We start from the raw sequence: 56,982 nt of genomic DNA on the forward strand, positions 1-56,982 counted from the left end.
CTATGAAAGATCTCTATTTAGAAAAAAATATGAACCCGCAAGTAGCAATTCTATATGCGACAGTTGCCGATACATTTAAACGGTTGCAAAAGTTAGTAGAGGGTACTGATGAGAAAGAACTGTCTTTTAAAGGGTTAAAAAATAATGAAAATAGTATTGGACAACTACTTCAACATTTAGCAGTTGTCGATTTGCATTGGGTATACCGCTTAAAAGGAGAACCCGTTCCACTGGCACTTGATAATATATATGGACCTATGTTAAATGAAGCAGGAGAGCTGCCCAGTTTAAGAAAACATACATTGCAACAATTAATGCAAGATTATGAAGCAGTGCAACATATGTTTTATGAGGAATGTGTGAAACTAACAGAAAATGATTTAACACGAGAGGTTTTTTATGAAAAGGGAGAAAATGCGACTATAAGGTGGGGAATATGGCATATAGCTGATCATAATCGGTACCATCAAGCTCATATTAGTCAGTTAAGAAAACTATATAGAGCTAGAATGCATACGAGATAAAGATTTTGAATTTTAATTATATTTAATTTGTTGTATAGTATAAGAAGAAACTAAACAAGGGGTTTTATAATGAAAGCTATTGCAGTAGGGATATTGGCATCATTTTTCTTTGCCTTTACCTTCGTTTTAAACCGGGCGATGGACTTAGAAGGTGGAAGCTGGATTTGGAGTGCTTCATTACGGTACTACTTTATGGTTCCAATGCTTTTACTTATTGTCATGTATAGGGGAAACTTAAAGCAACTCTTTCAATATATGAAAAATAATCCGAAAGAATGGTTAGTGTGGAGTATTGTTGGATTTGGCCTCTTCTATGCACCACTTAGTTTTGCTGGAGCTTTCGGACCTGGTTGGCTCGTTGCATCAACATGGCAAATTACAATCGTCGCAGGGATTTTGTTAACGCCATTTTTTGCGGTAGATCCATTACATAAAAAACTCCCAATGAAGGAATTAGTTATGTCGGGTATTATTTTATGCGGTGTTGTACTCATGCAAGTAGAACATGCTTCTTCATTAGGAATTCGTGAAACCGTTTTATGTGTCGTTCCTGTACTTATTGCAGCGTTTGCGTATCCTCTTGGAAATCGAAAAATGATGCAAGTTTGTAAAGGCGAGTTAGATGTATTCCAGCGAGTTCTCGGTATGACATTAGCAAGTCTACCATTTTGGTTTTTACTATCTGGTTATGAAGTATCAACAGGCGGGCTACCATCAAGTAGCCAAGTTTTCCAATGTTTTATTGTAGCTGTTAGTTCAGGCTTAATCGCAACGGTATTATTCTTCTTTGCGACAGATCTTGTAAAAGATGATCCGCAAAAACTAGCAACAGTGGAAGCAACTCAGTCCGGTGAGGTTTTATTTGCGCTAGTAGGAGAACTTATCTTGTTATCTGCACCAATTCCGACATCTTTATCTTGGATTGGTATGAGCCTCGTTATTATCGGAATGATACTACATAGTTATGTAGCGGTCGTTGTGAAGAAAGAAGAAAAAATAACGGCGTAATGAGATTAGCTCTTTATATAAAGAGCTAATCTTTTTTTGTAGAAAGGAATGATGATATGAATTTGCAACGCGTTGAACAAATTGAGAAAGATCCCATTTTAAATGTACTACAGTATGCAATCGGCCCAAGTGAAACTAGCAAAAAGAAAGCAGTTTTATTTTATGAAAGGAATAAAGGGACATTGTATAGATATGAAGAAAAGGCTTGTATAGGTATTGAAATAATTGGAGCAAAGAAAGCGAGAATTTGTCATATAGCAGTCGTTCCACAATATCGTCATAATGGAATTGCGTGGCAAATGATAAAGGAAGTAGTAAGAATGCATCAATTGATGTATCTAGAGGCAGAGACAGACGATGAAGCGGTAGAATTTTATAAAAAAATTGGTTTTCAGGTTAAAAGTTTAGGAGAAAAATATCCGGGGGTTGAAAGGTTTTGTTGTTATTTGGAAATGTAGTATAAAAATATATAAATATACATCTTATGTTTCGTTTGAAAAAAGTGATATTTACATTATATAATAAAGGTATCTGGAAAAATATAGATAATAGAAATTAGGTGTATAACACATGAGAATGGATAAAAGTAAATTTATAAAAATTGCTACTTCAATAGGAGTGTCATCTTTTTTATTAACGGGCTGTGGCGATTATGAAGAAGATACTGCCCAGCAAGAAAGTACTGCTGTTAAAACAGATGGCGCAAAACAAGGAAATGAACAAGAAAGATTAAATTGTGATGATAAAGCTCCAACTAATGAAAATGTAGAAAAAGATGAGTTATGTAAGGAAAATAATCCGTCATTTTCTTCTTATCATGAAAATTCACATTTACCGATACTGCCGTTCGTTGCAGGATATTTATTAGCAAGCAGAACTTCAAATATGAATTATACAGTAAAACCGAATATAATGAAGAAACCGTATGCAAATAACATTATTCCATATCGTGAAAAAGACCAAAGTAGAACTGGAGGCAGCGGTGGTGGAGGGTATTACGGCGGAACTAACAGTAACAATAATAAATCTTCCAATAAAGTAGATTTAAATAAACAACAGCCAAATCCATCAAATAAAGTAACACCAGATACAAATACGCCGAAATCATCTACGACACAAACGCCGAAAGTGAATTCTGGTTCTAGTGGAATTGGGAACGCAAAAGCGCCAGCAGGATCCTAAAATGAAAGGATAATGGAGTAATGTATACAGAACAAGAACAGAAAGAGTATATGAAAGTATGGTTTTCACTTGCAGAAGAGGCTGGTCGGAATGGGTTTACTTGGCCGAGTCTATTAGAAAATGAAGAATGGAATCAATATATGGCAACAGGTATGTATCGTATGCCAGTAAAAACTTATACTGCTATTTCAAAAGCGACAGAAGAAATTATGTATGTGTTATATAGAACGTATCAATACATTCTCAATACGACAGAAGATTTTCAAAAATTAGGATTTCCAGCTGAAACGTGGGAAATTGCGAGAATGAAACATACAGGTTTATTTTCATATTTTACAAGGTTTGACTTTATCGTAAATGGTGAAGATATAAAGTTAATAGAAGTAAATTGTGATACACCAACTGGTTATTTAGAGCCATCTGTCGCAAATGAAGTGTTATGCCGTTATCACGATGTAAATCATCCAAATCATATAGAGGAGCATATTGTGCAGGCGTGGGAACAAATTAAACATGACTATAGTATAGATCCTAGAGAAACGATTTATTTTACGAGTTATGATTGGCATGATGAAGACCATCAAACAGTTCAATTTTTAAGAAGCTATTGTTTAGATCAGTCAACGGATTATATAGGTATTCAAGATATCGTCGTTGCAGATGATGGTATATATACGCAAAATGGTGAGAGAATTCATTATTTATATAGATTATATCCAATTGAATATTTAGTTTCAGATGCTGATAAAAGCGGGAAAAGAATTGGACTCCAGTTTTTAGATCATATAGCGCAAGGCAGAGTGAAAATCATTAATCCACCAGCTGCTTTTCTTATGCAAAATAAAAGTGTACTCGCATTAATTTGGCAACTTTACGAAGAAGAAGTTTTCTTTAAGGAAGAGGAGCGAGGAATCATTCAGAAATACTTCCTACCAACATATTTTACAAATAAACCGTTTATAGAAAGAAATGAATCCTATGTTTCTAAACCTTTATACGGCCGTGAAGGCGGAGGAGTATCTATATACGAAAATAATGAACTATTAGCTGAAGATAAAACAGAGTATTACTTTGAACAGCGGAAAATATATCAGCAATACATAGAAATGCCAGACTATACAATTGACACGTGGGACGGTCCGTATACTGGTAAACTATTAATTGGTTCACACTGTATTAGCGGGAGAGCTGCTGGTTTATTTTTACGTGTAGGTGAGAAAATAACAGGAAATTTATCGATGTTTACTGGAGTTACAATTGAAGGATAAATGAAACAAAGAGCTTATCATTTTTGGTGAGCTCTTTGTTTATATATAGCGTTTTTATTGCTGTGATGTAACGCCTTCATGTTGCTGCTTTTGTTATATAAAATCAATATATTACCATTCTTTTGTGTGGATAAAAATGATTAAGTTAAAAATTGAGAAAAATATGATAATATATGTATGTAGTAGTTTAAAATAAAGTGGGGGAACAACCGTGAAAATGAATGACATAGTGGCGAGTACACAATTGCCAAATACAATCAAAACAATTACAAATGATTTAAGAAAATTAGGGTTAGAAAAAGGAATGACAGTTATTGTACATTCTTCGTTAAGTTCCATAGGCTGGGTATCTGGAGGAGCAGTTGCAGTAGTAGAGGCGTTAATGGAGGTTATTACAGAAGAGGGAACGATTATTATGCCAACTCAGTCTTCGGATTTATCTGATCCGAAACATTGGTCAAGACCACCTGTACCTGAAGAATGGTGGCAAATTATTCGGGATAACGTTCCAGCATTTGAGCCACATATAACACCAACAAGGGCAATGGGCAAAGTAGTTGAATGTTTTCGTACATATCCGAATGTAGTACGTAGTAACCATCCATTAGGAAGCTTTGCTGCATGGGGAAGACATGCAGAAGAAATAACGGTAAATCAGTCACTATCGATGAGTTTAGGAGAAGAATCTCCATTAAGAAAAATATACGATCTAGACGGATACATATTATTAATTGGTGTTGGATATGATTCGAATACTTCTGTACATTTATCAGAAGTACGTTCTGGTGCATGTGAGTTAATAAAAGTAGGGGCACCTATTATAGAAAATGGTGAAAGAGTATGGAAAGAATTTGTTGATATGGATTACGATTCTGACAAATTTGTAGAAATTGGTGTAGAGTTTGAGCAAAAGGAAACTGTAACAATGGGGAAAATAGGAAACGCAAAGTGCCGTCTTATGAAACAACGTGATATAGTTGACTTTGGAACAGAATGGTTTCGTAAGAAAAATTAGTAAGGGATGGTTACGATGAAGGGTAAAAAGGTATTAATTACAAGCGGTGGTTGTTTAGAAAAATGGGATCAAGTACGCGGCCATACAAATATGGCAAAAGGAACAATTGGAAGAATAATCGCCGAAGAGCTTATAAGTAAAGGGGCCCATGTTATATATTTACATGGTTATTTTGCGGAGAAACCGAATGATAGAAATAATCAATTAGAATTACATCCATTTGAAGGAATTGTTGATTTACAAGATAAAATGAAAAGTATCATTACGCATGAAAAAGTCGATGCGGTTATTATGGCAGCGGCTGGATCTGATTGGATTGTGGACAAGATTTGTGATCAAGAGGGTAATGTTCTTGATATGAATGGAAAAATCTCAAGTGATATAGCGCCAATTATACATTTTCAAAAGGCACCGAAAGTATTAAAACAAATAAAAGAGTGGGATCCAGAAACTGTACTCGTTGGCTTTAAACTTGAAAGTGACGTAAATAAAGAAGAATTGTTTGAAAGAGCGAAAAATAGAATGAAAGAAGCGAAGGCGAGTGTAATGATTGCAAATTCACCACATTCTTTATATTCGCGCGGAGCAATGCACTACGTAATTGGACAAGACGGTAAAGGGCAGTTATGTAATGGAAAAGATGAAACAGCGAAAGAAATTGTCAAAAGGTTAGAAGTACTATGTAATCGCGTTACTGCTTTATAATTTTAAGTATTTGGATAAGAGTGAATCCGCATAGTATATATTGGTAAGCGAAACTTTAATTGATGGGAATTTTACTTTTACACAAACGTTAACCATTCAATATGGATACATAGAATAATTGGTGAGGAGTGAATTCTATGGAACATTTATTAAAGCAAGCTATTAAACTCCGGAAAGAAAAGAAATATGCGCAGTCTAAAGAGATACTCATTGGATTAACAAACTTTACGAGGGATGCAGAAGTACTTTATCAATGTGCCTGGATACATGATGTAATGGGGCTTGAAACAGAGGCTATACCATATTATGAACAGGCAATTGCAAACGGTCTTGAAGGTGAGTCACTTTGCGGGGCATATATCGGCCTTGGTAGTACATATCGTTGTATAGGTGAGTATGACAAAGCAATTACTGTTTTAGAAACAGGTTTGCAGCAGTTTCCAGATAATGATGTGATGAAAGTATTTTTGTCATTAGCGAAATATAACGTAAACGATCATGAATCCGCTATGAAATTATTACTTGAAACAGTCGTAAAAGTAGAAGAAGTTAAAGAATTTGAACGTGCTATTTCATTTTATAAAGACCATTTAAACGAGGTTTTTGAATAGAGGAGTGAAAGTATGAGTGTCACACTTTCGCGAAGGCGAAAAGGTATCTGGATTGGACTCGTATCTTTAATCTTGTTATCAAACTATTTATTGTATGCTCTTCCGATTGTACCAGCTACTCCGAAAGAAGTTGTTCTTGGATCATTATTAGATTGCATGTTTGTAATTCCAGTCATTACGTATTTCTTTATTATTCGAAAAAGATACTCGTTAACGTATATATTTCCTGTTGTAATAGCTGGTTATATATTTGCAAGATTTATTATTCCAAGTGACTATTTACAAGCTTTTTCATACGTTTCTTATAGTATAATTGCAGGAGAAATTGCTTTTGTATGTGTAGAGTTATTCCTTCTATATAAAATTGTTAGAAAGCTTCCTAACATAATAAAAAAATATAAAGAATATAAAAGTGAGTATTCTTCATTTTCTTATGCAATTGATGCTGCGTTTGATGCCACTATGAAAAGAAATAAATTAATAGATATCATTGTAACAGAGTGTAAGCTAATTTATTATGCATTTTTATCGTGGCGTGAAAAAGTGCCAGAAGGTGAAAACGTATACTCATATCACAAAAAGACTGGTGCAATAGGTGTATATATTATGATCATCCATGCGACCTTAATAGAAAGTATTGGTTTTCATTATTTGCTTCATCAATGGAATTCAGTTGTAGCATGGGTGTTACTTATTTTAAACGTATATGCAATGTTTTATTTTTTAGCTGAAATACAAGCAATGCGTAAAAATCCAATTATTGTTACGGAAGAACAGGTAATTATTCAAATTGGATTAGGGAAGAAAATCATTATACCGTTTACACAAATTGATAAGATTACGTTTTATAAAGGAGAACTTTTAAAAAAAGAGAAAGAGCTTCTTGACGCAACGGTGATGGAATTTATAAAGGAACCTCCAACATTTGAAATAATACTTAAAGAGCCAATAAAAGCACAATTGTTATATGGATTTTCTAAAACAGTAAGTCGCGTTCACTTAAATGTTGATGAGGAACGGAAATTTTATGATGCAGTTACCGAGAAATTAAAACATGGGTAATGCTATTAATTTTCATCGTGCGTTTGGTGTGTACGGTATTTGTATCGAAAATAATAATATATTAGTAATCGATAAATCAAAAGGTCCATATAAGAATAGATATGATCTACCTGGTGGGAGTTTATATGAAGAGGAGTCGCTGTTAGCGGCACTCCATAGGGAATGTAAAGAAGAAACTGGATTAGAAGTAAAGGTTATAAAGCAAGTAGGTACGGTTGATTTTCAATACCCTTCAAAGTTTAAAGATTATACACATGTACACCATATTGCAGTTTTGTATGAAGTTGAAAAGAGTGCAGGGAAAATCATAGTACCAAAACAATTTGAAGGTCAAGATTCTTTAGGAGCGAGATGGGTTTCTATAGAAAGCATTACAGAAGACAATTCATCTCCGCTTGTATGTAGTGCAGTAGAGTGGCTGAAAACAAATGAGCTTCCATTAGAAGTAAAAAAATATGAAACATGGACAGTGAAAAACTCCTTCTAAAATAAGAGGGAGTTTTTATTGTGTATTTGGAGACCAAACACTTCTTTATCACTATATAAATGGATATAATTAAGGTTAGAAATAGCATAAGGGGAAACAAAGAATGAATAAATTACTAACACCAAAAAGTGAAATTATAGAAAGAAAAATAAGATATGACTCGACAACAGTAGAACACACTTGTTTATTACTTGAAAAGCAGTTGCAAAGTATCGTGCTATTTCATGAGGTTCAGTATTCATTTACAATGACTGCACATCGTGCGAGTTTAACAATCCCAAAAGGAAGTTACACCATTGCATACTATTGGGAAGATCGTCCGTACAATTTATACATATGGAGAGATAAGAATGGAACGTATTTAGGCTCTTATTTTAATGTTGTAAAAAATACGCAAATAACAGATGAACTAGTGTCATTTGAAGACTTAATTATTGATATTTTGGTACTTCCAAGTGGAGAATATTTTATTTTAGATGAGGATGAGTTGCCTGAGTCTTTAGAGGAGTTTGAGGATGGTTATGTGAATGAAGCTCTTAATGTATTGGAGGAAATCATTCAAAAGACGCTTCCTCAAATGATTGTAGAGACAGAAAGAGTGGGGTTAAACTAAATTGTAATCGATTTGAAAATAGAATACGTGTTTAATGAAATTGAGTAGTCTCAAGTTATATAATCTAACTTTTTTGATAAGTCTAAGGTTAGATGTATATTTCTTAAGATTACTCTTTTTTGTGGAAATTAATATTGACTGAATACAGTTCAGTTGTTTATGATTGAATCACATTCAGTCGCAGAAAAAACATAATAGGAGATAACATATGAAAAGAATATCGAAAGAACCAGATGTTAGAAGGCAAGAGTTGATGGATATTGGTTTTGAACTATATATGAAAAATGGTATGAAAGGATTTGGCATAAAAGATGTTGTGAATCATGCTGGTGTAGCAACGGGCTTATTTTATTATTACTTCAAGTCTAAAGAGAATTTTGTTGATGAAGTATTAAATGATTTTATTGTGAAAAATATGGAGTTAATTGAAGAAATACTTGTTTCTAATGAACGGTCTGTCATGCAAAAGCTGAAAGATTCTCTAAATATATTTTGGACATTTATCGAAAAATTAGCGCCTTATAAAAATGTGAGTTCGTTTCAGACGGAACAACATTTTCAACTGGAACAGAAATTATTTACGCGAATGCAGCCATTAATTCGACAAGTAATCGAAGAAGGGGTGAAAACTGGGATTTTTAATATTGATAACTCATTATTAGCATCAGGATTTATTTTATACGGTCTTAGCAGTATTGCTCATTCAGAGGTGAATTTGAATCTAGACATGAAGCGAGAAATGGTTAATTTAGTATTAAATACACTACGATATGATCAAAGAGAAGGAGAATGTATATGAAGATCATGATTGATGGAAACAATATTTCGAATGAACAACTTACAAAGTGGAAAAAAGAACGTATGAAAAAAGTTTTCAATACATTAGGACATAAAGAGCCAGAATTAAATGATACAGACGTTATGATAAAAAAACTAACAGAACTAAAATTAAATTATTCATACAATGAAATGTATGATAAGTTAAAATCTAAACTTAAATTAAGTGAAATGGGTATGCGTATTTGTACTGCTTTATCTGGTGATAGACGAAAATTTTCAAAAACAAATATTTATTTAGATGGGATTACAGCAGAAGAGGCGATAAATGGAATTGATAGTTTTATGCTTGAACAATCAGATGAAAATAATCAAGTGAATTTATCAGCCTGTCCAGATCACTACGTACTAAGACCCTTTGGGGAAAATGAATTGGAGGTTATCGAAACTACTGGTAATTCTCCATTTCCAGTTCAATTTTTTATTGTTTTTGGTGACGAAACAGGATTAAAGACACCTAGAGATAAGTCTTATCAATACCAATCAACAGGTGTTGCACGTATGAAAGACGGTACTACTATTGGTGGAGTTCGACATCAATTCAAAGATACAGATACTGGTATAGAAGTAAGTCTAGTTGTAGAGTTTCCGGCACTTTGTCCTAATAGTCTTATTGAATCGCATCAAATGCATTTGGCATGTGAGTTTTCTTATTGGTTACAGTGGATTAAGGAACATAAAAAATAATTTTTATATAAATAACAATAAGGGTATTTAAACGAATCATATGTATTTTTTAATAAAACCTAGTTGACTTATCGGAAATATTTGTATAATATGTACTTAATTCTATTACGTATTGCTGATTGGAGAAACCAAAGGCATTTTATCTATTGATAAAATGCCTTTGGTTTTTTTATTACATAAATACTGAATCTATTCATTTAGATGAATCATTTCAAGGAGGGGAAGAAGTGACTGTTTCAATTAATGAGGTATCAAAATATTTTTCTAAGCAAACTGGTACTGTTCAAGTATTAGAGAATATTAATTTTCAATTAGAAAAAGGGGATTTTGTTACAGTAATTGGTCCGAGTGGTTGTGGAAAAAGTACATTATTAAAAATTATTGCAGGTTTAGACAACGATTTTGAAGGTGAAATCATTATTGATGGGGAGCGTATAACAAAACCGAGTAAGAAGCAAGGATTTATATTTCAAGAGCATCGTCTGTTTCCATGGTTAACAGTTGAAGAAAACATTGCAGCTGATTTGTCATTAAAAGATAAGTATGTGAAGGATAAGGTAAAGGAATGGGTTAAAATTGTTCGGTTAGACGGTTTTGAAAAATCATATCCGAAAGAAATATCAGGCGGGATGTCACAACGTGTTGCGATTGCAAGAGCGTTGCTAAGAGATCCTAATGTATTATTACTTGATGAACCATTTGGAGCATTGGATGCATTTACCCGAAGTCATTTGCAAGAAGTACTGCTCAACATTTGGGAACAAAAAAAGACGACAATGATATTCGTTACACATGATATAGACGAAGCAATATATCTTTCAAACAGAATTGTCATCATGAGTGCAAAGCCTGGAAAAATACATAAAGTAATTGAAAATAATTTACCTTATCCGCGTAGTAAAACTTCGGAGTCATTCCAAGAAATTCGAAAGAAAGTATTACAGCAGTTTGAGTATGGAGGATTGATTCAAACAAGTTTATAGGGAGAGGGTGAATATTTATGTATAAAAAATTTAAAGTTCTTTCTTTTGCATTAGCTATTTCTTTATTTTTATTCGGATGTGAGAAAAGTACAGCAAGTAGTAAGAAGGAAGATGTAACAGTACAAATTGGTATTCAGCAAGGATTAAGTCCACTATTACTCGCGCAGAAAAAGGGATGGTTTGAAGAGGAGTTTAAAAAAGAAGGAGTTAAGGTGAAATGGACAGAGTTCCAAAGCGGACCTCCTTATTTTGAGGCAATCGCATCAAATCGATTAGACTTTGGTGAAGTTGGCAATTCTCCAGTTATTTCCGCGCAAGCAGCAGGTATTGAATTTACTGAAATTGCTAATACAAGTTATGCGAGAAAAGGAACAGGGATTCTTGTACAAAAAGATAGCAAGATTACGAGTGTAAAAGATTTAAAAGGTAAAAAAATCGCAGTAGCAAAAGGAAGTAGCGCATTTAATTTATTGTATCGAGCGCTTGATAAAGAAGGTATCAATGCGAAAGATGTAAATGTTATTCAACTGCAACCAGATGAAGCGCAGCCAGCATTTGAATCAGGATCAGTAGATGCATGGGCAATTTGGGATCCTTTCATATCGTTACATACGGTAAATAAAGGAGCGAAGGTGATTACAGATGGTGAACAATTAAATGTATCTTCTCCAGAGTTTTTAATTGCGAGAACAAAATTTGCGAAAGAGCATCCAGAATTAGTGGAGAAATTCCTTAAAGTATATGAAAAAGCACGTGTATGGCAAGATGAAAACTTGGATGAAGCAATAAAAATATACACTTCTGCAAAGAAAATAGATGCAGATATTGTAAAAGAAGTGTTTAATCACGACAAACCCATCTTAGTTCCGGTAACGAAAGAAATAGTTGCAGAACAGCAACAGACAGCAGATTTTCAATATAAGCTTGGTTCTATAAAGAAAGAAATTAAGACAGATAAAGTTGTAGATAATTCTTTCGTAGAAAAAGCAATAAAGGCGAAATGAAAAGAGGTTTTGTAAATTGGAAAATACGAAGGCTTTTGTGAAAAGGGCGAGTATAACGATTGGCAAAAGTAATGTAAAAAAAGTGCGAAAGACAAATATAAAAGTGTTAGTAAGAGCGATTACTATACCAGTTATCGTATTAATAATTTGGCAATTAGCCGGCGTATTTGATCTAGTTTCTAAAACAGTATTACCAACGCCATTAGATATATTTTTAGCTTTTCAAGAACTTATAAAAACAGGAGAGTTATTCGGTCATGTAAGTATTAGTGTATTCAGGGCTGCGGCTGGTTTCTTTATTGGCGGGAGTTTAGGAATTATTTTAGGAACAATTGTTGGATTTTCAACGAGAAGTGAGCAATATTTAGATCCGTCAGTACAAATGTTAAGAACTGTGCCCCACTTAGCTGTTGCACCGCTTTTCGTATTATGGTTCGGTTTTGGAGAAACATCAAAAGTGTTATTAATTGCGGACGGTGCATTTTTTCCTTTATACGTAAACGCGTTTTTAGGGATACGTGGTGTAGACTCAAAGTTATTTGATGTTGCGAGAGTGTTAGAGTTTAGTAAAAGAAAATTAATTACGAAACTAATTTTACCGGCAGCATTGCCAAACCTATTACTTGGGGCAAGATTATCATTAGGAGTAGCATGGGTGAGTTTAGTAGTAGCAGAACTGATGGGATCTACAGAAGGTATTGGCTATATGATTATGGATGCAAGGCAATTTTCAAATACAGATATCGTATTTGTTGGTATTATCATCTTTGCATTCGTTGGGAAGTTTTCGGATTCACTCGTACGTTTACTAGAAGTGAAGTTTTTAAGATGGCGAGATAATTTTAAAGGAGAGATAGGAAATTAACATATAAATTATTAGGGGTAATTTATATAGAGTAGTTTAGTGTACGTTTCAAAATAAATAAGGGGTGTGTAAAGGTATGGAATTATTATGGTTTATTCCGGCGTATGGAGATGGTCGATATTTAGGAACGACAAAACGAGGAAGAGCAGCTGAGTATGGTTATTATAAACAAGTTGCACAGGCAGCCGATTATTTAGGATATACAGGTGTGTTACTTCCAACTGGTCAAGGTTGTGAAGATCCATGGGTATTAGCATCGGCACTTGCAGCCGAGACAGAAAAGCTAAAATTTTTAGTAGCAGTTAGACCGGGACTAATGTCACCGACAGTTGCAGCAAGGATGGCATCTACATTTGATAGAATTTCAGACGGGAGACTACTGATTAATGTAGTCGCTGGTGGAGATCCAGTTGAATTACAAGGAGATGGATTGTATCTTGAGCATGATGAAAGATATGAAGCAGCGGATGAGTTTTTAAAAGTTTGGAAATCGACATTGCAAGGTGAAACATTTTCTTTAGAAGGAAAACATATTAAAGTTACGGAAAGTAAAGTTGTGTTCCCGCCAGTGCAAACGCCATACCCTCCTATATATTTTGGAGGATCATCCGCTGCTGGAAAGGAAGTTGCAGCAGAACATAGTGATGTATATTTAACGTGGGGCGAGCCACCAGAGCAAGTAAAGGAGAAAATAGAGGAAGTAAGAAAACTGGCAGAAGAGAAGGGGCGTTCAGTACGATTTGGCATCAGGTTACACGTAATTGTAAGAGAAACAGAAGAAGAAGCATGGGAAGAGGCAGAGCGTTTAATTCAATATGTAGATAATGAAACAATTGAACTTGCTCAAAAGACATTTGCAAGATATGATTCAGTTGGTCAAAAGCGAATGACCCATTTAAATAAAGGTACACGGGAGTCGTTAGAGATAAGTCCTAATTTATGGGCTGGCATCGGGCTTGTAAGAGGTGGTGCAGGTACTGCGCTTGTTGGAGATCCACATACAGTAGCAGATAGAATAAAAGAATATGAAGCGTTAGGAATTGATACGTTTGTATTATCGGGATATCCTCATTTAGAAGAGGCATATGAAGTGGCAGAACTGTTATTTCCTTTATTGAAAGAAGATAAGAAACAAGAAAATAAAATTGTTGGTGAAATGATAGCTGATGCATATGCATTAAAAAAATAGTGAGAAAAAACCCGCAAGTAAATCACTTGCGGGTTTTCATCGTAAACTATCAGAAAATATGGTAAAATTAAATAGTAACTTAAGGTACGGTTGGTTGTTCAATTATCACTTCTCCAAGTAGGAGGGGGGTGATAATAAGTGAGTGAAATAGCGTTGTTACTGCAAGGTGGACTGTTTCTCGTTGCACTGTTAACGTTCGTCGTCGTTTTAATAGACAAGCTCAAAAAATAACAACCCACCTATGCCGATAGAATGTGGGTTGTTTTGTTTGTAAGAAACAAATAGGATAAATGAACAATCCAATCTGCTAAGTTACGTGGACTAGTGTGTAGCCGCACACTAGTCTTTTTTATTTATATACAATTTATAATTGGTTTATGTGATTGTATTGTTCTTTTCATACTTATTATAACACAGTGTCTTTTCATCAAGAAAGGAGACCGTATGTTCTGTTTCTAATTAAATAGAAGGTGACTTTTCTTTAAAGAGCCCGTCCATATACTGTTTTAAAGTTTGAACGTAAAATTTTTGCTTATTTACATCATTTACGCCGACAATTGGTGATGGAAGTTCATATCTCTTTTCTGATAAATGAACGACAACATCAAAAATATCAAATAGACGAATGAAACAGAACAGGCCATCTTTATCACTTAATAAAATAAAGTAGTGGTTTTCACTATTTGTATTTAATGTATTCCATAAAGAACTTTTGCTTAAATCGCGAACAATGCTCTTTTCTTTTAATTCGATGAAGTCGGCATTTAATAGGATGCTAGAAATATCAATCGCATCTGGATCTTCAAAATAGCCATCGACTGCTTGTACAGCGAAAGTATAAGCCATTTTTAATACACTCATTTTATATTTACGGTTATCTAAAAGTAATTCACGTTGAATAGAGCTAGCTACTTTCGTTACACGTTCTTCTTTCCAAATTTCATTATGTAGTGAAATATCGTGCTTTTTACATAGTTTCATAATTAATGCATTGGAATAAAGTATTTCGTCACTTACTTCAACAACATCTGTCTCAGCGGCCGCAAGTTCCTCACCATGCTCATTCGTATAGAGCGGGGAGTCAATCTGTTTTTTCATATGTTCAATCTTAAACTGACTTAATTTATGCCGAATTAAGGGGCGATCAATATTTGTTGTCATTTGTTCATAACAAGTATCACAAATTGAGTTTGTGAAATAATATCCACATAATATTTCTGGGATGACATATTGTTCACTAAGTTCTTTCGTATCTTTTCTGCAAATGATGCATTGTGTCATTTTTATCACCTTTACCTGCAAATTTGTATGTAATCTCATTGTAGTGTATTTATTGGTATTTTGGAATATTGTAAAGGAAAATATTATGTGAAATTGTTACTTATTTTGGTACAATGAAGAGAAGTGCTAGTTTAAAGGAGGACGTTTTTTTGAAATCGAAAGTGCACTTTTGGACATTAGAAGTGCTAATGGTTGTAGCGATCATATTTATTTGCACAAAAATATCGTTTCTATTTCAACCGATTGGTATCTTCATATCAACGCTGTTTTTCCCAATCTTAATCGCGTTATTTTTATACTTCATATTTAATCCGGTGTTAGTCTTTTTAGAGGAGAAAAAAGTACCTAGAAATTTAGCGATTTTACTGTTATATCTTTTTATCATAACATTAACTGCGGTTGGCGTTGGGGTAGTTGTTCCAACGATCTCACAACAGCTAATGGATTTAGTGAAAAATATGCCAGGCTATATAAAAGAGGGAAAACTATACATACAAGATTTATCCCATCATAGATTGTTTGAATGGTTATCTACACAAAATTATGTTTCCATTGAAACAATTGAAAAAAATGCAATTGAATACTTAAAGGATATACCAAACACCATTACGTCGAGTGCAACGGCTTTATTTGGTATCATAACGAACGTCGCATTAGTTATTTTTACAGTACCGTTCATTTTATTTTATATGTTTAAAGATGGACATGCGTTTCCAGGAAAAGCAGTAAGCTTATTACCAGAGTCATACCGTGAAGAAGGGCTTCGTATCATTAAGGAAACGAACGAAACATTATCTGCATATATTCAAGGGCAAGCGCTCGTTTGTATATTTGTAGGTGCTTTTACTTTTATCGGTTATTTAATTATCGATTTACCGTACGCTTTCGTTTTAGGAATTATAGCTGCATTTACAAATATAATTCCTAACTTAGGCCCATTTATCGGTGCAGCACCAGCTGTTATTGTAGGTTTGTTCGTATCTCCGATGCAAGCGTTGTACGTAATTATTATCGTAACAATTGTACAACAATTTGAAAGTAACATCATTTCACCGCGTATTATGAGTTCAAAATTAAATATCCATCCGTTAACAATTATTATTTTAATTTTAGGGGTAGGTAACTTTGCGGGAATTATTGGAATGATCTTGGCGGTGCCAGTGTACGCAGTAACGAAAACAGTTGTATCGAACTTAGTGAGACTGTTTAAGACGAAACGAAGTAATCGAAAATAGTATATGTTGAGAAAGATACACCACTTTTTAAGTGGTGTATCTTTTGTTTATTAATCAATGTTAAAAAGTGTACGAATGCAATTTTATTATATATTTATTACATATCAAATAAAACGGTAAAGTTGTATGATATAGCCCCCAATAAACTATGTGGAATCCCTCTGAACTATCCAAATCATTTCCTTACAACGTGCTATCAACATCATAATCGACTCCTTTCAAGTTTTATATTTTTAAAGGATTATAGGTGAGTGTAGTATTTGCTTCTACGATCTCGAATTTCGTCCATAATCTTTTTGTATTGTTGCTCTTGTTTTAATTCATCTTCAGAAAAGATTTCTTTCTGGATTGTAATTGTTAAGAAGAAAAGATGAAACTTCATGATACATTCCTCCTTTCGAAAGGAATTATAGATGGCTACAGTAGTGACTTTGACGTTCTTTTACATCTTCCATAGCTTTATTAATTTGATGGTCATGCAATATCTCACTGTCCGAGAACTTAGTTTTTTGAATGGTAATCGTTAAAAAGAATACTTTAAATTTCATTAGATAAAACCCCTTTATAATTGATTTAGAAAAGACGGCTGTAATAAGAAGCTTGACGCTCTTTTACTTCGTCCATAATGGTTTGAATGTGTTGCTCACGTAAAATCTCACTTTGAGAAAGCTTACGTTTTTGAATGGTGATAGTTAAAAAGAATGCTTTAAATTTCATGAAGGTATTGCTCCTTTAAAAAATATTTTTAATACATGTGCGTATAATATGAAATTTTAATGTCAGTCATTTTATCAGTCAGTTGTTTTAATTGTTGTTTACGAATGATTTCAGCTTCAGATAAAGTGTTTTTCTGAAGTACAGTCGTAAAAAAGAAAATATGAAAAGTCATAAATGAATTCCTCCTTTCGAAAAGGAATTACATGTGATCACAATAAAGTGCTTGGCGCTCCTTAACATCATTCATAGCTTTTTCAATTTGCTCATTATGAAACATTTCATGTTTGGAAATTGTATTTCTTTGAATCGTAATACTTAAAAACAATACGCTAATAGTCATCGAATGTTGCTCCTTTCTTTAAAAAATAATGTAAGAGACTAAAAAATCGCACAAAAAAGCCACAGGAAGATATAGTTCTCCTATGGCAGGGCGTGAAAAAGCCACAGGAAAGTATACGACCTCCTGTGGCGAATTTATGAATTAATAGAAATAAAGTACGATTTTCAATTCTCCATTAGGGTGGTCGAATTCATATTTAATTGTCCAGAAAATACAGGTGCAGTTAACGCTAAAGTTAAAGCATGTAATTGTAATTTCATCATTTCCTTCGACCTCCTTTTAGAATATTTTTCTTACGTTAGTAAGTATATACAATTAATGGATAATTGTAAACATAAAAAGCGAAAATTTTTAATTTTGATTAAAATGCGTATATTTTAAAGGGTTTTGAGAAGGTGTATTGTAATTAACGAAATATCGATAAAAATGGGGGATGCTAAATGAAATATATGCATCGTAATGTAGTTGTTATGCTAACAATTTTTTTATGTATTACTGCTTGTTCTAGAGGAGAAAGAATAAAAGAAATATCTGATGTTGAACCTGGTGACTTTAAGCAATATGCTGGGACATATGTTGGGAATAACTCAGATGTAGTTGCAATTGTTAATCGTTTACCCGGTGGTGAAACATTTCAAAGTGTAAGTTTAGAGAATGAAAGTATAAAGGTGAACTATGGTACAAAAGGAAATGGAACTTTGACAGAAGACATGGTTGAGACGTATTGGTTTGATGGTAAGGATACGATGGAGAAGAATTTTCTCTTTAACGTTATTTATCTAGTAATTTTAGTTCCGAATGCAAAAAGTTATGAATTTCAAGTGAAAAATAAAAAGTTTACGATAAAAAGAGAAGAAATACTACCAATCTTGTATGAAAATTTTAATGATTTTCCAAAAGAAGATGATATATGGGACAAAAAGGAAGTAGTAAAGTTTCTTAACGAAAATAACGAAGAAATTACAATGCTTATGAATGATAAAGAGTTTAGGAATGCTTTATTTGTAAAGTATCCAGTACAGCAGTTGAAATGATGGGAGGAAAATAGGTGGAGTTAGTATATAAAATTACTTATCATCGAATGCAAGATCATTATTTACCTAAGTTAATACAGGCAATTAGCTTCGTTAGTGAAGAAGATTTATGGAAACAAGGGGATTCTGTGAATTCAATTGGTGGAATCGTACTACATATTTGTGAACATATACAGAGAAATACTAGTCGTTATAAAAATCCAAATATAGTCTTTGAAAAGGGAATTGAGGAGTATTTTCCAGTAAAGCGACAACGTACTGAACTTTTGCTACAGTACGTTGAAGAAGTATTTGATGAATGGGGAACAGAATATATACAAGCATGTGGAGAAAAAAGACATATTGACCTTCATAGTTTATTACATTTAGTGGAGCACACAAGTTATCATTTAGGGCAAGTTGTAGATCGTACAAAGTCTATAAAGGGACAACAATTTAATTTTTGTCAAAATGGTATAAATGAAAAGAATTTAAAAATTAGAGTTGAAACTTCAAAATTTTAGAAAGAGAGTCATTCTTAAACGAATGACTCTCTTTTTTTATAAAAGAAATTTATGGAAATATACATTTTTATGTGATATGGTTAATTACATAAGTAATGAACCTATGAACCTAAGGTGGTGAAATTATGAAACCTACTCTGGAGCAAAATAAATTAATATACTTGCAAATTGCAGAAACGATTGAATCTGATATTTTAAAAGACATATTACTTGAAGAAGAACAAGTTCCATCAACAAATCAATTTGCGAAGATGTTACAAATAAATCCAGCTACTGCAGCTAAAGGGGTAAACGTATTAGTGGATGAAGGGATTTTATATAAAAAGAGAGGGATCGGGATGTTTGTTGCAAAGGGAGCGAAAGAAGTTGTACTTAAAAAAAGACAAAATACTTTTATGACCGAATATTTACCTAAAGTGTGGGAAGAAGCGAAAGTATTAGAAATATCCAAAGATGAATTGATGGATATGATTCAAAAAATTACGAAGGGGGGGAACGAGGGATGATTGCACTTGAAACGAAAGATATAACGAAAAAATACAAAAAGAAAGTAGCAGTAAATGGAGTAACGATTTCATTGGAAGAGCATAAAATATATGGTTTGCTCGGTAGAAACGGAGCAGGAAAAACGACACTATTAAATTTATTTGCAGGTCAAATTACTTCAAGTAGTGGAAGCGTATCAATATTTGGCGAACATGTTTTTGAGAATAGTAAAGCGATGCAAAATATTTGTTTTGTTAGAGTAAAAGAAGAAGCTCAGTTAAGTTTTAAAGTAAAAGAAATTTTTAAGATGTGCAGCATGTTTTATAAAAACTGGGATGGAAAGTATGCTGAAGAACTCGCTAATAAATTTCAGCTTAATATGACAGTGAAATATCATAAATTATCACACGGCATGCAAACAGTCGTCGGCATTATTCAAGGGTTAGCAAGTAGAGCACCAATTACTATTTTTGATGAACCAACTACAGGTTTAGACGCAGCACACCGTGAATTATTTTATAGTCTACTACTAGAAGATTACGGTGAATATCCACGAACAATTATATTATCAACACATTTAGTAGAAGAAGTAACCCATGTGATTGAAGATGTGATAATCATAAAAGAAGGAAGATTAGTTGTTCAATCATTGGTAGAAGATTTATTACAACAAGTTCAGATTATTTCAGGGCAAAAGGATAAAGTGGACGAGTTCTTGATCAATAAAAAAGTATTAAATCGAGAAGTTTATGGAAATAAGGGTATTGCTGTTATATGGGAAGAACTTTCTAATGAAGATTATTACTCTCTTGAAAAAGAAGGTTTAGCAATTGATAGAATTACATTGCAAAAATTATTTATTCATATAACTGGTGGTGAAGTGAAATGACGATGTTAATGAAGCAGTTAAAGTTACATATTAATTTTCATTATAAAGCAATTTTAATATTTTGGATTGTAGCCTTATTAATAAAAGGAGCTTTAAATGCTGCGCATTTAAATGGAGTGAACATTGGTTATTTACCCGAAATTATAAATAACCCGTCAATAGCAATTATGTTGTTTATAGTAGGGAGTGTTTTCATCATTCAAGATGAGCTATTTCGTTTAGCTGTTTCATTTGGTGTAACGAGAATTCAATATTTCATCGGAGCAATTTGTTATATCATCTTGCAATCCGCAATGTTTTCGTTTCTTCAAATAATGCTTTTACAAGATATAAAATATAATTTAGTAAATGTTAGTTTTGGGGAGCAATCGGTGCAACAATTTATTTTGCAATTTTTATTTTATGTTACAACAGCATGTTTCTTTCAAGTGGTAGTAGTTTTTAAACAACGATTTCAGTGGATCGGTCTTATGATTGGTGGGACCCTTTTCTTATCAACAAATAGTGTACTTTATGGAGAAGCAGGGGTAACCAGTTTATTATTTACGAGTGATGGATCTTTAGTAAATATACCGTATTTTACTGTTATTTCAATTGGATTAACTGTCCTTTATATCATAACTAGTAGTATATTTATTCGTAAAGTATCATTCGAAAAAACGATTTGAAATATTATTAGATTACTATAGAGAGAAGGATAGCAAATGGGAGACACATCTTCACTCATTACAGTCTTTTTAGGCATTGCACTATTAATATTCTGGCGTCGTTATCGCTCCATGCATAAGCCAATAAAGGGATCAGGAAAACGTATTTTATGGCCGTTATTATTTTTAACACCAGGTGTTGTATGGTTTTTTGGTCCAGTACATCCAGCTATATTACAAGTAGTTATAGCGGTATTCATTGGGGTACTTTTCTCTGTGCCGCTTATAGTATTAACAAATTATGAACGAAGAGATGATGGGAATATTTATACGAAAAAAAGTGCTGTCTTTTTAATTACTTTTATTGCACTTGTCGTTTTAAGGTATGGTTCAAGACAATTTATTGTAGATTTAGATCAACAAACGGTTGGTTTATTATTTTACGTAGTTGCAGTATCGTATATCATTCCGTGGAGAATTGCTTGTTATATAAAGTTTAGGAAAGTTTGGCGGGAAAATAGTAATCATACTATATGAAAACTTCTCATTTGAGAAGTTTTTTATTTTTATAGGTAAGTAAAATAATTTGTTGAAGTGCAAGATTGTTATAGAATATGATACATATTAAAATAAGGAAAAGTAGAGGGGATAAAAATGCGTACAATTTTAGTTTTTCTCAATAATATGTCCCTCGATAAAATAGAGAACATTAGACAAAAACATGATCCTTTATTTGAATTAATTCCACCGCATATAACAATTGCATTTCCATTTAAGAGTGATATTTCAAATGATGAATTAAAATCTCATATTTTGAATTTATCAAGAGGGGTAGGCAAAATTGAAATTGAATTTGCAAATTGTATCACTCATGTAAGAAACTATTTGTTTTTAGAAGTGGAGCGGGGGAAAGAACAAATAACTAAACTACATGATATCCTGTATACAGGACCTTTATTACAATTTTTGAAAGAAGATATTCCGTACATACCGCATGTAACAGTCGGGAGAAAAGAAAGTGCGGAGTTAGCTGCTGAAGTAGCCAAGGATATTCATAGTTTCCCTGAAAAGTTACAATGTGTAATTGATAGAATTAGTGTAGAGCGAATTGGAGAAAAGGGGGAATCAATTATTGAATTTGAAGTACCGTTGCAAAAAAGCTGACAAAAGTCAGCTTTTTTTATTCGTAACATGAAGTAAAGCACCAATCGCACCGCTATTACCACCATCTTGTAAAAAAATAGGCATTTTATTTTGATATTTTGTGTAGTTACTAATAATATTTTGAAGATGTATGTTATTACATAGAGTTGAACCAATATAAATAATATGGTCAATGTTTTTTGTTTCGGCGAATTGAAGGCTTAATGCAGTAACGACTTCACCGACAAGTCCTTGTACAGTAGCAAGTATATCTGAGCTATTATAATTTGATTCTATAGTAGCGGCTTTGCCAAAATTGCTTGCAGTTAAACTATTATCAATAGGGGAGAGAATCCCACCATAAATATCTCCAACTGTAATATCTAAATCTTTTCTAGAACCCACTTTTGTTAAAGGAATCACATCTTCAAAATGATCTATATTTGTTAATAATTTTGAAAGTCCCATAATAGTACCTCCGCCAACACCGGTTCCACCAGCTCGAATATATTGGTCATTATAAACGTAATGAATAGAAGTACCTGTACCGATATTTGTTAAAATAAAGTTGTTTATATCATACTTCTCTTCTTTTAAAATGTATCGGACACCTACAAGAGTAGCTTCAAATTCGTTTAGTTCTACTATTTTATATGAGTCTGAAAGTAGTTGCTGTAATTGTTTCGCTTTACCACCAGTAATACATATTTGTTTTATACTAGTTTGCTTCTTAAGCCAACCTATTATTTTATCTTGTTCATTTGAATAAAATTTTTCAAAAGTTAATTTCTTTTTTTCGTTTAAATAAGCAATTTTTGTTAATGTTCCTCCAGCATCGATACCGATCGTACTTTCCATTTGCCTGCTCCTAACTAAGTAATTTATTTACTCTGTTCATGTTGATGAAACGAATTGGTAGGAGATAGATACCCTGGTGAATAAAAAGGTCTCTATTCTGCTTGATATATTAATAGCTTTTCTATCGTTACAATCGGCTGATTATTAACAGTTGCGGTGCCTTTACCTAGAATAAAACCTCTGCGATTGCGAGATAGCTCATAATGTAAATCAAGTTTATCACCGGGATATGCTTTTCCTTGGAATACAATCCCATCTAAAGAGGAGAGAAAGCCTAGTCCTTCAGAGTCACTCGTATGTACAAATGCACTAAGCTGAGCAAGTGCCTCTACAATTAACATATGAGGCATATGATTTTGACTATCATTTATAAACCATTCGTTATTTGTAATGAGTTTATATCCTGTAACGGATTCACCTTGTTTTACATTTGTTACTTTATCAATCATTAAAAATGGATAACGATGAGGAAGAGTGTCTTTAATATGCATTTAAGTACCTCCAATGAATAATACCCCTGCTTATAGTTAAGCAGGGGAGTTATCATTAATTTTTAACTAGTTCTTCTGCTTTTTCAAGAGAAAAAATGCCACTATTTCTAATGTTTTCAACAACTTGTTGTAACACTGCTTTATCTTGAACGAGTGCAATGCGTACAAAGCCTTCTCCGTGAGGTCCAAATGCATGACCTGGCGTAACAACGACATTCGCACGATCCATTAATGCATATGCGAAATCTATAGAAGTCCAGCCGTTCGGAATTTCGGCCCAGACGAACATACTGCCAGCTGGTTTATCAACATTCCAGCCAAATGTTCGGAATCCATCAACTAAAGTATCTCTACGTTCTTGATAAATACCGCGGTTTTTCTCACAAAAAGCAGCGCCATTTCTTAGTGCAACACATGCCGCTTTTTGAATTGGTAAAAACACTCCGTAATCTGTATTAGATTTAAATTGTGTAAGTGCCCCGACAATTTCTTCATTTCCAATCATATATCCAATACGACTACCTGCTAAACTATAACTTTTTGACAAAGAGTTAATTTCTACGCCAACTTCTTTAGCGTCAGGTACAGAGAGGAAGCTAATTGGTTTATTACCATCAAAATAAAATTCAGCATAAGCAAAATCATGGACAACAATAATGTTATGCTTTTTCGCAAATGCGATTACTTCTTTAAAGAAATCTTCATGAGCCATTGCTGGAACCGGATTCCCTGGGAAGTTTAAAATCATCATCTTCGCTTTATCTGCAATTTCTTCAGGAATTAGCTCTAAGTTAGGTAAGAAATCATTTTCTTTTTTTAAAGGCATGTAGTAAGATGTTGCACCAGCCATTTGAATTCCTGTTTCATAGGCTGTATATCCTGGATCAGGAACTAATATAATATCTCCTGGATTCGCATAAACCATAGGTAAATGAACGAGTCCGTCCTGTGACCCCATTAATAATAAAACTTCTTTATCGGCATTTAATATAACATTATGAGTGTTGTTGTAATATTCAGTTACAGCTTCGTGAAATTCTTGAATGCCACTTAATGTGTATCCATAGCTTTCTTTTTGATCGGCTGTATGTACCATTTCTTCTCTTACGAAATCAGCAGGTGGCATATCAGGATTCCCGATACTTAAATCAATCATTTTGTGACCTGCTGCAATTTTTTCTTTTTTATAGGCCCCTAATTCACTAAATATAGAAGATTGGAATGCTTTCATTCTAGTTGCTAACGTGTAAGTCATCAAAACCCCTCCTAAAAAACAGTGTTTTCTTTCTGCGTTTTTAATTATTCTGAAAACACATGGTTACATTTTATCACTTTTTTGTGAAAATTAAAATGATTGACAAATTTAGAGGGAGGATAAAGAGATGGAATACAAAATAACGCAGAAAACATTTTCTGCGTTTGATATGAAGTGTAATTATTTCTTTTTATATGTACATAATTTTTCCACTGCATAAAAGTATACGTTTAATTTGCCATCGACAACTTTTAAAGTTTGATCTGATGTAAATGAGTTACCATAATCAATGTGATATACATTAGAATCCTTAACAAATGAGCCTTTGTATAAATCTTCTTTTTTCTTCGTTGTTTGCATCTCTACTAAATATTGAATGATTTTTTCTTTCTTTTCTTCTTTTACAACTGTTTCAAATTTATACGATATAGGACAAAGACCGTTTTTGTTGTCAACGACTTCCCAAGTGCCGTATATGTCATTATTGCTACATCCACTGAGTAGTATAATGAATAATGGAATAAGTAATAGAATCTTTTTCATTTTGTACTCCTTTCTTTGCATTTTCAATAAACGTGCGAATACGATACGAACATTGTAATAAATAAAGTTTAAATTTTTATAAAGAATTATTTAATTTCATATAAAAATTTAGGGGGGATTGAAAAAGCATGAATCTAGTGTAAAGTCAGATTCATGCCGAGTACAATAGTTTATGTGATGTTTCTTTTGAGGAAGAATAAAGAGGAAAGTAGGATCACAATTCCATTTAAAATATATACAATTGCAACAATAAAGGCTAATGTACCTGCGACAAATCCAGCTTTATCAAATATAGAAGCGAATGCTGTGGTAGTCAAAAAGACAAGGGGAGTCAGTAGTGAAAATATAAAACCTGCGACAATTCTTCTTTTAAAGTTATGCTGAGAAAGGGAAATGGCTAAAAAGTTTAGGATGCTAAACATAACTATTACAAAAATAAAGATAATAAATAATTGCATACCATCAGACATTCCTACACCGCCTTGTTGTAGATAATAGTTTATATAATGTATTCGAAGGTAAGAGTGTTTACTCCTTTTAATAATTTCAATAAACGTAATAAATAAGATTATATAAAACAAAGAAGCATGGATTAGTTTAATACTACTAAATCCATGCTTCTTTAATTATGTTATAAATTCGCAGATTGCGAAGGTTGTTTTTCATACTGTTTCTGTTTAGATAGCGATATGAAAATAATTAATAATGAAATAACTCCGAAGATTAAAACCATATATTGCAATCCAATCGTATCTAAGAAGAAGCCTGTGCCAAGTAAGACAATTTGGAACATAACTCTCTCAAACATATTACGGAATGAGAATAGACGCCCGTGATAGCTTTTTTCCACTTTCGTTTGGAAAATTGTCGACATAATAGGGAAGAAGCAACCGACACTAAAACCAAATAAACCAAATGATGTAAGAGACATCCATTTTATATCGCTAAAGAACAATGATAGATGTGCAAAAGCGGTACAAACTGCGAAGAAATATAGTAACTTTTCAGGTTTGAAATGGTCCGATAAACGTTTAATAACGAAGGCACCTAACATAAATGCGATACCTTCAATCGTATATATAAATCCTTTAATCGTTGGATCATGTTGCATTTCGCTAATATTAATTACCATTAAATTAAATCCAGCTATAAATAATAGAGGGATAATACTTAATATAAGTGCTGTGAAAGCAATCGGAATTCCTTTTAAAATACGAAATACTTCCATAAAGCTATTATCTTTTGCAGCTTGTTTACTTGGTGTTGTTGATTTCTTATCTTCGAATTGAAGGAAGAAAGTTGAGAGGAATAATAAAGCATATGCTGCCATTGAGAAGGCATACATATACTGTAAACTCATTACAACTAAAAGAATTCCACCTAGTGAAGTACCTGCAATACGAGCGATTGTACCTACATTCATATGTACACCGTTCATCTGTAATAACTCATGCTCACGTACGATAAGTGGGATTACAGATTGTAATGCAGGGAAATAAAATGCTGCTGAAATTTGAAGAGCAACCATAAATGCAATCATAAAGGCGATACTTTCAAATTGGATAGCGAAAAACATAAAAATAACACTAATAACACGACCAAACCCGGCATAAAGAAGAACTTTTTTCTTTTCATACTGATCAATAATGCGACCAGCCATAGGCCCTACTAGAACACCTGCTAATAGTCCAATAAATAATATAACTGATTTCATGAAATCAGAAGGGACATATTTTTGCATAAATTCCAGATTGCCAAGAATACCAAGCCATAACCCTAAACCAGCAATAAACTCCCCAATTAAAACAATCCAAACATTTTTATTACGCCACATAATATAAAACCTCTCCGTCTTTTAAAATGAAAAACTCGTATATAAAACCTCCTTATTTTATGTATAATTTATAACGAACTTTTTTAGAGTCAGAGTCTATATTACGTGTTTCATGAATGGAATTCAATCTTTTTGATTTGTCAAAAATTTGATGTGTTAATAGATGAAACAAGTAAGTCCAAATGTACAAAACTTATGATTAAAAATTCATTGAGGGTAAGGAGAAATAAAATAAAAGCATCAAGAAATTATCACAAGTAAATGATATTTTTCTTGATACTTTTTATACATTAGGCCGAATATTCTTCTTTGCGTACTTCGAAAAATTCATTACGACGTAAGTAATTATAAACTTTCTCGGAAACCTCTTCTTCTTCAGACATTAAGAAACGATGATTAAAAGCATAGAAGGATTGACCTTTAATTAATTTTACGTAGTAAATTTTACACGCCTCCTCTAGCAAAATTAGTATTCACTTAATATTATGATGACCTATATGCTTGTGAATCATACTTGAAGTTTCAAAGTATAGAAGCGAAACAAATTAAAAAGCTTACAAAACTGTAATGTTGTTGTCACGTTATCCGATAGTTAAAAATAACCAATCTCTTCTATACTACAAATAAGTTACATAAAATAAGGGGGTAAACATGATGGATGAAGTGATTGGAGAAGTTGTAGCAGGAATTTGTGAATTTGTGGTGGAAGTAACAGCAGATGCTATTGGGAATTTAGTTTCTGGAAAAGATGAGGAAAAAGAAACATTATAATAGTTTGTAAAAGTATACAGATGATTAAACTATAAAGGCTGATTTCTAAAGGGAAGTCAGCTTTTTTATTTTTTACATTATATTAATATTATTTGAATATTCATTTGTTATTATGTTTATGAAACTCATAAAGGAGGTGAATAAATAAAGATGTCGAATTTAGAGGCTGATTTATCTGATTCTTGTTTAATTGTGGCGAATGTGGAGGAAAAGGAATATCACTTTATTGTTCGTGAACACCCGATTGTAGGAAAAATTATATCGCTATTGGAAAATGGAAAAGAATATGGTTTAATAGATAAACAAATTGCTAATAAAGATAAATTTATTAAATCGGAGCTTACTAAATTAGAGTATTTTAACATAGATGTTCTCTATCATACACCTGGATGGATATGGATTGGTATGGATCAATTTGGTTTACATGCTCGTGAGGCTACTTATAACGAAGTAGATGTTATTATGAAGTTGAAAGAGGATTTATATTATATAGATGTATATGAAAAAGTAAAAATGTAATTGATATTTGGTCAGGTTAGGGGACAAGTTCCCGTAGCCTTTTTTGTTTTATATGTAAACGGAAAATCGATTTTATGTTGATGATAGGACAGCATGATAAGAAGTGAGCTGAAAAGAGGATTTGAAAATACATAAAGAGAACTTTAATTATTATATGAATTCTATATGTAAATAACAATAGAAAGAAGATGATAAAATGAGTAAAGAAGAGCTTGTGAAACAACAGTTTGGTAATAATGCGGAGAAGTATGTAAAAAGTAAAATTCATGCTAAAGGACCGGATTTACAATATGTAGTTCAACAAGTTGAGTCTCGTCATAATAATCGTCTTCTTGATATTGCTACTGGCGGAGGACATGTTGCAAATGTATTAGCGCCATTGTTTAACGAAGTAGTTGCTTTAGACTTAACAAAAAAAATGTTAGAGAATGCAAAAAAATTTATTATAAGTAACGGCCATGAAAATGTGTCTTTTGTTGCTGGAAACGCTGAGAGTTTACCGTTTTCTGATAGTTCTTTTGATACAATTACGTGCCGAATTGCAGCACATCACTTTACGAATCCAGCTCAGTTTATTTATGAAGTAAATCGTACGTTAGAAGATAAGGGATTGTTTATTTTAATAGATAATGTTTCACCGGAAAATAATGAATACGATACATTTTATAATTTTATAGAAAAAAAGCGGGATCCGAGTCATGAACGGGCTTTGAAAAAAACAGAATGGATTACCTTATTAGAGAAAAATGGTTTGCAAATGCAGTCATGTCTTACTTTTGACAAGAAATTTGATTTTGACTGGTGGTGCGATATGATGAATGTACCTTTGCAGAAGCGGGTGAAGTTAACAGAATGTATGATGAAAACATCAGTTGAAATGCAAGAATTCTTTAACATTCAATATGAAAATAATAAAATCACATCGTTTTATACTGAAATGGCATTGTTTGTATGTAAAAAAAGTTTAACATTAAAAAGATAAATTTCTTGCAGTCTTTCCAAAGTACGTTATACTTAGTAACAGAGAAAATGAGAATTGAGGAAATGTAATAATGATTCGCGTACGTATTGAAGGAACTGAAGAAGAAATGCTTGAATTTATGGAGAAAATGCCGGATATTCCTGGATTTGAAAAAACACATACGAGAGAACCAAGAAAAGGAAATAATCCAAAATATGATTCAAGTAAAAATGTACTAGCATATTTATCTTATAAAAAGATTGAAGTCGCCAATAAATAGGCGGCTTTTTTAGTTTGCACCGTTTCACAGCCTTGTCTTTTTTACATACTAATAATAGTAGATAATGCTGAAGAGGGGTGAGTATAGTTAATAAGAAAATCGTCTTTTTTGGAGACTTTGGTATTGATGATGCTGTGGCATTAATTTATGCAAATAAAACATGTAAATTAGATATTTTAGGTATTGTTGCTGAATATGGGAATGTATCGCGAGAAATCGTAACAGAAAATGTGTATTTTTTAGAAAGATACTATGCTACAGAAGTAAAAATCATTGAGGGTGCAGCAAGACCGATGACAGCTGAAGAACCTTTGTTTTTTCCTGAAATTCATGGAGAGCACGGCCTAGGTCCCATTATTCCACCTGAAATGAGGATTTGTAAACGGGAAAATTTTTGTGAATTAATTAAATTAATTGAGCCTTGTCCAGAAGATATTATTATCGTAGCGACAGGACGATTAACAACATTGGCAACATTATTTTTATTATATCCAAATGTAATGGATAAAATATGTTCTTATTATATTATGGGCGGTGCGTTTTTATTTCCTGGTAACGTTACTCCTGTATCGGAGGCAAATTTTTATGGAGATCCAATTGCTGCAAATATTGTAATGAAGTACGCAAAGAATGCGAATATTTATCCATTAAATGTAACGCAACAGGCCCTAATTACGCCTGAAATGGTGGATATTATTAATAAAGAAGGAACAGGGCAGGCAAAGCTTATTAAACCAATGATTGATTTTTATTATGAGAACTTTTATAAAAAAGAATACCCGGGTATTGCTGGAAGTCCGATTCACGATTTGCTTCCGTTCATTTCATTTATAAATGATGATATTTTTGAATATAAAAAATCTGCAGTTTGGATTAGTACGACAAATGACGTAACAAGAGGACAAAGTGTGGCTGACTTTAGAAAAATAGCTGAGCCGACGAGGTTTGATGATCGGCCGATACAAAGAATTGCGGTTGGTTTTAATTATCCTGCATTTAAAGAAGAGTTTATGCGGACAATATTGAAGCCCGATTGTCCATAATAAGTGTAATATCTCAAGCTGCATAAATCGTTAGTCTAAAAAGTTAATTAACATGTATTATTTTTACAAAAAAATACAGTTATGCTCCATGAATAACTTATGAAAAATGTAACATAACTAATGGTAAGCAATTGTTTCTAATTATATTTTGATTGGTGAAATATAAAGGAGGTTATCATATGATTTGGTCTTTAATCGTTGGTGGTATATTAGGGTGGCTTGCTAGCTTAATTACTGGTAGGGATGTACCAGGCGGTGTAATTGGTAATATTATTGCTGGTATTATTGGTTCTTGGATTGGTGGGAAATTACTTGGTAGTTTCGGCCCAGTAATCGGCGGATATGCAATTATTCCAGCTTTAATTGGTGCGATTATTTTAATTTTCATCGTAAGTTTCTTATTGCGAGCAATGCGAAAATGAATGTAAGGACTGTTTACATTTGTAAGCAGTCCTTTTTATATGTTATGCTAGTATTATACAATCAGGAGGTGTCAGCATTGAAAACATTTACAGTAAATTTTCATCAAGAAGATAATGCTAAAGCGACAACAGTACATAAATTAAGTGAAGAGGACTTCAATAAAGCGACAGAAAAAGGCACTCGTCATCTATTTGATTTAGATACAAATGTTGGATTCTTCGTATTCTTTGATGCAGAAGATGCAGAAGGAAATGATCAATACTTAATGTTACAATATGAAGGAGATCATGAAGAGCCAACTGCGTGCTACGGATTTGATTTAAAACTATACTATCAATTTTTAGCACTATACTTAAATGATCTTGAATTCCAAGGTGAAACTGATGAAGAAGAGGAAGAGTATGGTCCAATTCATCATTTAGCTCACTTACTTTATCATATTGTTGAAGATGGTAAGTCAATCGAAGTGTAAAAATACATATGTAAAGCTGTCCTTTTTGGGCAGCTTTTTTCTATTTAAGGAAGGAGTGCAGTGTAAATGGCGAGAAGGGATATATAAGGAGATGGAAAAATGATAAACAATACAATTCCAAGTTTTTTAAAATTATGGGAAAGCACCGACGTAGAATTAGCAGTCCTCAATCAATACTTCACTTCGCATCCAGAGATATTTGAAGAATACTTTAAGTATCATTGTCCTAATACGAATGAACGTCTTTCTAATGCCATAAAACAATATCCCGCAAAAATAGAAGACATTCGTATCATTACTAAAACATTACCAATCATTATCCAAGAGGTAACAAATGCATATCATAATAAATTTAACTTTGATGTAAAAATGAAATTTCATTTATTTGTTGGAGGATTTGGATCAAATGCATTTGTAGAAAGAGAGATTATTGGAGATATGTTTTTTGCCGCAGAAAAATTATCTCCAAATTTAAATCACCTTCGTGTTATTGTCGCTCACGAAATAGGGCATATATATCATAATGTTATGTTACAAAATAATGGAATGGATTGGGAGAAAGCTGAGTGGACCGATGCGGCAGTTAATTTGTATCGTGAAGGTGTTGCAACATACGTATCAAAGCAAATTGTGAAAGGTTTAAATGAATCCGTGTATTACTCATATGACGATGATGGTGAACGTTGGTTACAATATTATATAGAAAATGAAGAACAAATAAAGAAACGTTTTTTGAAAGATTATATAGAAGGATGGACGTTTGAAAAAGAGAAAGAGTGGTTTCGGTTATCTGGCGGACAATATTTTGGATACAACCGACTCGGTTATTTTTTAGGAACAGCTTTTGTAGAATATGTTGCACAAGCATTGGGCGAGAGTGAAGTATTTACTTTTTGGAACAAACACAATTTGAAAAGAGGTGTAATGGATTGGTTATCGAAATGAATCAGATTATGATAGGGGGCTGAAATGTATGAGAGTGTATGTAAAGATAGGTATGTTATTTCTCGCTTTTACATGTATTTTTGCATTAGTAGCATGTAAAGGAACGGACGAAAAAAAGGAAACAGATCCAACAACGGAAAATAGTAAAAATGAACAGAATAATACTTCTGAAGAAAAGAAAGAGCCTGATGAAAAATCAAATAAGGAAGGGTCAACAAAACCAAAGATAGATCCAAGCACGAAAGATACAGTAATCAATCAAAAATCAATTAACCACGTTAAAGAATTATTTGAACTAGCGAAAGAAGGAAAAGTACCTAATGTTCCGTTCGCAGCGCATACAGGAGATATTGAAGAAATAGAAAAAGCGTGGGGGAAAGCAGATAAAACAGAACAAGCAGGAAACGGAATGTACGCTACCTTTACAAATAAAAATGTTTCCTTCGGTTTTAATAAAGGATCACAAGTTTTTGATGTACGCTCCTATCATGCAGAACTAAAATCAATTACATTTCAAGAAATAGAGAAAGCTTTAGGAAAACCAGCTGCAGTTAAAGTAAATGGGGAAGATAAAATATATGTATATAAAGTAAACAATCAGTTTGAGTTAAAATTCATTATTCCAAAATCGACTGGTAAGGTAAATCATATTTCGGTATTTTCGCCTGAGGATAGTATTAATAAAATGGCAGGGTAATAAAGAAAGGATGTCACAAAGGTCATCGAGACTTTTGTGACATCCTTCTTTTTACTGTTAAAAGGGTGGGAAATGCAGCCTATAAAACATGGGGAGTATGCTCCGAAATGTCTTTTTTTATTTTATTACGCTCTAAATTTTGAACAAAAAGAGCTTGGATAATGCCGCCAATCATTAAGAAACAAGCACAACTATAAAATAGCATACTACCGTTTAGTTTACTTAATAAAACCGCACCGATAACAGGACCGCACGTTCGAGATACATCCCAATGTAACCCGTAAATTGAAAAATACAATCCACGTTTATCTGTAGGAGCGATTTGTGAAACGAATCGAAGCAAATGGTTGAAAGCAACACTTTCTCCAATGACTAAAAAGAGTAATGTGAAAAATAGTGACAAGATTGTTGCTGAAAATCCATAGCCAATTGCAGCTATCGTAAAGCAGGTGTAAGCAATAAGTATGATTTTCGCCATAGAAAATTGTTCAGACCATTTCACAAGGAAAACTTGTAGAGTGATTTCCATAAGAGCTTTGCATGTTGTAATAAAAACGAGTATGCGATCGAAATCCGGAATTGTATGTTTCACGAAAATAAGATAATTTGTTTCAGTTTGTGCATAAAAAAAGCTAATAGGAATTGTAGTAATCATTAGTCCAAATACGGCGTAATGTTTGTGTACAAATTGCTTTGGAGATGATACTTTAAGCTTTTGCGTTGGTGTTGTCATTGCCGGAGCAGTTTCTGGAAGCTGCGTCCAAACAACGACTGCATATGCTATAAGTGTAATGCTTTGCACTATAAATACATATTCAGGGTGAGTCTTATAAAAAATAGTACCAATTAAAGGACCGATTAGAGTACCTATTGCTCCCATCGTTTGCAGAAGTGAGAAGATTTCTGCTTGCTGCCCATGTTTTGTTAAATCAGCAATTTGTGCACGTTGAGCGGGAATATATAAGGAACGGCCAATACCATTTATAACGTATAATAATGCAAAGATAAAAACGGATTGAGCGAAAATGAAACTACCGATTGCAACGCCCTGTAGTAACAATCCTAGTAACATAATTTTCTTTCGTCCATATTTATCAGTCACTCCTCCAGCAATAAGTGTAAATATAATGTCCGAAAGCGGTTGTAACCCGAAAATAAGCATAGTCATCATAATATTGCCGTTTAGCATCTTATTAACGTAAATAATCATAATGATAGCTAACATGGATTCTGTTGTTCGAGTTAATAATTCACCGCACAGTCTAATGATGATTGGTTTATTGTAACGTAATAAGAGATGATTCAATATTATTTCCTCCTTTCTATATTGAAATGATAAGATGAAAGGAGAAATGGAAAAAGGGTAAAAAGAATAGGGAGTATTTTTCACCTTTTAGGGGGAATATGATGTTTATTTTAGATCAATACATTGAACTATGGGTTGCCTATGGGAAAGGGAAAAAAGAAGGAGAACAATTAGAAATAACAGTCCAAAATATATCCGAAACATTATTTTGTACAGAACGTAATAGTAAATTGATTATAAAAAAATTAGATGAGTTAAATTGGATTGCTTGGTTTCCAGGACGAGGGAGAGGGAGGCGTTCTAAAGTAATATTTCGAAAGCATCCGAAGTCATTAATTTTAGATAAGGGAAAAGAAATAACGAAAAAAGGGGATGTGAGGAGCGGAATCGAATTTGTGGAACGCTATAGCTCGCTATTTTCATCCGTACAGAGTGAATATCAGTCATGGATTGATTCAATATTTGGTCATAAAATAGAAAGGACATCCGAAGGGAGAAGAGATGTCCTTCGTTTGCAAGTACAAATGAATCTAGATATCGCTTTAGATCCGGTTTACGCTACGATGCGATCGGAATGTCATATGGTTAAACATATTTTTGATACACTTGTATATGTAAATGAGGAAACAAACTCTATAGAACCAAGGCTTGCTTTTCAATGGGAATATGATGATGCTGAAAAGGTATGGACTTTTTATTTACGAAAAGGCGTTCATCTTCATAATGGGAAACGACTTACTGCACATCATGTCATACATTCATTAAAACGATTTATGAAAGCTGAAAACAACCCACATGCATGGATGTTACAACATGTTGAAAGTTTCCGTGCAGTGGATGAATTTGTTGTTGAAATTCAATTACATACGGAAAATAGGATGTTTTTACATATGCTAAGTGCAGAACAATGTTCTATCGTAAAGGAAGATGAAGCGGGAAACTTCATAGGTACAGGACCTTTTATATTACAAGAGAAGAATACACATTTATTTGCATTAGAAGTACATGATTTATATTATCGTGAAAGACCTTTTCTTGACCGAATTGAACTATTGAATGTAGAGCAAAATGTAAATACATATGACGTATTAGTAAAGGCACAGTATAAAGATAAAGAAAATCTTAATAAAGAACTTTCACGGCTTGAATCGAATGTGACATATGTAACGTGTAATCTTGTAAAAAAAGGGCCAATGCAAGATGAGCTGTTTCGAAAAGCGCTATACAAAATTATTCATGGTGATAAAATCGTTCAAGAACTCGGCGGAGAACGTGGAGAAGTGGCAAAGAAACTAATATTAGCAAATGAAAGTATAGTAGATATTGACGAAGATATCCAAAGTTTAATTAAAAGGAGTACGTATCATAGTGAAGTGCTACAACTATACACATTTACAGGACGAGATCACGTTGAAGATGCACAATGGATACAAAAAGAGTGTGCGAAGTACGGGATTCGTGTAGAAACCAATTTTCTTGAAATAGAAGATCTTTTAGAAATTAGTACGATACAAAAGGCTGATATGATGCATGATAGCGCAACAATTAGCGAACGAATAGAAGATAGTTTGTTATATATGTTTCTTACAAAAAACAGTTTTATTCATGGGCAAAGCAGCGTGGATTTTCATAAATTATTGTCCCCTTATTTTAAACAAGAACAAGTAGAGGAAAGAGTTACACTGTTACGCGATATTGAGGAGACATTGTTACGTCAAGTTCAAGTTATTCCTTTATACCGTAACAAACAACAAGTAACTTCTCATGAAAAAGTACAAAATATAATGATTAATTCACAAGGGTGGATTGATTTTTATGAAATATGGTTTACATGTTGATATATAAGGGTTTTTACGCATTTTATAAGATGCGTGAGAACCCTATTTTTTTGTGTGAAACAGGATTGTTTTACACATTGTTACGCTACTTGTGATAAAAGTCTATTTACAGCGTAACAGTGTTATGTTACATTGTTATCAGGAAGGAGTGTTATACAGTTGAGTACAGATTTAATTTCAAAAAAAGATTTATTAGAACTTACTGGTATTTCATATGGACAGTTATATAGGTGGAAAAGAAAAAATTTAATACCGGAAGATTGGTTTGTACGAAAGTCTACATTCACGGGTCAGGAGACATTTTTTCCGAAAGAAAAGATTTTAGAGCGAATTGATAAAATCCAAACGATGAAAGAGGATCTATCACTTGATGAACTAGCGAATATGTTTTCACCGAGTGTGAGGGAAATTCTTTTAACGAAGGAAGACATTTTACGTAAAGGGATTGCATCAGAACCAGTTTTACAATTTTTCATAGAACAAACGAATAAAACAGCGGAGTTTCAATTTGTAGATATTCTTTATGTGTACATGTTAGAAGAATTACTACAATCGGGAGAGATTAGTTTAGAAGAAGGAAAAATGGTCTTGCAAGTTTTATGTGAAAATTATGAAGCAATGAAACATAAAACGTGTGACTTAATCATTGTCCGAAAGTTAGGGATTTCTACATGTTTCTTAGTTTCAAACGTGGACGACTTAATTTTTGAAAAAGGCACCAAAATCGTTTTACGAGAAGCGATTATGAAATATACCGAAGCATTAAAAACTAAATTGTTGTAATGGAGGAGAAAGTATGCGTACAGATAATTTGATTATAAATGGTTACGGTTCATCGAATGGCGGTGAGTTTCATAAAGTGCAATTAAACGGAAAAGGAACTGTGAATGGAAATGTCGAATGTGAGCAATTTGAATGTAACGGTTACGGAGCAGTTACTGGCGATTTGAAAAGTAACAGTGCACGAATTAGCGGATCTGGTAAAGTCGATGGCACAGTTCATGCTGAAACGATGCGAATTGATGGGAAAGCTACAATTACGCAAAATGTAAAGGCAAACAGTTTGAAAATTGCAGGAAAAGGTACGATAGGCGGAAATGTCACAGGTGAAGAATTTAAAGTCAATGGTCAAGCAACAATTGACGGTAATTGTGAAGTGGATACTTTTTCTTCAGAAGGACAATTTACAATTGGCGGATTATTAAGCGCTGATGAAATAAATATTAATATTCACGGTACATGTCGCGCGAAAGAAATTGGTGGTCAAACGATTAAAGTAAGACATAGATCAGGTACATTAAGTAGGCTATTTAAAACAGTATTTGGCTTGCAATTAGAAGCTGAACTATTAGAAGGTGACAATATTGATATTGATTATGCTCACATAAGAACGGTAAGAGGAAACAATATTACAGTAGGACCGAACTGTGAGATTGAACTCATTGAATATACAGGTGTTCTTACTGTTGATAAAAGCGCAAATGTAAAAGAAATTAAGCAGGTTTAATGGGAAGGAGAAAGTAATATGGAACATCCACATAGTCTCACAGTAAATGGTTCCGGTAATTCAGCAGGCGGAGATTATAATAAAGTGAAGATTCGCGGTGAAGGAACGATTTCTAATGATATGAGCTGTAATGAATTTAAAACGTACGGCACGAGTGATGTACGGGGGAATATGAAAGTAAAAAATTATGTTGTGTATGGAGATAGTGAAGTACAAGGAACTGTAGATGCAGAATATGTAAAAGTATATGGTAATACAAAAATGCATGGTGATGCACATATTGAAAAAACAAAAGTTAGAGGTATGATAGATATTGCTGGGAAGTTTTCAGGTGATTTTGTCGATGTAAAAGGTGCTTTAAATGTGAGGGGAAATATTGAAGTAGAAGATTTATCATTAACTGGTGGTCTTGAAAGTGATGGATTACTTAATGGTGAAAATATTCAAATCTCACTTCGTTATGAAGGAAGTAAGGTAAGAGAAATTGGTGGTAAAAAAATTACGATTCGTAAAAAAGCGAGATTTCTTCCTTTTATTAGTCATGTTGGAAACCTTCAAACTTCAATTGTTGAAGGAGATGATATTTATTTAGAACATACGATTGCTGACATAGTGAGAGGAAACAACGTTACAATTGGCCCTGGGTGTGAAATTAGTGTTGTAGAATATCATACTAGTTTTAATCAAAAGGGTAATACAGTCGTAAAAGAACATAAACAAATATAAGTAGTATGAGGGAGAGCAAGGTTATGGTTGAGAAGAATAATAAGCTCGGCTTTATTGTGGCGGGCTTATTGCTAGGTATTTTAATGGCATCAATGGATAATACCATTGTCGTAACAGCGATGGGAACGATCGTTGGTGACTTAGGAGGTCTTGAAAACTTTGTATGGGTCGTTTCTGCCTATATGGTCGCAGAAATGGCAGGTATGCCGATATTCGGTAAACTATCAGATATGTATGGTAGAAAGAGATTCTTTATTTTTGGTTTAATCGTCTTTATGATTGGTTCGGCACTTTGTGGTACTGCTGAAAACATTACACAGTTAGGCATTTATCGTGCCATTCAAGGTATTGGCGGCGGGGCATTAGTACCGATTGCATTTACTATTGTTTTTGATATTTTCCCTCCTGAAAAGCGCGGGAAAATGGGTGGTTTATTCGGAGCGGTATTTGGATTGTCAAGTATTTTCGGGCCGTTACTTGGCGCATATATTACAGATTATATTAGCTGGCACTGGGTATTTTACATTAACTTACCGCTTGGTATTTTAGCACTTATTTTTATTACATTCTTTTATAAAGAATCACGAGTTCATAGAAAACAAAAAATTGATTGGTTTGGCGCAATTACTTTAGTTGGTGCAGTAGTTTCTTTAATGTTTGCTTTAGAACTTGGCGGACAAAAGTATGACTGGGATTCTAGCTTTATTTTAAGTTTATTTGGTGGATTCGCTATTTTAATTATTGCATTTATTTTTATTGAACGAAAAGTAGAAGAGCCAATCATATCATTTGAGATGTTTAAGCAGCGCTTATTCGGAATGAGTACCATTATTGCTTTATGTTATGGTGCTGCGTTTATGTCAGCAACTGTATACATTCCGTTATTCATTCAAGGTGTATACGGAGGTACCGCAACAAACTCAGGGTTATTACTATTACCGATGATGTTAGGATCAGTTGTAACAGCGCAATTAGGTGGGTTTTTAACGACGAAGCTTAGCTATCGAAACATTATGATTATTTCTGCTGTTATTATGCTAATTGGACTATTCTTATTAAGCACATTAACGCCAGAAACAAGTCGTGTATTATTAACAGTGTATATGATTATTATTGGATTTGGAGTTGGTTTCTCATTCTCTGTACTAAGTATGGCGGCTATCCACAACTTTGGTATGGAACAGCGAGGGTCTGCGACTTCAACGAGTAACTTCATTCGTTCATTAGGCATGACGCTTGGTATTACAATCTTCGGAATGATTCAAAGAACAGGTTTCCAAGATCAATTAGAAGAAGCATTTAAAGGTATGAACGGGGGAATGAATACAAACGCTTTAGGAGATTCAAGAGCTATTCTATCAGAATCGGCAAGATCTCAAATTCCACCGCAAATATTAGATAAAATTATTGATGCTCTTTCTAGCTCAATTGTCCAAACATTTATGTGGGCATTGGTACCAGCTGGTTTAGCATTCATATTTATTTTCTTTATGGGAAATGAGCGCATGGTAATTAAAAAACAACAAAAGAATAAAAAGAGCGAAACATCAAAAGCGTAATGAAAAAGCTCCCTTCCAATTGGAAAGGAGCTTTTTCGTATGTACGGATTTAGATTAGCCTTCGATGATTTCGTATTCTTCGTCTGCTAATAATAAAATTTGTGTTTTCTTACCTTTGTTTTGAACTTCGATTACATCGTAAGCACCTAAGTCTCTTATTTTGCTTTGAGAAGCGTTAACCATAACTTCAATAGAATCAATTAAGATATCTTCTTCAATGTATGATTCAGGCAATGCCATATCTTCAGTATCTAATACACATGCGTATAGATTTTGTAAGTTTTCAGCAGTTGGATTTTGTTCTTCAACATCAATGATGTTTTTTACTGCTTCCATATTTTCTTCTTTTGCTTGGTATACTTTAATTTTAGCCATTGTTTTAATCTCCTTTATAACGTAATCGTAGAGGCTACACTTCATTATAACGTTTTTTTCATGAAAGATGAAATTGTTATATGTATTTATAGGGAAATTTATGTGTTAGTACTCATTTTTAATGCGATAAGTAGGCAAATATATTCCTACGTTAAAGTTATATTGTCCAAGCTTTTCTCATATCCCGCTCATATTATGTGTATGAGATAAAACATATAGAGAAGGGATGGAGTGTAAGTGGGTTGTGAGCCGAAACGAAATGATCGATGTTGCCAAAATAGTATTTGTGAATTTTTGCGAAGTCTAGAGCCTTTTACAAAAGTTGAGAGTATTGTAATTGCCGGAAATGAAATTGTTGTATCTTATTTTCTTTCATTTAATAAGAAGAATGGTGTCGTATCCTTCGTACAAGAGGACGATGAGGTTATTTTTGTAGATTGCTCTAAGATTGATGCAATTCGAATAGGAAAAGTTTGTAGTTGTAAAATGAAAGTCAAATTTATTGAAGAGGATTTCAGTCTACTTGGAAACGTTTGTCCGCAATGTTTAACAGAGGGAAGCACACTCTTTTTTGACTTTCACAATTCAGAATTGAATTTATCACTTCAAGCAAAAACAATTGATGCGCCTAGTTGTACTGGGTTTATAGATGAGATGGGAAATGTAGTAAAACAAATTACTATAATAGGTGAAGCAATTGTTTCTAAAGATTTTGTTCAAGTGCCTGAATTATTAAGTTTCCGACTAGTATTATCTGATACGGCTACGAATCCTTTAAAGTTTGGAATACTGTTCATTAATTTCCCTGATCTTACGTTTATTATTCTTTTCACATCGAGTGGATACCTCAACATTTCGAATTGTTTGAGGATAGAGAGTGGAACTGGTAATGCTGAAATAGAAGAGATGAAAAAGATAATATCGAATGACGATAATACGTACACATCAGTTGTTAAAGTGACTAAAGTATATAAAAACGGAGGAAGAGAATCATTTGTTTATAAGAAGGAGTTATAACATATATTTTTAAATGAACCCTTAAACTAATGTTAAGGGTTTTACATAATAATATAGATTGCGAATTATTATTAAGTATATTATCTGTAAACCTTTTTACAGGACAGTCATTTACTTATTTTTAGATGTTATAATAATTTTATATTTATGAATAATTTATAATTATATGGAATGTAGTAGACGTTTGCTTATATGTAGAAAAGAGTAGAAGTACATTAATTCTAAAGAAAGCAGGAATGTAAATGATATATGAAGCGAATATACATACAAGAGAAAAATGAGTTACTATGTTCGAAGATTTCAATAACGTTGTTTTACTTTCTTATTTACAAGGACATATGGGTACCGCTTGGGTAAATAATCTTGAAAATCCGACAGTAGCGCAAATTACAGCCCTTTCCGAACGGGAAAGCCCATCGCCTTTAGGCATGGGATGAAAGTGAGGTTGGATACGGAGTACCACTAAAAATCGCTAAGTTTGTGGTACTTTAAGTATTCAAAATATTGGTATCTTTTGTGGTGTAGTTTAAAAGTAAAACTGATACAATGTGAATATGATACATGATTATAGAAGAACCAAAACAACTGTGTCATTAATTAACTACCATTTTGTGTTTTGCCCGCGATACAGAAGAAAGATTTTTCTTAACACAAAAGTAGAAGAACGTTTCAAAGAGTTGGTTCAAGAAATATGCGGAGAAATGGATGTTGCTATTGTCGCAATGGAATGCGACAAAGACCACGTTCACTTGTTCTTGCATACACTACCAACACTTAGTCCTGCTGACACAATGGCGAAAATTAAAGGAGTGGCATCGAAGCGTTTGAGAGGAGAGTTTCCTCATCTTCAACACTTGCCAAGTCTATGGACACGTTCCTATTTTGTTTCTACTGCTGGAAATGTATCGACTGAGACAATTAAACAGTATGTTGAAAATCAAAAGACGAGGGGGTGAAAATTGTGTCACAAACAATCACAGTCAAAGTTAAATTGCTTCCAACAAAAGAACAAATTCAGTTATTGGAACAAAGTAGCTATGAGTATATCAAAGTCATTAATACACTTGTATCTGAAATGGCTGAAGCGAAGAAGAGCACTAAGAAAAGTACAAAAGATGTTGAAGCTAATCTTCCAAGCGCAGTGAAGAACCAAGCAATTAAAGACGCTAAAAGTGTGTTTTCTACAAAGGTGAAAAAAAGTAAATACAAAGTTATTCCGATTCTAAAGAGACCTGTTTGTGTATGGAACAATCAAAACTATTCGTTTGACTTCACGCACATTTCAGTTCCACTCATGGTAAATGGAAAATCAACTCGCTTAAAGGTTCGTGCTTTATTAACTGATAAATATAATCGCAATTTTAATTTGTTAACACACAAGTTAGGTACACTTCGTATCACGAAGAAATCTAATAAGTGGATTGCTCAAATATCTGTCATGATTCCTACAAATGAAAAAACAGGAACGAAGATTTTAGGGGTAGATTTAGGTCTTAAAGTCCCTGCGGTAGCTATCACAGACGATGATAAAGTTCGTTTCTTCGGCAATGGTAGACAAAACAAATATATAAAACGTAAGTTTCGTAGTGTTCGTAAGAAGTTAGGTGAAAATAAGAAATTAAATGCCATTCGACAACTTGATGATAAAGAACAAAGATGGATGCAAGACCAAGACCACAAAGTAAGTCGTGAAATCATTGACTTTGCAACCGATAATAACATTTCTGTTATTCGTTTAGAACAACTAACGAATATTAGACAGACGGCAAGAACAAGCCGTAAAAACGAGAAAAATCTACACACTTGGTCATTCTATCGTTTAGCACAATTCATTGAATACAAAGCGAATTTAGTTGGTATTAAGGTAGAATATGTGAACCCTGCTTATACAAGTCAAACATGTCCGAAATGTTCTGAAAAGAACAAAGCACCAGACAGAAAATACAAGTGCCGATGTGGATTTGAGAAACATCGTGATATTGTTGGGGCGATGAATATTCGCTACGCAACTGTGATTGATGGTAACAGTCAATCAGCCTAAGATGCTATACGCACTGTCTTAGGAGGGGCAATGAGATGCCCTCATCTTGAAGTCTGTTCAAAACAGAAATGGACTGCGAACGTTTAGTCATTCAAGAATCCCACCCGTCAACCCGTAAGGATAAGGGCTTGCGACTTTAGTCGTGGGAGTCTCAAGCTGGGGATTCAAAGGTGAAAGAAACAGAAGAATTGCTTCGAAACATTCCTGATAGAATGTTAGCCATCGTAAATAGTGTAGAATGGAAAAAGCGTCTAGAAACATTTTACGAAAGAAAAATAGATAAGTTTTTACGCTATAAATTTAAACGTAATGCAGAAGTTTTTGATCGTTCAAAATTACAATCTCTTATATCAGCGCTTCCAAAAGGATACGAGTTAAGAAGAATAGATGAAAATATCGTAAATAACCCTACATTACATAAAGTCTCTAAAGATTTTACAAGTCAATTTCAATCAGTAGAAGATTATATAAACCGAGGTATAGGGTATTGTATCTTGTATAAAGGAGAAGTTGTATGCGGTGCATCATCATATAGCATTTATGATAATGGCATTGAAATTGAAGTTGCGACTGATCACAATTATAGAAGAAAAGGATTGGCGACTATAGTTAGTGCAGCACTAATCTTGGACTGTTTAGAAAAAGGGATATATCCAAACTGGGATGCAGCGAATACTACATCTGCAAAACTAGCTGAAAAACTAGGATATGTTTTTGATAAGGCGTATGATACTTATTTTGTGGATAATAGTTCAAATAAAAGAGCAGTTAGCCAAAGCTAACTGCTCCTCTCCAAAGGGGGAATGGAGAGATACAATCATGTTATTTACATTATTGACGGGAGGTTGATTTTTAATCAATCTTCTATAAAAGTTGAGATAAAATATTTTTAATTAACCCTGAGGATCCAATTAAGAGTACTGATAAAAAAACGATTGAGAATATACTTTTTTTAGGTTTTTTAAATTCTATGTATATGTTAATAATGGCACCAATTGCAACTACAGTAAAGATAACGAGTCTTATTACATCTATCATAAATAACGCTCCTTTTAATTACTTAATTGTATTATATAGGAATTGGCCTTTCGATTAGTTTATTTGAATACGATTTAAGGTAATTTTAAACAAACTAATCATTTATACAAAAGTAAGGTTAAGAAAAAAAGACAGCGTAAGAAGTAATAGTATATCTTGTAGAAGCTGATGTTGACCAAATAAATTAGGGTTATTATCTATGCGGAAAAGTATAATTAATATTTATATATACTCACTTTAGGTACTTTTACAACTTAAATAATAAAACATGCTTTTCATAATGATCCAAACACCAATTATATTTTTCTAGAATAATTGGATGAACAACTTCTTTCGGAGTATCGACCTCAGTATAGCCATATTTCTTATAAAAGTTTTTTAATTCCTCAAAAGGAAGACAATATACATTTGGAACTTGTAATTTCTTCGCAGTTTCTACTAAAAATGAAACAAGATCCCCAGCTAATTGTAGCCCTCTAAATTGAGGAAGAATATAAATTCCACCCATTTCTAAAGTATCTTCATCTATTTGGACTAATCGTCCAACACCTGCATATTCATTGTTGTATGTAATAATTGCAACTTTATCTCTTTTTAAATCACTTCGTACAAATCCTATTGAGTCGTATTGATTATTCATCCATTCTAAATCATTAGATGTAGCCATTTGGATACTCATTTATATCTCCCCTTTATAAAAAATGTAATTTTCCTATTATATAGAATATAATATCAGGAAAAAAGTGATTATAATGGCATGATTTTTATTATCAGTTCAAGTTTTGAAGAATAGTGCATACAATATAAAGTGTTTTCCTTTCTTCATTTAAGTTTTACGTATATAATTTAAAAGTACTATTTTTATTTTATATTTTTTATATTTATAACAGAATAGAGGTTTAAAAATGGGTGTTAAAATCATTACGGATAGTGCGGCGGATTTACCGGTAGAATTGCTGCAAGCATATGATATTGATTTAATTCCACTCCGTGTTTATGATGAAGCAGAAACAGAGTATTTAGATGGAGTTACATTAGAGTCAGTTACATTATTGCAAAATATGAGAGAAGGCGCTGTTTATAGAACGTCATTACCTTCCCTTGAAACTTTCCAAGAAAAATTTGTTTCTTATGCAAAAGAAGGTAATCCTTGTATATATTTAGCTTTTTCATCTGAACTGTCTGGTACATATCAATCATCAGTTCTCATTAAAGAGGAAGTAAAAGAAACATATGCTAACTTAGATTTAGAAATTATTGATACGAAATGTGCTTCGCTTGGTCAAGGGCTTGTCGTATTAGAAGCTGCTAAAATGGCGAAAGACGGTGCATCAAAAGAAGATATTTTAAAACGTGTTGATTTTCTAATGAACCATATGGAACATATCTTCACTGTAGCTGACTTACAGTACTTAGTGAGAGGTGGACGTTTAAGTAAAGTCGCAGGATTTATCGGTGGTTTACTAAACATTAAACCGATCTTAAACGTGGAAGAAGGAAAACTTGTACCACTTGAAAAGATAAGAGGGAAAAAGAAAGTACTTGGCCGAATTGTCGATATAATGGAAGAGCGTGGAAAAGAACTTAAAGGTCAAACAATTGGTATAACTCACGGTGACGATCTAGAAACAGCTGAAGCATTAAAAGCATTAATTACAGAAAGATTTGGCTGTGAAGTATTTATCGTAAATACAATTGGTGCAGCAATTGGAGCACATACAGGACCTGGCGTTATAACGTTGTTTTTCTTAAATGAAGTAGAGTAAAGGATTGATCTTTTGATCAATCTTTTTTTCTTCAAGGTAATGTTACTATTTCTGTAGCAGATGAGCTGAAAAAATTTAAGGGATTATTACATATGGGTGTTATTACAGAAGATGAATTTAATGCGAAGAAAAAGGAGTTACTAAATATATAAATTAGTTTTTTATGAAATTAGTATGAAAATGCTAAATATAAGATATAAAAAAGATGATTCTGTTGTGGACAGAACCATCTTTTTTATGTATTGAAGTATTTTGTTTGTAGAAATCTAAATATTTGAAGATATTAAAATTTTACCATTTCATATATAATTGTGTAGGGAGAAGAATCTGTAACTATTTGTAAAAAAAGGGGGCGGCTATAAAATGCATGAAATTGCTAAGTGGGATTTAGATTCATTGTATTCGAATGAAGATATCCTATCTCCAATATTGGAGTTAAAAGAACAATTTTTTGTAACAAAAGATATAGTGATTCTTTCAAAACTTATTCAAGCTATTGAAAAAGCAGAATACTATTTGTACTGTCGATCGGCTGAAGAAAGTGTTACATCGGATAATACTAGATTGACTGTGAAAGTAAAGGAACTAAAAAGTGAAGTGCAGCAAGTCATACAGCAAAGTGAAGTGGAAATTACTGATAATACTAGGCTAATAAAAGATGAACTACATGCGTGGGAAAATATGTACATACAATTAAGGAATAGGATAGAAATAGAGCACAATAATAAGCAATTATCATTTGGACAAGCAAATCATGTTGCAATGAATAGTGATAATGAAAAGGAAAGACTAGAAGTATTCGAGTTATTAACATGTACTTTACATAAGGAGAAAGAAATTTTTGCTACTGTATTAAATCAAATAGGAAGATTGCGTAATACAAAGAGTAATGAATTAGAAGATAGAGAGATTTTAGCAAGGTCCCTTCATGCGAATGGTGTTTCAGAAACTGTATTATTACAAATATGGAATGCGACAGAAGAAAATCTAGATAAATTAGTTAGTGCTTTAAATGTGTATAAGAAAGGCAGAGCTTCGATTACATGGCATGAACTTATGACAGTAAAGGAGAATAATGAGGTTATTATTCCTTTTTCAGTAGCAGTACAAAACGTATACGATGCATTAAAAAATATAGATGAAGAATTAGCAGAATTTGCACGTCATGCGATAGAAAGTGGTTGGGTAGATGCAGAACCGAGAGAGAATAAACCCCCAGGTGGATTTTGTGCTCCTTTTTTCAGTGAAAAAGAATCTCGAATCTCTATGCGTTATGACGGAAGTATCGATAGTGTAAGAATACTTGCCCACGAACTAGGACATGCTTGGCATTTTTATAATATGAGTTTTGAGCAAGCCTCTTCTTTTTTAGATGATTATTTGCCAATGAGTACAGCTGAATCAGCGTCTATTTTCTTTGAAACGTTGCTTATAAATTATCTAATTCAAACAACAGATAGTATAGATATAAAAAAGTCATTGCTTAGCTGGAAAATAAGAAACTGTTTTAATTATGTAATGGCAATTCGAGCATCGTTCGAATTTGAGAAGAACTTTTATGAAAAATGTAAAGAAAGTCCTTTAAGTGCTGATCAAATCGAGAAATTATCTATAGTAGCGCAAGAAAAAGCATATGGAAATTCATTATCAGAATATCAGCCGTTTGTTTGGATGAAATATGTTCAGTTTTATTTAGCAGATGTTCCTTTTTATAATTATCCATACACATTTGGGTATTTAGCTAGTTTTAGTTTATTAGAAATAGCTAAAGAAAAGAAAAGTACTTTTCACTTGAAATATAAAGAGTTTTTAAGAGAAACAGGAAAAGATTCAGTGGAAGAACTTATGAAAAAACATTTTGAAATAAATATAACAAGCTATGAATTTTGGGATAAAGCCTTTAAACAAATTTCTAAAGATATTGATGAATATTTGCAACTTATGTAAGGGGAGAGTAAAGTGAATCACCAACTTATAAAGGGAATACCTTTTTCAACTTTAGAATATGCACAAGTTATAAGTTTATTAAAAGGTTGGCTACATGAAAAACAAGAGAAACCAAGATTTGTAGTAACTGCAAATCCTGAAATTGTGATGTCTGCAAAGGAAAGCACGGCTAAATCTAAACAGTTTAAAAAGATGTTACTATCTGCGGATTTAATAACAGCGGATGGAATTGGCGTCATAATTGGCTCGAAAATATTAAAAGGAACGCTGAAAGAACGCGTCACTGGGGCAGATATCACTCACGATTTAATAAAATATTGTAACGATAATCGATACCGTGTCTTTCTTTTTGGAGCTGCTCCAGAAAGTAATAAAAAGGCATTAGTAAAATTAAATGAGCAGTTCCCAGGAGCACAGTTTAAAGGACAGCATGGATTTGTAAATGGTGAGGAAATAGAAGAAGTAAAAATGAAAATAAAGCAATTCAAGCCGCACTTACTGCTAGTAGGACTAGGTTCACCAAAACAAGAAGAATTCATCTATGAAAACATACAAACATTAAACATTCCACTATCTATTGGTATTGGAGGTATGATCGATATATTATCTGGTACAGTAAAAAGAGCACCAAAAATTATGAGGGATACAGGAACTGAATGGTTATATAGATTACTCTCACAGCCGAAAAGATTAAAGAGACAAATCGTACTTCCGAAATTTTTATTGTCGGTTATGTCTGAAAGAATTAAAGGGATTAATTAATAAAGGAGAATACATTCATGAACAAAATTGGCATTATTGGAGCAATGCAAATTGAAATAGACTTACTTTTAGAAAAATTAGTTATACAAGAGGAACAAACAATTGCGGGAATGCCTTTTTACATTGGTGAATTCATGGGAACAGAAATAATTGTTACAAGATGTGGTGTAGGGAAAGTAAATGCAGCCGCATGTACGCAAACATTAATTCATAAATTTGATGTAGATGCTATCATCAATACAGGTGTTGCTGGTGGGTTACACCTAGATGTAAAAGTTGGTGATATCGTTATTTCAACGAATGTTACCCATCATGATGTAAGTAAGACTCAAATGAAAAACTTATTCCCGTTTCAAGAAGAATTTATCGCAAGTAAGGAATTAGTAGAGTTAGCGCGTATTGCATGCAATAGTAGTAATTTACACATAGAGGTTCATGAAGGAAGAATTGTAAGCGGTGAATGTTTTGTTGAAGATTCAAAACTAAAAGCGAAATTAATAGATGAATATGCACCGCATTGTACAGAAATGGAAGGTGCAGCAATTGGACATGTTGCCTACATAAATGAAGTACCGTTTCTCGTAATACGATGTATTTCTGACAGTGCAGACGATGAAGCCCAAATTTCTTATGATGACTTCGCGAAAACGGCCGCAAACTATTGTTCAGAAATTATCGTTGAGATGCTTAAAAATATATCAAGTAAAACTGTATTATAATTTAAAAGGAGAGAATGAAATGTTACAAGCATTAATTTTTGATATGGACGGAACGTTATTTCAAACAGATAAAATTTTAGAATTATCGTTAGATGATACATTTGATCACTTAAGATCCCTTCAATTATGGGATACGGTAACGCCTATTGATAAATACCGTGAAATAATGGGTGTACCTTTACCGAAAGTTTGGGAAGCTTTATTACCGAATCATTCTCTTGAAGTAAGAGAACAAACAGATGCATATTTTTTAGAAAGACTAATTGAAAATATTAAGAGCGGAAAAGGTGCTTTATATCCGAATGTAAAAGGAATTTTTACATATATAACAGAAAATAATTGTTCAATTTATATTGCTAGTAATGGTTTAACTGAATATTTACAAGCAATCGTATCTTATTATGAGTTAGATCAATGGGTTACTGAAACGTTTAGTATTGAACAAATAAACTCACTTAATAAAAGCGACTTAGTAAAAAGTATTTTGAACAAATATGATATAAAAGAAGCAGCTGTAGTTGGGGATCGTTTATCTGATATAAATGCAGCAAAAGAAAATGGCTTGATTGCGATTGGATGCAATTTTGATTTTGCACAAGAAGATGAGCTTACTCAGGCAGATATAGTAATAGATGATTTAATGGAGTTGAAGGGAATATTGTCTACTGTGCAAAGATTATAAAGTGTGTGCAGTTTTTTGCCAATTCCTATATATCTTATTCCACGGAGGAAATATGCTTAAAGATAATTTTAACATTAATAATATTCCCACGGTTTTGTGGGGAGATAAAAGTGAAAAAGTTTTTATTGCAGTACATGGAAATATGTCAAATAAGGAAGATGCAGTTATTCAAATATTAGCTGAAGATGCTAATCAAAAAGGTTATCAAGTATTAAGCTTTGATTTACCTGAACATGGAGAAAGAACAAATGATAATACACCTTGCAAAGTACAGGTTTGTGTTAGTGAATTATCTATAATTATGAATTACGCAAAAGAACATTGGAAAGAAGTAAGTGTGTTTGCATGTAGTATAGGAGCTTATTTTAGCCTTATAGCCTATCAAAATGATGTGATAGAAAAGGCATTATTTTTATCACCAGTAGTTAATATGGAACGAATTATCGAAAATATGATGAAATGGTTTAATGTAACACCAGAACTTTTGCAAAAAGAAATGACTATAGAGACACCAATTGGTCAAAAGTTATATTGGGATTATTTATGCTATGTAAAAGAACATCCTATTAATACATGGAATATAGATACATATATTATGTACGGAGCTAAGGATGAACTGTGTGAATTTGAAATTATTAACGATTTTACAAAAAAACATCGTTGTGCATTAGAAGTCATGGAGACAGGTGAACATTATTTTCATACTGAAGAACAGTTAAAGATATTTGAACTGTGGTTACAAAAGCTTATAGATTAACAAATTATAACTTAACTTGAACAATGTTAGAGTAGAATGATGAATTTATAAACTGATATTATATTTGAGAGACATTATAAATGTAAATCTATTCATTTAAGCAAACAGCTACTTTAGTTCAATAAGACTTAAACAACTATATTATCGATTTAAAACTGAAGTGAAGAATACACATACTACGAATTGAATAAGATAACAATCATAAAAATGCTCAGAATAAATGATTCTAGAGCATTTTTATGTATTTTCACACATAGGAGGGGATGGACTTGAAAGATATACATATTAAACAAATAGAAAATTTAATGAAATATGAATTCAAATATCTTGTTCAAGAGAGTAAAGAAGAAGGTTTTAACTTCCTAAAAAAATTAATAAATGAATATGAAAACAAACTAAACACATTTAATAAAACGGGTGAATGTCTATATGGTATTTTTCAAGGGGAAAAGTTAATTGGAATAGGAGGGTTAAATGAGGATCCATATACAGAAAATAATAAGATTGGCCGATTAAGGCGATTTTATATTTCAAAGGACTATCGTCGTATAGGGCTAGGGAACTTGTTATTAAAGCGACTATTATCTCATGCGGAAAAGAATTTTAAAGTAGTTGTTTTACATACAGATACAAAACAAGGTGATGCATTTTATAGTGCAAATGGATTTGTGAAGGGGCAGGTATATAAAGGCTCTAGTCACTATAAAGTATTATGTTAGTAAAAAAAGAGACCTCTGCTTCGAAAAATAAGCTTATGAAGTCTCTTTTTTCTAGTCAATTATGTTTAACATTCATTTCTTTCAATAGTCCCTTCGGATCACCTTTTACATAATAAAAATGTGGATTATTTTCATCGTCGTAAAGCATAATATAAGGTTTTTGATTAAGAGGGAGAAGAATAAGTACTTCATCAATTGTTGTTTGTAGCCATTGATTTGTAATAGAAACTGGTTTAGATAAAGGGATTTTTATCATGTGACCATCTTTTGGAACGACATTTAAGTTTTTGAAGGGGCCAGTAATGGATTTAGCATATTGAACAGCTTTTTTTTGAATAGCTGGATCTAAAGATTGTTTTTGAACGACCATTTCTTTTTGACAATCAAATACTTCAATTTGTTGATTTGTATTTGCGAACGCATTTGTTGATAATAAGAAGAAAAGAAGAGTAATGACCCCGATTTTTTTCATCATAGTACAACACCTCGTTTTTACTATACCCTTAACTGGTTCAAATATTTTTCTGTCACATACATGTAACAAAGAAGTTGTATGATACAATTAATTTTTGTTTAAAAGCAATGGAGGATAATGTATGAAAGTATTAATCGCAGATGATGAACAAGATATGCTAAGGATTTTAAAAGCTTATTTTGAGAAAGAAGGCTTCGAAGTTTTCTTAGCGAAAGATGGAGAAGAAGCACTTCAAATATTTTATGATGAAAAAATTGATTTAGCTATTTTAGATTGGATGATGCCAAAACATAGTGGTATTACTGTTTGTCAGGAAATAAAGAAAAACTCAAGCGTAAAAGTATTAATGCTTACGGCGAAAAGTGAAAGCGAAGATGAATTAGCAGCGCTTCAAAGCGGGGCAGATGAGTACGTAAAAAAACCATTTCATCCAGGTGTATTAATCACTAGAGCGAAAAAGCTTATACAGCACGATGATGTCATTCAAGTTCAAGATTTGAAAATAGATTTTACGAAAAATAAAGTTTATAAAAATGACAAAGAGTTAGACATTACAAAAACAGAGCTAGAATTAATAAAGTGTTTTTTAAATCATAAAGGCATGATTTTAACTCGTAAAAAATTGTTAGATATTGTATGGGGATTTGACTATTTTGGAGAAGAGCGGACTGTTGATACACATGTAAGAAGGTTACGTAAAAAAGTAGGAGAAAATATTATAAAGACGCATCGTGGTTTAGGGTATAGTTTGGAGGAGCAGAGTGAATAAACTTGGAAAAAAACTATTTCTCAGCATTTCTTTAACTGTTATTCTTATTTTTACGATCTCTTTATTAATAATTAACTATCTTTTACCGAAATATAATATTTACAAAACGAGAGAGAACTTGAATGAATTTACAGTGCAAATACAAAATACATCTGTAAATGAGTTAGAAGATGTAATTCGTACAATTGAAAGCGAAAATAACGTTACGGTTGCATATACGTCAATCAATCAGTCAGAAGATGATATGAACGAATCGTTACGCATGCAACTTACGAAAAAGAAAGTAGTTTTAAATAAACTGTGGATTACGAAAGACGCAGTCATGAAGGTGAAAGTGGAGGGGCAATCGAATAAACTATATGATCAAGAGAAGTTAAAAGCAAGTTTTTTCGCTAAATATATTGCAAAAGATAATACAATAATTTTAATGGGAACTTCTATTGCACATTCTAACGAAATTATAAAAACGTTAAATACATTTTATTTATACATTCTTTGTTTCTCACTCCTTCTTATTATTTTACTTGTGTGGATACTTTCAAAAATAATAACGACTCCATTAAAAGAGCTAAGTGATGTAGCTCAGGACATTTCACATTTGAAGTTTAAAAGAACAAAAGTGAAAACGAACGATGAAATAGGGGAGTTAGCCGATAGTATTAATATCATGAGTGATACACTACATGAAGCACATCAAGATTTAACAGATCGTAATGAACATTTAAAACGATTTATGGGTGATGTGACGCATGAATTAAAGACACCAATTGCATTAGTAAAAGCATATTCTATGGGAATTAAGGATGGGTTAGATGATGGGACATACGTAGATACAATTATAAAACAAACAGATCACATATCAAACTTAATTGAAGAACTATTACGATTTTCGAAGTTAGAAAGAGATGTTTTACAAAAAGAAGAATTCCCTATTGAACCATTAGTCCGAAGTATAATAGATAAGCATAAAATTGAACTGGATTCAAAAGAAATACAGTTGCAGACGAACAGTAATATTAAAAATCAGGCCATTTATGCGGATTTAAATAAAATGGGAATGGTGTTTCAAAATTTAATTTCTAACGCAATAAAATATACAACAAATGAAAACATAATAATCACTTTAGAAGAGAGAAATAAAAGTGTATATTTTCAAATTAAAAATGGGATTAATGCAGAACAAATTAAAGATATCGATAAAATTTGGGAACCTTTTTATGTCTTAGAATCTTCTCGTAGTAAAGAACATTCCGGTACAGGACTAGGATTAGCGATTGTGAAAAGCATTTTAGAAAGACATGGTTTTGACTATGGGATCTCTATTATAGAGGGAGAAATACGGTTTTATATTAATATGAAGAATGACTAATTCAATACAATTAGAAGCATCGTCTATTAATAGGCGATGCTTCTAATTGATTATATGAGAGCAGTAAATCAGAATATATAACCTCGAAAGCCCGTTGGAAGAGTGTTCTACAAATTTCTCAAGTTGCTGTATAAAATATAAACTGAATTTTCAGTAATTATATTGTATAGTAAAAGGAGACATAAATGGGGAGGGAAGGATATGGGGAAAAAGAAAATAGCAACATTATCAGCAATATTATTTTTATCAATTACGTCAGGAGTTTCTAGTATGACTGCGTATGCAGACAATAAAGAAACAAACTACATAAATGAGCATGACGTGAAGTTAAATGGAATTGTTTCAGATGCGTTACGTTCAAGTACGAAAATTGAATTAGAAAATGGGATGACAAAACCGATTTATTCGCTTGATGAAGCAATTATTGAAAATTTATTTGTAGAAACGGAAGTAGATAGTGATCGAGATGGAAAAAAGGATCGTGTATCGGTAAAAGTTATGCGCCCAAAAACTGATTCAAATGTGAAAGTTCCAGTTATATATGAAATGAGTCCGTATCGAGCTGGCTTAAAAGATGTACCTGTATATAACGTAGATGAAGAATTGTATGCGTATCAAGGGAAACCGTATGGAGCTGTTAATCTTGGTTCGTATGGAAATTATTATGTACCAAGAGGCTATGCAGTCATTTTAGGTGAAAGTATTGGAACTGGGAAATCAGATGGGTGTCCGACGACTGGGGATGAGCAAGAAATATTAGGGACGAAATCTGTAATTGATTGGGTAAATGGACGTGCGAAAGCATATAAAGAAAATGGTGAGGAAGTTAAAGCTGATTGGTCAACGGGAGATGTCGGTATGACAGGAGTCTCTTATAATGGTACGTTACCGAATGCTGTTGCGACGACTGGTGTTGAAGGGTTGAAAACAATTATTCCAATCGCAGCGATTAGTAGTTGGTATGATTATTATCGTGCAAACGGTGCAGTGATTGCGCCAGGTGGATACCAAGGAGAAGATACAGATAATATGGCAGAAGCAGTATTAACAAGGGAAAACCCTGAAGTTTGCGGACAAGTAATAAAAGAGCTAACAGCTGGACAGGACCGGAAAACTGGTAATTATAATGATTTTTGGGATAAACGAAATTATGTAAAAGATGCTAAAAATGTAAAAGCGAGTGTGTTTGTTGTTCATGGTTTAAATGATTGGAATGTAAAGACGAAGCAGTTCGCGCAATGGTGGGAAGCGCTTGGAGAGAATGATGTTCCTCGTAAAATGTGGCTACATCAAGGTGGACACGGTGGAACATCAACGAATGACTGGCAAAGAACACAAAATAAATGGTTCGATTATTGGTTATACGGAATTGAAAATGGAATTATGAATGAACCAATGGTCGATGTACAACGTGAAAATAAAACTTGGGATAAAATAAAAAATTGGCCGGATCCATCAGCTGTGCCGTCAAAAGTGCGAATGTATTTAAGTAATAAAGCCGTTAATTTACCATTCAGTATGGGTTCTGTTAATAAGACGTTTTCATTCGTAGATGATGCAAAAATGAAATCAAACGAATTAGTAGCAAACCCAGAATTAGAAGTAGCCAATCGATTAGTGTATACAATGCCTGTACTGCAAAAAGATACGCGTATAAGTGGTACACCAAAGATTTCAATTACGGGAAATATTGATCGATCTGTATCAAATTTAACCGCTTTACTTGTTGATTATGGAGGAGCGAAGCCGGAAATCGTAACGAGAGGCTGGATGGATCCACAAAACATAAAGAGTATAGAAAATTCAACGGCGATTCAACCGGGCAAAGATTATACATTTACATGGGACATGCAGCCAGATGATTATGTCTTTAAAGCTGGGCATCAAATAGGAGTCGTTTTAATTGCAAGTGATTATGATTATACAATTAGACCAAAAGCAGGCACGAAGCTTACAGTGAAATTAAGTGAAGTGACATTGCCAATTGTGAAATAAATAGTTATGGATAAAGAGCTTACTACAAAGTAAGCTCTTTACATTTTGAAAGGGAGAGTTTAATGTGAATGTTTATTGGTAGATACAAAAAGGCTTACAATAAATAAAAAATTGCATTTATGATCAATAGGCCACTAAATGTAAGCCCAGCAAAACCTCCAGCGAATCCATCGCCTACTTTTTCGCCAATTATGTGCAAAGTGGCGAA

The 56,982-nt window shown here is 33.0% G+C and carries 69 protein-coding genes and 4 pseudogenes (1 of these 73 cut by a window edge); 55 read left to right on the plus strand and 18 right to left on the minus strand.

Annotated features, from left to right (window positions below):
* Positions 1–2 precede the first annotated feature (2 nt).
* The 18 genes from ACTFNE_RS05705 (at position 3) to ACTFNE_RS05790 (ending at position 14,271) form a co-directional block, all read left to right on the plus strand.
* Positions 3–524: a DinB family protein gene (locus ACTFNE_RS05705; protein WP_270704922.1), complete on the plus strand. Its 522-nt coding sequence runs from the start codon at positions 3–5 to the stop codon at positions 522–524.
* 69 nt (positions 525–593) lie between these two features.
* A complete protein-coding gene (locus ACTFNE_RS05710; RefSeq protein WP_098314389.1) occupies positions 594–1,532 on the plus strand; it encodes a DMT family transporter in 939 nt (312 codons plus the stop codon).
* Positions 1,533–1,588: 56 nt separating this feature from the next.
* A complete protein-coding gene (locus tag ACTFNE_RS05715; RefSeq protein ID WP_270704920.1) occupies positions 1,589–1,990 on the plus strand; it encodes a GNAT family N-acetyltransferase in 402 nt (133 codons plus the stop codon).
* 112 nt (positions 1,991–2,102) lie between these two features.
* A complete protein-coding gene (locus ACTFNE_RS05720; RefSeq protein ID WP_001242156.1) occupies positions 2,103–2,714 on the plus strand; it encodes a hypothetical protein in 612 nt (203 codons plus the stop codon).
* A 20-nt stretch (positions 2,715–2,734) separates the two neighbouring features.
* Positions 2,735–3,982, plus strand: a complete 1,248-nt coding sequence (locus ACTFNE_RS05725; RefSeq protein ID WP_061184563.1) for a glutathionylspermidine synthase family protein — start codon at positions 2,735–2,737, stop codon at positions 3,980–3,982.
* Between the two features lie 217 nt (positions 3,983–4,199).
* Positions 4,200–4,997: a BA2930 family N-acetyltransferase gene (gene aacC / locus ACTFNE_RS05730; protein ID WP_270704957.1), complete on the plus strand. Its 798-nt coding sequence runs from the start codon at positions 4,200–4,202 to the stop codon at positions 4,995–4,997.
* Between the two features lie 15 nt (positions 4,998–5,012).
* Positions 5,013–5,702: a phosphopantothenoylcysteine decarboxylase domain-containing protein gene (locus ACTFNE_RS05735; RefSeq protein WP_270704919.1), complete on the plus strand. Its 690-nt coding sequence runs from the start codon at positions 5,013–5,015 to the stop codon at positions 5,700–5,702.
* Positions 5,703–5,839: 137 nt separating this feature from the next.
* The gene (locus ACTFNE_RS05740) at positions 5,840–6,313 is read left to right on the plus strand and encodes a tetratricopeptide repeat protein (RefSeq protein ID WP_270704918.1); all 474 of its coding nucleotides are present in this window, start codon (positions 5,840–5,842) and stop codon (positions 6,311–6,313) included.
* 12 nt (positions 6,314–6,325) lie between these two features.
* The gene (locus ACTFNE_RS05745; protein ID WP_270704917.1) at positions 6,326–7,375 is read left to right on the plus strand and encodes a hypothetical protein; all 1,050 of its coding nucleotides are present in this window, start codon (positions 6,326–6,328) and stop codon (positions 7,373–7,375) included.
* On the plus strand, positions 7,368–7,862 hold the full coding sequence (locus tag ACTFNE_RS05750) for an NUDIX hydrolase (protein WP_000525962.1): 495 nt from the start codon (positions 7,368–7,370) through the stop codon (positions 7,860–7,862). Before ACTFNE_RS05745 ends, ACTFNE_RS05750 begins: the two co-directional genes overlap by 8 nt.
* Before the next feature lie 103 nt (positions 7,863–7,965).
* Positions 7,966–8,475: a DUF402 domain-containing protein gene (locus tag ACTFNE_RS05755; RefSeq protein WP_001037867.1), complete on the plus strand. Its 510-nt coding sequence runs from the start codon at positions 7,966–7,968 to the stop codon at positions 8,473–8,475.
* Between the two features lie 208 nt (positions 8,476–8,683).
* On the plus strand, positions 8,684–9,274 hold the full coding sequence (locus ACTFNE_RS05760) for a TetR/AcrR family transcriptional regulator (protein ID WP_000822635.1): 591 nt from the start codon (positions 8,684–8,686) through the stop codon (positions 9,272–9,274).
* Complete coding sequence (locus ACTFNE_RS05765; protein ID WP_000699947.1) at positions 9,271–9,999, plus strand: hypothetical protein; 729 nt, start codon at positions 9,271–9,273, stop codon at positions 9,997–9,999. The genes ACTFNE_RS05760 and ACTFNE_RS05765 overlap by 4 nt, the downstream gene beginning before the upstream one ends.
* A gap of 227 nt (positions 10,000–10,226) precedes the next feature.
* Complete coding sequence (locus tag ACTFNE_RS05770; protein WP_000218625.1) at positions 10,227–10,982, plus strand: ABC transporter ATP-binding protein; 756 nt, start codon at positions 10,227–10,229, stop codon at positions 10,980–10,982.
* A 17-nt stretch (positions 10,983–10,999) separates the two neighbouring features.
* Positions 11,000–11,986: an aliphatic sulfonate ABC transporter substrate-binding protein gene (locus tag ACTFNE_RS05775; RefSeq protein WP_270704916.1), complete on the plus strand. Its 987-nt coding sequence runs from the start codon at positions 11,000–11,002 to the stop codon at positions 11,984–11,986.
* 16 nt (positions 11,987–12,002) lie between these two features.
* On the plus strand, positions 12,003–12,851 hold the full coding sequence (locus ACTFNE_RS05780) for an ABC transporter permease (RefSeq protein ID WP_270704914.1): 849 nt from the start codon (positions 12,003–12,005) through the stop codon (positions 12,849–12,851).
* Positions 12,852–12,927: 76 nt separating this feature from the next.
* On the plus strand, positions 12,928–14,040 hold the full coding sequence (gene ssuD / locus ACTFNE_RS05785; RefSeq protein WP_000422271.1) for an FMNH2-dependent alkanesulfonate monooxygenase: 1,113 nt from the start codon (positions 12,928–12,930) through the stop codon (positions 14,038–14,040).
* A 138-nt stretch (positions 14,041–14,178) separates the two neighbouring features.
* Complete coding sequence (locus ACTFNE_RS05790; RefSeq protein WP_001289320.1) at positions 14,179–14,271, plus strand: putative holin-like toxin; 93 nt, start codon at positions 14,179–14,181, stop codon at positions 14,269–14,271.
* 228 nt (positions 14,272–14,499) lie between these two features.
* Here the strand turns inward: ACTFNE_RS05790 and ACTFNE_RS05795 are convergent, their stop codons facing one another.
* A complete protein-coding gene (locus ACTFNE_RS05795) occupies positions 14,500–15,321 on the minus strand; it encodes an HNH endonuclease (protein ID WP_270704913.1) in 822 nt (273 codons plus the stop codon).
* A gap of 149 nt (positions 15,322–15,470) precedes the next feature.
* On the opposite strand from ACTFNE_RS05795, the gene ACTFNE_RS05800 reads away from it, so the two are divergent.
* Positions 15,471–16,556, plus strand: coding sequence for an AI-2E family transporter (locus tag ACTFNE_RS05800; protein WP_000837888.1), 1,086 nt, complete (start codon positions 15,471–15,473; stop codon positions 16,554–16,556).
* A gap of 241 nt (positions 16,557–16,797) precedes the next feature.
* Here the strand turns inward: ACTFNE_RS05800 and ACTFNE_RS05805 are convergent, their stop codons facing one another.
* The 5 genes from ACTFNE_RS05805 to ACTFNE_RS05825 are packed head-to-tail and all read right to left on the minus strand — an operon-like array spanning position 16,798 to position 17,613.
* On the minus strand, positions 16,798–16,938 hold the full coding sequence (locus tag ACTFNE_RS05805; RefSeq protein WP_000668488.1) for a YrzI family small protein: 141 nt from the start codon (positions 16,936–16,938) through the stop codon (positions 16,798–16,800).
* A 25-nt stretch (positions 16,939–16,963) separates the two neighbouring features.
* On the minus strand, positions 16,964–17,104 hold the full coding sequence (locus ACTFNE_RS05810; protein WP_000669812.1) for a YrzI family small protein: 141 nt from the start codon (positions 17,102–17,104) through the stop codon (positions 16,964–16,966).
* A 25-nt stretch (positions 17,105–17,129) separates the two neighbouring features.
* Positions 17,130–17,273, minus strand: coding sequence for a YrzI family small protein (locus tag ACTFNE_RS05815; protein ID WP_000668983.1), 144 nt, complete (start codon positions 17,271–17,273; stop codon positions 17,130–17,132).
* A gap of 28 nt (positions 17,274–17,301) precedes the next feature.
* Positions 17,302–17,445, minus strand: coding sequence for a YrzI family small protein (locus ACTFNE_RS05820; protein ID WP_063221534.1), 144 nt, complete (start codon positions 17,443–17,445; stop codon positions 17,302–17,304).
* A 27-nt stretch (positions 17,446–17,472) separates the two neighbouring features.
* On the minus strand, positions 17,473–17,613 hold the full coding sequence (locus ACTFNE_RS05825) for a YrzI family small protein (protein WP_000156199.1): 141 nt from the start codon (positions 17,611–17,613) through the stop codon (positions 17,473–17,475).
* Positions 17,614–18,053: 440 nt separating this feature from the next.
* On the opposite strand from ACTFNE_RS05825, the gene ACTFNE_RS05830 reads away from it, so the two are divergent.
* The 7 genes from ACTFNE_RS05830 (at position 18,054) to ACTFNE_RS05860 (ending at position 22,336) form a co-directional block, all read left to right on the plus strand.
* On the plus strand, positions 18,054–18,647 hold the full coding sequence (locus tag ACTFNE_RS05830; RefSeq protein ID WP_270704912.1) for a DUF4825 domain-containing protein: 594 nt from the start codon (positions 18,054–18,056) through the stop codon (positions 18,645–18,647).
* A 14-nt stretch (positions 18,648–18,661) separates the two neighbouring features.
* A complete protein-coding gene (locus ACTFNE_RS05835) occupies positions 18,662–19,150 on the plus strand; it encodes a DinB family protein (RefSeq protein ID WP_000424653.1) in 489 nt (162 codons plus the stop codon).
* Between the two features lie 125 nt (positions 19,151–19,275).
* Positions 19,276–19,656 (plus strand): GntR family transcriptional regulator, encoded by a 381-nt coding sequence (locus tag ACTFNE_RS05840; protein WP_000805196.1) that lies wholly within the window; start codon positions 19,276–19,278, stop codon positions 19,654–19,656.
* The gene (locus ACTFNE_RS05845; RefSeq protein ID WP_270704911.1) at positions 19,653–20,525 is read left to right on the plus strand and encodes an ABC transporter ATP-binding protein; all 873 of its coding nucleotides are present in this window, start codon (positions 19,653–19,655) and stop codon (positions 20,523–20,525) included. The genes ACTFNE_RS05840 and ACTFNE_RS05845 overlap by 4 nt, the downstream gene beginning before the upstream one ends.
* A complete protein-coding gene (locus ACTFNE_RS05850) occupies positions 20,522–21,193 on the plus strand; it encodes a DUF4052 family protein (protein ID WP_000178194.1) in 672 nt (223 codons plus the stop codon). The genes ACTFNE_RS05845 and ACTFNE_RS05850 overlap by 4 nt, the downstream gene beginning before the upstream one ends.
* Positions 21,194–21,229: 36 nt before the next feature.
* The gene (locus tag ACTFNE_RS05855; RefSeq protein WP_000502987.1) at positions 21,230–21,709 is read left to right on the plus strand and encodes a CcdC family protein; all 480 of its coding nucleotides are present in this window, start codon (positions 21,230–21,232) and stop codon (positions 21,707–21,709) included.
* Positions 21,710–21,826: 117 nt separating this feature from the next.
* The gene (locus tag ACTFNE_RS05860) at positions 21,827–22,336 is read left to right on the plus strand and encodes a 2'-5' RNA ligase family protein (protein ID WP_046199227.1); all 510 of its coding nucleotides are present in this window, start codon (positions 21,827–21,829) and stop codon (positions 22,334–22,336) included.
* Positions 22,337–22,342: 6 nt separating this feature from the next.
* On the opposite strand, the gene coaW is transcribed toward ACTFNE_RS05860, so the two are convergent.
* The 7 genes from coaW to ACTFNE_RS05895 all read right to left on the minus strand — a co-directional run bounded on the left by coaW (position 22,343) and on the right by ACTFNE_RS05895 (position 27,739).
* Positions 22,343–23,173, minus strand: coding sequence for a type II pantothenate kinase (gene coaW, locus ACTFNE_RS05865; RefSeq protein WP_270704909.1), 831 nt, complete (start codon positions 23,171–23,173; stop codon positions 22,343–22,345).
* A 92-nt stretch (positions 23,174–23,265) separates the two neighbouring features.
* Entirely contained in the window at positions 23,266–23,664 is a 399-nt protein-coding gene (locus ACTFNE_RS05870) for a 3-hydroxyacyl-ACP dehydratase FabZ family protein (protein ID WP_270704908.1), read from the minus strand.
* A gap of 55 nt (positions 23,665–23,719) precedes the next feature.
* Positions 23,720–24,919: an LL-diaminopimelate aminotransferase gene (locus tag ACTFNE_RS05875; RefSeq protein WP_270704907.1), complete on the minus strand. Its 1,200-nt coding sequence runs from the start codon at positions 24,917–24,919 to the stop codon at positions 23,720–23,722.
* 180 nt (positions 24,920–25,099) lie between these two features.
* Complete coding sequence (locus tag ACTFNE_RS05880; protein WP_046199223.1) at positions 25,100–25,462, minus strand: lipoprotein; 363 nt, start codon at positions 25,460–25,462, stop codon at positions 25,100–25,102.
* A gap of 170 nt (positions 25,463–25,632) precedes the next feature.
* Positions 25,633–25,932 (minus strand): hypothetical protein, encoded by a 300-nt coding sequence (locus ACTFNE_RS05885; protein ID WP_001279505.1) that lies wholly within the window; start codon positions 25,930–25,932, stop codon positions 25,633–25,635.
* Positions 25,933–26,093: 161 nt separating this feature from the next.
* Complete coding sequence (locus tag ACTFNE_RS05890) at positions 26,094–27,296, minus strand: MFS transporter (RefSeq protein ID WP_000269246.1); 1,203 nt, start codon at positions 27,294–27,296, stop codon at positions 26,094–26,096.
* Between the two features lie 290 nt (positions 27,297–27,586).
* On the minus strand, positions 27,587–27,739 hold the full coding sequence (locus ACTFNE_RS05895) for a YqbF domain-containing protein (RefSeq protein WP_073541767.1): 153 nt from the start codon (positions 27,737–27,739) through the stop codon (positions 27,587–27,589).
* 478 nt (positions 27,740–28,217) lie between these two features.
* Here ACTFNE_RS05895 and ACTFNE_RS05900 point away from each other — a divergent pair, with 478 nt between their 5' ends.
* The 8 genes from ACTFNE_RS05900 (at position 28,218) to ACTFNE_RS05935 (ending at position 33,407) form a co-directional block, all read left to right on the plus strand.
* Complete coding sequence (locus ACTFNE_RS05900; RefSeq protein WP_046199222.1) at positions 28,218–28,586, plus strand: hypothetical protein; 369 nt, start codon at positions 28,218–28,220, stop codon at positions 28,584–28,586.
* A 196-nt stretch (positions 28,587–28,782) separates the two neighbouring features.
* The gene (locus ACTFNE_RS05905; RefSeq protein WP_270704906.1) at positions 28,783–29,568 is read left to right on the plus strand and encodes a class I SAM-dependent methyltransferase; all 786 of its coding nucleotides are present in this window, start codon (positions 28,783–28,785) and stop codon (positions 29,566–29,568) included.
* Between the two features lie 70 nt (positions 29,569–29,638).
* A complete protein-coding gene (locus ACTFNE_RS05910) occupies positions 29,639–29,827 on the plus strand; it encodes a YvzF family protein (RefSeq protein WP_000621882.1) in 189 nt (62 codons plus the stop codon).
* 77 nt (positions 29,828–29,904) lie between these two features.
* Complete coding sequence (locus ACTFNE_RS05915) at positions 29,905–30,870, plus strand: nucleoside hydrolase (RefSeq protein WP_270704905.1); 966 nt, start codon at positions 29,905–29,907, stop codon at positions 30,868–30,870.
* 179 nt (positions 30,871–31,049) lie between these two features.
* Positions 31,050–31,292 carry a GlsB/YeaQ/YmgE family stress response membrane protein gene (locus ACTFNE_RS05920; RefSeq protein WP_000638307.1) on the plus strand — a complete coding sequence of 81 codons (243 nt, stop codon included), beginning with the start codon at positions 31,050–31,052 and terminating at the stop codon, positions 31,290–31,292.
* Between the two features lie 77 nt (positions 31,293–31,369).
* Positions 31,370–31,765: a hypothetical protein gene (locus ACTFNE_RS05925; protein WP_000847587.1), complete on the plus strand. Its 396-nt coding sequence runs from the start codon at positions 31,370–31,372 to the stop codon at positions 31,763–31,765.
* A gap of 99 nt (positions 31,766–31,864) precedes the next feature.
* The gene (locus ACTFNE_RS05930; RefSeq protein ID WP_000609539.1) at positions 31,865–32,710 is read left to right on the plus strand and encodes a hypothetical protein; all 846 of its coding nucleotides are present in this window, start codon (positions 31,865–31,867) and stop codon (positions 32,708–32,710) included.
* A 28-nt stretch (positions 32,711–32,738) separates the two neighbouring features.
* On the plus strand, positions 32,739–33,407 hold the full coding sequence (locus ACTFNE_RS05935; RefSeq protein ID WP_048557952.1) for a YjgB family protein: 669 nt from the start codon (positions 32,739–32,741) through the stop codon (positions 33,405–33,407).
* 79 nt (positions 33,408–33,486) lie between these two features.
* On the opposite strand, the gene ACTFNE_RS05940 is transcribed toward ACTFNE_RS05935, so the two are convergent.
* Positions 33,487–34,713 (minus strand): MDR family MFS transporter, encoded by a 1,227-nt coding sequence (locus ACTFNE_RS05940; protein WP_270704904.1) that lies wholly within the window; start codon positions 34,711–34,713, stop codon positions 33,487–33,489.
* A gap of 101 nt (positions 34,714–34,814) precedes the next feature.
* Here ACTFNE_RS05940 and ACTFNE_RS05945 point away from each other — a divergent pair, with 101 nt between their 5' ends.
* The 5 genes from ACTFNE_RS05945 to ACTFNE_RS05965 all read left to right on the plus strand — a co-directional run bounded on the left by ACTFNE_RS05945 (position 34,815) and on the right by ACTFNE_RS05965 (position 40,343).
* Entirely contained in the window at positions 34,815–36,551 is a 1,737-nt protein-coding gene (locus tag ACTFNE_RS05945) for an SgrR family transcriptional regulator (RefSeq protein WP_270704956.1), read from the plus strand.
* A gap of 159 nt (positions 36,552–36,710) precedes the next feature.
* Positions 36,711–37,334 carry a YhbD family protein gene (locus ACTFNE_RS05950; protein ID WP_270704903.1) on the plus strand — a complete coding sequence of 208 codons (624 nt, stop codon included), beginning with the start codon at positions 36,711–36,713 and terminating at the stop codon, positions 37,332–37,334.
* Between the two features lie 13 nt (positions 37,335–37,347).
* Positions 37,348–38,058, plus strand: a complete 711-nt coding sequence (locus ACTFNE_RS05955) for a bactofilin family protein (RefSeq protein ID WP_001258377.1) — start codon at positions 37,348–37,350, stop codon at positions 38,056–38,058.
* Between the two features lie 18 nt (positions 38,059–38,076).
* On the plus strand, positions 38,077–38,784 hold the full coding sequence (locus tag ACTFNE_RS05960) for a hypothetical protein (protein WP_000400898.1): 708 nt from the start codon (positions 38,077–38,079) through the stop codon (positions 38,782–38,784).
* 23 nt (positions 38,785–38,807) lie between these two features.
* On the plus strand, positions 38,808–40,343 hold the full coding sequence (locus ACTFNE_RS05965) for an MDR family MFS transporter (protein WP_000229602.1): 1,536 nt from the start codon (positions 38,808–38,810) through the stop codon (positions 40,341–40,343).
* 54 nt (positions 40,344–40,397) lie between these two features.
* On the opposite strand, the gene ACTFNE_RS05970 is transcribed toward ACTFNE_RS05965, so the two are convergent.
* The gene (locus tag ACTFNE_RS05970; RefSeq protein WP_001062732.1) at positions 40,398–40,718 is read right to left on the minus strand and encodes a hypothetical protein; all 321 of its coding nucleotides are present in this window, start codon (positions 40,716–40,718) and stop codon (positions 40,398–40,400) included.
* A 237-nt stretch (positions 40,719–40,955) separates the two neighbouring features.
* Between ACTFNE_RS05970 and ACTFNE_RS05975 the strand changes: the two genes are divergently transcribed.
* The 5 genes and pseudogenes from ACTFNE_RS05975 to ACTFNE_RS05995 form a co-directional block, all read left to right on the plus strand.
* Complete coding sequence (locus tag ACTFNE_RS05975) at positions 40,956–41,735, plus strand: BC_2878 family exosporium-associated protein (protein ID WP_270704901.1); 780 nt, start codon at positions 40,956–40,958, stop codon at positions 41,733–41,735.
* A gap of 287 nt (positions 41,736–42,022) precedes the next feature.
* Positions 42,023–42,127, plus strand: a pseudogene (locus tag ACTFNE_RS05980) (GNAT family N-acetyltransferase); the annotation flags it as partial.
* A gap of 162 nt (positions 42,128–42,289) precedes the next feature.
* Positions 42,290–42,691 (plus strand): IS200/IS605 family transposase, encoded by a 402-nt coding sequence (gene tnpA, locus ACTFNE_RS05985; RefSeq protein WP_046199214.1) that lies wholly within the window; start codon positions 42,290–42,292, stop codon positions 42,689–42,691.
* Between the two features lie 5 nt (positions 42,692–42,696).
* Entirely contained in the window at positions 42,697–43,776 is a 1,080-nt protein-coding gene (locus ACTFNE_RS05990) for a transposase (protein WP_270704900.1), read from the plus strand.
* Between the two features lie 155 nt (positions 43,777–43,931).
* Positions 43,932–44,558: pseudogene (locus ACTFNE_RS05995) on the plus strand (GNAT family N-acetyltransferase); the annotation flags it as partial.
* 503 nt (positions 44,559–45,061) lie between these two features.
* Here ACTFNE_RS05995 and ACTFNE_RS06000 read toward each other — a convergent pair.
* Complete coding sequence (locus tag ACTFNE_RS06000) at positions 45,062–45,493, minus strand: GNAT family N-acetyltransferase (protein ID WP_270704899.1); 432 nt, start codon at positions 45,491–45,493, stop codon at positions 45,062–45,064.
* Positions 45,494–45,719: 226 nt separating this feature from the next.
* Between ACTFNE_RS06000 and ACTFNE_RS06005 the strand changes: the two genes are divergently transcribed.
* From ACTFNE_RS06005 to ACTFNE_RS06040, 8 genes and pseudogenes are all read left to right on the plus strand, one after another.
* Complete coding sequence (locus ACTFNE_RS06005) at positions 45,720–46,580, plus strand: DegV family protein (RefSeq protein ID WP_086420481.1); 861 nt, start codon at positions 45,720–45,722, stop codon at positions 46,578–46,580.
* 47 nt (positions 46,581–46,627) lie between these two features.
* Positions 46,628–46,732, plus strand: a pseudogene (locus tag ACTFNE_RS06010) (SHOCT domain-containing protein); the annotation flags it as partial.
* Between the two features lie 211 nt (positions 46,733–46,943).
* Positions 46,944–48,527: a M3 family metallopeptidase gene (locus ACTFNE_RS06015; RefSeq protein ID WP_270704898.1), complete on the plus strand. Its 1,584-nt coding sequence runs from the start codon at positions 46,944–46,946 to the stop codon at positions 48,525–48,527.
* Between the two features lie 12 nt (positions 48,528–48,539).
* Positions 48,540–49,289 carry a WecB/TagA/CpsF family glycosyltransferase gene (locus ACTFNE_RS06020; protein ID WP_046199207.1) on the plus strand — a complete coding sequence of 250 codons (750 nt, stop codon included), beginning with the start codon at positions 48,540–48,542 and terminating at the stop codon, positions 49,287–49,289.
* 17 nt (positions 49,290–49,306) lie between these two features.
* Positions 49,307–50,008: a 5'-methylthioadenosine/adenosylhomocysteine nucleosidase gene (locus ACTFNE_RS06025; RefSeq protein WP_270704897.1), complete on the plus strand. Its 702-nt coding sequence runs from the start codon at positions 49,307–49,309 to the stop codon at positions 50,006–50,008.
* Between the two features lie 19 nt (positions 50,009–50,027).
* Positions 50,028–50,690 (plus strand): HAD hydrolase-like protein, encoded by a 663-nt coding sequence (locus tag ACTFNE_RS06030; protein ID WP_270704896.1) that lies wholly within the window; start codon positions 50,028–50,030, stop codon positions 50,688–50,690.
* Positions 50,691–50,742: 52 nt separating this feature from the next.
* A complete protein-coding gene (locus tag ACTFNE_RS06035) occupies positions 50,743–51,447 on the plus strand; it encodes an alpha/beta hydrolase (protein ID WP_046199204.1) in 705 nt (234 codons plus the stop codon).
* Between the two features lie 269 nt (positions 51,448–51,716).
* Positions 51,717–52,166 (plus strand): GNAT family N-acetyltransferase, encoded by a 450-nt coding sequence (locus ACTFNE_RS06040; RefSeq protein WP_046199203.1) that lies wholly within the window; start codon positions 51,717–51,719, stop codon positions 52,164–52,166.
* 55 nt (positions 52,167–52,221) lie between these two features.
* On the opposite strand, the gene ACTFNE_RS06045 is transcribed toward ACTFNE_RS06040, so the two are convergent.
* On the minus strand, positions 52,222–52,641 hold the full coding sequence (locus tag ACTFNE_RS06045) for a hypothetical protein (protein ID WP_000976094.1): 420 nt from the start codon (positions 52,639–52,641) through the stop codon (positions 52,222–52,224).
* Between the two features lie 121 nt (positions 52,642–52,762).
* Between ACTFNE_RS06045 and ACTFNE_RS06050 the strand changes: the two genes are divergently transcribed.
* The 3 genes from ACTFNE_RS06050 to ACTFNE_RS06060 all read left to right on the plus strand — a co-directional run bounded on the left by ACTFNE_RS06050 (position 52,763) and on the right by ACTFNE_RS06060 (position 56,774).
* Positions 52,763–53,410, plus strand: coding sequence for a response regulator transcription factor (locus ACTFNE_RS06050; RefSeq protein WP_000865972.1), 648 nt, complete (start codon positions 52,763–52,765; stop codon positions 53,408–53,410).
* Positions 53,403–54,779, plus strand: coding sequence for a sensor histidine kinase (locus tag ACTFNE_RS06055; RefSeq protein ID WP_270704895.1), 1,377 nt, complete (start codon positions 53,403–53,405; stop codon positions 54,777–54,779). The genes ACTFNE_RS06050 and ACTFNE_RS06055 overlap by 8 nt, the downstream gene beginning before the upstream one ends.
* 201 nt (positions 54,780–54,980) lie before the next feature.
* Positions 54,981–56,774 carry a Xaa-Pro dipeptidyl-peptidase gene (locus tag ACTFNE_RS06060; RefSeq protein ID WP_270704894.1) on the plus strand — a complete coding sequence of 598 codons (1,794 nt, stop codon included), beginning with the start codon at positions 54,981–54,983 and terminating at the stop codon, positions 56,772–56,774.
* Positions 56,775–56,833: 59 nt separating this feature from the next.
* Here ACTFNE_RS06060 and ACTFNE_RS06065 read toward each other — a convergent pair.
* Positions 56,834–56,982 (minus strand): annotated as a pseudogene (locus ACTFNE_RS06065) (hypothetical protein); it runs 132 nt beyond the window's last position.

Origin of the sequence: Bacillus cereus group sp. MYBKT111-2 (assembly GCF_051915205.1) — a bacterium.
Classification (GTDB): domain Bacteria; phylum Bacillota; class Bacilli; order Bacillales; family Bacillaceae_G; genus Bacillus_A; species Bacillus_A paranthracis.

Bases quoted from the DNA above. Each gene is read 5' to 3' on its own strand.
- ACTFNE_RS05745 (WP_270704917.1), top strand. From the start codon at position 6,326: ATGAGTGTCACACTTTCGCGAAGGCGAAAAGGTATCTGGATTGGACTC.
- ACTFNE_RS05820 (WP_063221534.1), bottom strand. From the start codon at position 17,445: ATGACTTTTCATATTTTCTTTTTTACGACTGTACTTCAGAAAAACACT.
- ACTFNE_RS05850 (WP_000178194.1), top strand. From the start codon at position 20,522: ATGACGATGTTAATGAAGCAGTTAAAGTTACATATTAATTTTCATTAT.
- ACTFNE_RS05830 (WP_270704912.1), top strand. From the start codon at position 18,054: ATGAAATATATGCATCGTAATGTAGTTGTTATGCTAACAATTTTTTTA.
- ACTFNE_RS05880 (WP_046199223.1), bottom strand. From the start codon at position 25,462: ATGAAAAAGATTCTATTACTTATTCCATTATTCATTATACTACTCAGT.
- ACTFNE_RS05900 (WP_046199222.1), top strand. From the start codon at position 28,218: ATGTCGAATTTAGAGGCTGATTTATCTGATTCTTGTTTAATTGTGGCG.
- ACTFNE_RS05765 (WP_000699947.1), top strand. From the start codon at position 9,271: ATGAAGATCATGATTGATGGAAACAATATTTCGAATGAACAACTTACA.
- ACTFNE_RS05825 (WP_000156199.1), bottom strand. From the start codon at position 17,613: ATGACTATTAGCGTATTGTTTTTAAGTATTACGATTCAAAGAAATACA.
- ACTFNE_RS05875 (WP_270704907.1), bottom strand. From the start codon at position 24,919: ATGACTTACACGTTAGCAACTAGAATGAAAGCATTCCAATCTTCTATA.
- aacC (WP_270704957.1), top strand. From the start codon at position 4,200: ATGAATGACATAGTGGCGAGTACACAATTGCCAAATACAATCAAAACA.
- ACTFNE_RS05740 (WP_270704918.1), top strand. From the start codon at position 5,840: ATGGAACATTTATTAAAGCAAGCTATTAAACTCCGGAAAGAAAAGAAA.
- ACTFNE_RS05720 (WP_001242156.1), top strand. From the start codon at position 2,103: ATGAGAATGGATAAAAGTAAATTTATAAAAATTGCTACTTCAATAGGA.
- ACTFNE_RS06015 (WP_270704898.1), top strand. From the start codon at position 46,944: ATGCATGAAATTGCTAAGTGGGATTTAGATTCATTGTATTCGAATGAA.
- ACTFNE_RS05945 (WP_270704956.1), top strand. From the start codon at position 34,815: ATGTTTATTTTAGATCAATACATTGAACTATGGGTTGCCTATGGGAAA.
- ACTFNE_RS05760 (WP_000822635.1), top strand. From the start codon at position 8,684: ATGAAAAGAATATCGAAAGAACCAGATGTTAGAAGGCAAGAGTTGATG.
- ACTFNE_RS06005 (WP_086420481.1), top strand. From the start codon at position 45,720: ATGGGTGTTAAAATCATTACGGATAGTGCGGCGGATTTACCGGTAGAA.
- ACTFNE_RS05920 (WP_000638307.1), top strand. From the start codon at position 31,050: ATGATTTGGTCTTTAATCGTTGGTGGTATATTAGGGTGGCTTGCTAGC.
- ACTFNE_RS05795 (WP_270704913.1), bottom strand. From the start codon at position 15,321: ATGACACAATGCATCATTTGCAGAAAAGATACGAAAGAACTTAGTGAA.
- ACTFNE_RS05885 (WP_001279505.1), bottom strand. From the start codon at position 25,932: ATGTCTGATGGTATGCAATTATTTATTATCTTTATTTTTGTAATAGTT.
- ACTFNE_RS05750 (WP_000525962.1), top strand. From the start codon at position 7,368: ATGGGTAATGCTATTAATTTTCATCGTGCGTTTGGTGTGTACGGTATT.
- ACTFNE_RS05715 (WP_270704920.1), top strand. From the start codon at position 1,589: ATGAATTTGCAACGCGTTGAACAAATTGAGAAAGATCCCATTTTAAAT.
- ACTFNE_RS05955 (WP_001258377.1), top strand. From the start codon at position 37,348: ATGCGTACAGATAATTTGATTATAAATGGTTACGGTTCATCGAATGGC.
- ACTFNE_RS06050 (WP_000865972.1), top strand. From the start codon at position 52,763: ATGAAAGTATTAATCGCAGATGATGAACAAGATATGCTAAGGATTTTA.
- ACTFNE_RS05930 (WP_000609539.1), top strand. From the start codon at position 31,865: ATGATAAACAATACAATTCCAAGTTTTTTAAAATTATGGGAAAGCACC.
- ACTFNE_RS05755 (WP_001037867.1), top strand. From the start codon at position 7,966: ATGAATAAATTACTAACACCAAAAAGTGAAATTATAGAAAGAAAAATA.
- ACTFNE_RS05965 (WP_000229602.1), top strand. From the start codon at position 38,808: ATGGTTGAGAAGAATAATAAGCTCGGCTTTATTGTGGCGGGCTTATTG.
- ACTFNE_RS05855 (WP_000502987.1), top strand. From the start codon at position 21,230: ATGGGAGACACATCTTCACTCATTACAGTCTTTTTAGGCATTGCACTA.
- ACTFNE_RS05960 (WP_000400898.1), top strand. From the start codon at position 38,077: ATGGAACATCCACATAGTCTCACAGTAAATGGTTCCGGTAATTCAGCA.
- ACTFNE_RS05970 (WP_001062732.1), bottom strand. From the start codon at position 40,718: ATGGCTAAAATTAAAGTATACCAAGCAAAAGAAGAAAATATGGAAGCA.
- ACTFNE_RS05705 (WP_270704922.1), top strand. From the start codon at position 3: ATGAAAGATCTCTATTTAGAAAAAAATATGAACCCGCAAGTAGCAATT.
- ACTFNE_RS05775 (WP_270704916.1), top strand. From the start codon at position 11,000: ATGTATAAAAAATTTAAAGTTCTTTCTTTTGCATTAGCTATTTCTTTA.
- ACTFNE_RS05935 (WP_048557952.1), top strand. From the start codon at position 32,739: ATGAGAGTGTATGTAAAGATAGGTATGTTATTTCTCGCTTTTACATGT.
- ACTFNE_RS06060 (WP_270704894.1), top strand. From the start codon at position 54,981: ATGGGGAAAAAGAAAATAGCAACATTATCAGCAATATTATTTTTATCA.
- tnpA (WP_046199214.1), top strand. From the start codon at position 42,290: ATGATACATGATTATAGAAGAACCAAAACAACTGTGTCATTAATTAAC.
- ACTFNE_RS05735 (WP_270704919.1), top strand. From the start codon at position 5,013: ATGAAGGGTAAAAAGGTATTAATTACAAGCGGTGGTTGTTTAGAAAAA.
- ACTFNE_RS05710 (WP_098314389.1), top strand. From the start codon at position 594: ATGAAAGCTATTGCAGTAGGGATATTGGCATCATTTTTCTTTGCCTTT.
- ACTFNE_RS05805 (WP_000668488.1), bottom strand. From the start codon at position 16,938: ATGAAGTTTCATCTTTTCTTCTTAACAATTACAATCCAGAAAGAAATC.
- ACTFNE_RS06045 (WP_000976094.1), bottom strand. From the start codon at position 52,641: ATGATGAAAAAAATCGGGGTCATTACTCTTCTTTTCTTCTTATTATCA.
- ACTFNE_RS05845 (WP_270704911.1), top strand. From the start codon at position 19,653: ATGATTGCACTTGAAACGAAAGATATAACGAAAAAATACAAAAAGAAA.
- ACTFNE_RS06030 (WP_270704896.1), top strand. From the start codon at position 50,028: ATGTTACAAGCATTAATTTTTGATATGGACGGAACGTTATTTCAAACA.
- ACTFNE_RS05815 (WP_000668983.1), bottom strand. From the start codon at position 17,273: ATGAAATTTAAAGCATTCTTTTTAACTATCACCATTCAAAAACGTAAG.
- ACTFNE_RS05840 (WP_000805196.1), top strand. From the start codon at position 19,276: ATGAAACCTACTCTGGAGCAAAATAAATTAATATACTTGCAAATTGCA.
- ACTFNE_RS06000 (WP_270704899.1), bottom strand. From the start codon at position 45,493: ATGAGTATCCAAATGGCTACATCTAATGATTTAGAATGGATGAATAAT.
- ACTFNE_RS05905 (WP_270704906.1), top strand. From the start codon at position 28,783: ATGAGTAAAGAAGAGCTTGTGAAACAACAGTTTGGTAATAATGCGGAG.
- ACTFNE_RS05910 (WP_000621882.1), top strand. From the start codon at position 29,639: ATGATTCGCGTACGTATTGAAGGAACTGAAGAAGAAATGCTTGAATTT.
- ACTFNE_RS05870 (WP_270704908.1), bottom strand. From the start codon at position 23,664: ATGCATATTAAAGACACTCTTCCTCATCGTTATCCATTTTTAATGATT.
- coaW (WP_270704909.1), bottom strand. From the start codon at position 23,173: ATGGAAAGTACGATCGGTATCGATGCTGGAGGAACATTAACAAAAATT.
- ACTFNE_RS05725 (WP_061184563.1), top strand. From the start codon at position 2,735: ATGTATACAGAACAAGAACAGAAAGAGTATATGAAAGTATGGTTTTCA.
- ssuD (WP_000422271.1), top strand. From the start codon at position 12,928: ATGGAATTATTATGGTTTATTCCGGCGTATGGAGATGGTCGATATTTA.
- ACTFNE_RS05860 (WP_046199227.1), top strand. From the start codon at position 21,827: ATGCGTACAATTTTAGTTTTTCTCAATAATATGTCCCTCGATAAAATA.
- ACTFNE_RS06035 (WP_046199204.1), top strand. From the start codon at position 50,743: ATGCTTAAAGATAATTTTAACATTAATAATATTCCCACGGTTTTGTGG.
- ACTFNE_RS05810 (WP_000669812.1), bottom strand. From the start codon at position 17,104: ATGAAATTTAAAGTATTCTTTTTAACGATTACCATTCAAAAAACTAAG.
- ACTFNE_RS06025 (WP_270704897.1), top strand. From the start codon at position 49,307: ATGAACAAAATTGGCATTATTGGAGCAATGCAAATTGAAATAGACTTA.
- ACTFNE_RS05890 (WP_000269246.1), bottom strand. From the start codon at position 27,296: ATGTGGCGTAATAAAAATGTTTGGATTGTTTTAATTGGGGAGTTTATT.